Genomic DNA, 56030 nt, shown 5'->3' with positions numbered 1-56030 from the left:
GGCAGCTGGCCTGCCGTATCGCCGCCCACCGGGGCGCGGACCGGATCGTCCTGGTGGAACCGGCCCCGGAGCGCCGCCGCTTCGGCCCGGCCTCGGGCGCCGGTCTGACGCTGAGTCCGGCCGCATCCGGTGCCGAGCTCCCAGAGTCCTCGGTGGACGTGGTGTTCGAGTGCTCGGGCAACGCGGCGGCGCGGGCGGAGGCCCTGCGGCTGCTGGCCCCCGGTGGGGTGCTGGTCAACGTGGGCGGAGGGCCCGGCGGCGGCTTCGACCCCGATGTCGTGCTGCTCAAGGAGATCACCATCCGCGGGTCCTTCGTGTACGGATCCGAGTTCGACGACGCCATCGACCTGCTCGCCCGCGGCGCCGTCCGGGTCGACGACCTCACCACGGAGATCGCCCCGGTCGGGGAAGCACTGCGCGCCATCGACGCCCTCCGCTCCGCCGAGGTCATGAAGGTGTTCATCGCACCCAACGGCTGATCCCAGGGTCCGCCCGGCCGCCCGGTTCCGGCTTCGGTCATCCGACTGAGGCCGGAACTGCGGGAGTCGGCCGGCGGGCCGCGGGCGGCACGGAGCCGTCGTATCAGCAGGCTCTTCAGTCATCGGACGGAATGCGTGGCGGCCATGCGTGGGTCAGGATGAGCTGGATCATCCCCCCACCGGAACCGGCACGAAAGCTGGCAGGTTGCCATGACCCAACAAGCCACTGTCCGAACCGTGACCTACGATCTGCTGCGTTCTCTCGAACTGACCACCGTCTTCGGCAATCCGGGGTCGACCGAGCAGACGTTCCTGCAGGAGTTCCCCGAGGACTTCACCTACGTACTGGCCCTCCAGGAGGCCTCCGTCATCGCCATGGCCGACACCTTCGCCCAGGTGACCGGCCGGCCCGCGCTGGTCAACGTGCACTCCTCGGCCGGGCTGGGCAACGCCGTGGGCAACCTGGTGGCCGCCTACCACGGCAACACCCCGCTGATCGTCACCTCGGGGCAGCAGCACCGGGAACTGCTCATCGGCGAGCCCTACCTGGGCAACCGCGAGGCCACCACGCTGCCCAAGCCGTGGGTGAAGTGGGCGTACGAACCCGCCCGCGCCGAGGACGTCCCGGAGGCGTTCCTGCGGGCCTATGCCACGGCGTTGCAGCCGCCCGCCGGGCCGGTCTACCTGTCCATCCCGATGGACGACTGGAAGCAGCCGCTGTCCGGCTTCACCCGTACGCGGACCTTCAGTGACCGGATGCTGCCCGACCCGGACCGGCTCCGTGCCTTCGCCGACCGCATCTCCGCCAGCAGGCGTCCCGCGCTGGTCTTCGGACCGGAGGTGGACCGCGCCGGCGGCTGGGACGCCGCGGTCGCCCTGGCGGAGCGGCTGCGCGCGGCCGTCTACGGCTCCCCGCTGCTCGACCGTGCCTCCTTCCCCGAGGACCACCCCCTCTTCCGCGGGCCGCTCGGCATGTCGGTGAAGACCATCAGCGACCGGCTGGAGGGACACGACCTGGTCGTCGTGATCGGCGCCGAGGTGTTCCGGTACTACCCCTACGTCCCGGGCTCCTACCTGCCGGACGGCACCGAGCTCCTCCAGATCACCGGCAACCCCGACGTCGCCGCGGCCGCGCGCGTGGGCGACAGCCTGCTGGGCGACCCCCGGGCGGCGATCGAGCAGCTCCTGGCCGCGGTCGAGGAGGGCACCGCCCGGACCGCTCCGCAGCCGATGGAGCGTCCCCGGGTGCTCCCGGAGGCACCGAACAGCCCGCTGACCCCGCCGGAGGTCTATGCCGCGCTGAGCAGCGTCAAGCCCGCGGACGCGGTCATCGTCAACGAGTCGACGTCCACCATGGCCCAGCAGATCGAGTGGCTGCCCACCACCCGGACCGGTTCCTTCTTCGCCACGGCCAGCGGCGGCATCGGCTGGGGTGCACCGGCGGCCGTCGGCGTCGCCCTGGCCGACCGGCAGCGGGGCGTGTCCCGGCCGGTCGTCGGACTGATCGGCGACGGTTCCTTCCAGTACTCGGTGCAGTCCGTCTGGACGGCGGCGCAGCAGCGGCTGCCCATCGTCTACGTCGTGATGCGCAACCAGGAGTACTCCATCCTCAAGTCGTTCGCCGTGCTGGAGGAGACCCCGGGCGTCCCCGGGCTCGACCTGCCCGGGCTCGACATCGCCGCGGTGGCCGCCGGCTTCGGCTGCCGCTCGGTCGACGTCGACACGACCGAGGACCTGCAACGCGAGTTCAAGGCGGCGCTCGCCGCGGACACCACCACCGTCATCGTGGTGGCCACCCAGCCCCAGAAGGCAATGCTGTAACGGGAGCAGTGATGGATCTCGGACTCAAGGACCGCGTCTACATCGTCACGGGCGGCACCCGCGGACTCGGTCTGGCCGCCGCCCGCGAACTGACCGCCGGCGGCGCGAAGGTGGTGGTCAGCGGGCGCAGCACGCACTCGCTGGCCGCGGCGGAGGCGGAGCTCGGCGGCCCCGGGCAGGCCGTCGGTGTCGTCGCCGACAACGCCGACCCCGGGACCCCGGACCGGCTGATCGCCTCGGCGCGCGGGGCGTTCAAGGGGCTGGACGGCGTGCTCATCAGCGTCGGCGGCCCGCCGACGGGCACCACGGACGCCATCGACGACGATCAGTGGCGTACGGCCTTCGAGTCGGGCTTCCTGGGCGCGGTACGGCTGTCGCGGGCCGTCGCCGCGCAGCTCGGCGAGGGCGGGGTGATCGGTTTCGTGCTGTCCACCTCGGTGTACGAACCGATCCCCGGCCTCGCCACCTCCAACGCCCTGCGCCCCGCGCTGGCCGGTTACGCGAAGACCCTCGCGGGGGAACTCGGTCCCCGGGGCGTCCGTGTGCTCGGCCTGGTCCCGGCCCATATCGGGACCGACCGTGCCCTCGAACTCCAGTCGATCACCGGCGACGCCGACAGCACCGCCGCGGGGATCCCGCTGCGCCGTCTCGGCACTCCGGAGGAGTTCGGCCGCACCGCCGCCTTCCTGCTGTCGCCCGCCGCTTCCTATGTCACCGGGGCCATGGTGACGGTCGACGGCGGGACGAGGGCCAGTTTCTGACCGTCAGTCATGCCCAACTGTCCTTGACACGCTCCCGCTTGAACATAATGCTTGCCGACGAAAGCAATTTGTTTGGGCGGGAGAAGTCCATGACCACACACACCCCCGGCGGCCCGGTGCGAGCCGCCCTGGAGGGGCCCGCGTTCCAGGCGGACCCGCATGCGGTACTGCGGACGCTGACGGACTCGGCGTCCGCTCACCGCTGCGAACCGGACGGCGCTCCACCGCAGTTGCTCGTCACCGGGTACGACGCGGCGCGCAAGGTGCTCACCGATCCGCGGGTGTCCAAGCGGAGCGAGCGCGCGGGCCTGGAGCCCGGCTGGCTGATGAGCGGGGTGCGGGACGAGGTCGGGGTCGACTACATGCTGACCGTGGACCCGCCCGACCACACCCGGCTGCGCAAGGTGGTGGCGCGCGCCTTCACACCGCAGCGCGTCGAGGCCCTGCGGCCGCGCACCCGGGAGATAGCGTCCCGCGCGGCGGAGGCCGTACTGGCGCAGGAGACACCGGAGTTGGTCGACGGCTTCGCCGCCCGCGTCCCCATCTCCGTGATCTGCGAACTGCTCGGCGTGCCGCTGACGGACCGCGACCGGTTCGGCTGGGCCTCCGAGCAGGTCGTGGCCCCGGTCGCCGGTTCGGACCGGGAGGAGGCCTACGTATGGCTGAGCGGGTACCTGACGGAGCTGATCGCGGGCAAGCGGGCCGAGCCCGGACCTGATCTGCTGAGCGCGCTGGCCGTCGACACCGACGAGGACCGGCTCACCGACCCGGAGCTGATCGGCATGGCCTTCCTGCTCCTGATCGCCGGGTACGAGACGACCGCGAACCTGATCAGCACCGTACTGCTCGGCCTGGCCCGGCAGCCGGACCTCCTGCGGACCCTGCGCGCCGATCCCGGTCTGATCCCCGCGGCGACGGAGGAGTTCCTCCGCCTGGACGGGCCGGTGGTGACCGCCACCGAACGGTTCGCCACCGAGGACATGCAGGTCGGAGAGGTGCCGGTACGGCGAGGGGACATGCTGCTGGTCTCGCTGGCGGCGGCGAACCGGGACCCGGCCCGGTTCGAGGAGCCGGACTCCTTCCGCCTCGGACGTCCGGCCGGCGGCCATCTCGCCTTCGGGCACGGCGTCCATCACTGCCTGGGCGCTCCGCTGGCGCGGATGGAGGCCGAGGTCGCGATCACCGTGTTCGTGCAGCGCGTGGAGAGTCTCGCCCTGGCCGTGCCCGAGGCCGACCTGGAGTGGGCGCCGGGCCTGCTGATGCACGGGGTCCGGCGGCTTCCCGTGTCCGCCGTGGTCTCCTGGGACTCCGTCTAGACGGAGGAGGCGGGCACCAGCCGGCCCCGGGAGATGAGGGAGGCCGCCTTCTTCAGGTGGTGGACGCTGATGCTGACGCCATAGCCGTCGATGCCCGGGGTCGCGGCGATCCGGGTGGTCAGAAAACGGTAGAAGTCCTCGGGATCGCGGGCGATGACGGTGACCATCAGGTTGTGCTCCCCGCTGATGGCCCCGACGAAGGGGACCTCGTCGTGCCGGGCGGCCTCCGCACCGACCCGCTCCAGGTGGGCGGGGGCCACCCGTAGCCACAGGACGGCGTGCAGCCAGTGACCCAGCCGCTCCGGGAGCAGTTCGACCTCGTACTCAAGGGTGCCGGAGCTCTCCAGCGACTCCAGCCGCCGGGCCACCCGGGACAGGGACCAGCCGGTGAGTTCGGCGAGCCGGGTGTGGGTGGTGCGGCCGTCCTGGGCCAGGGCGTCCAGCAGCGGGGCGTCCTCGTCGGCGGGCGGGAGCGGGGGCCCGGGGGTGAGCGGCGGCCGCTCCGAGGTCAGCCGCCGGACCTGCTCGGGGTCGAGGTTGTCGCCGTAGCCGGTCCAGCCGGCGGTGCCGGGAGCGTCGTAGTTGTGGATGATCAGGTCGATGCTGACGTCCAGGACCGAGGCGGACCTCGGCAGTTGCCGGAGCAGCACGTCCTGGCGGGGCATGTCGAGCGGTGCGCGGATGACGCAGATGATCTCCGAGCCGCCCGAGGCCAGATGGGCCCAGGAGATGTCGGGGCGGCGGGCGAGGGCCTCGGCGAGCGGGGCGACCCGGTCGGGGCGGCAGCGGATGCGGGCGACCCACTCGGCGGCGCCGTACACCCGCCGGTTGACCAGCCCCACCACCCGGAGTGCGCCGCTGCGGCGCAGTGCCTGGTAGCGGCGGGCGGCGGTCTGCTCGGAGACGCCCGCCACCTCGCCGATCCGGCGGAAGGGCAGCCGGGGCGCGCACTGCAGAGCACGGAGGATCTTTCTGTCCACGTCGTCGAGCATGGTGGAAGTGTGCCACGGCGCCGGAGCGATCTGGAGGATTCTGCTGCCGGAGGGGCGGTTGGTTGGTGGTTGCGCGAGCGGGACCGGATGCTGTGGCGGCGGGTTTCCCACCGGAAGTCCGTACGACACAGGCCGCCGGGTCCGCCGGGGCCTCGACCGCGGTGCGGTGCACCGCGAAGGAGTATCTCCGTGAACGTCACGACACCGGCGAGCGCGCCGGTCGAGCGACGGGCGGCCACGATCGTCATGGCCTGCCTGGGCGTCTTCGTCGCCTATCTTCCTGTCACCACCGTCGCCGTGAGCCTGCCGGCCCTGCAGGGGGCGCTCAACGCCTCGACGGCCCAGCTGTCGTGGGTGCAGGACGCGTTCGTGCTGCCGATGGCCGCGTTCATCCTGACCGCCGGCGTCTTCGGGGACGTCCACGGACGCAAGAAGGTGTTCCAGGCCGGCCTGCTCTTCTCGGCGGCGGGCGCGGTCACCGCCCTGTGCGCGCACTCCGTCGAGGTCGTCTGGGCCGGGCAGGCCCTGGCCGGTGTCGGCGCGGCCGCGCTGCTGCCGACCACGCTGGCGCTGATCAGCCATGCGGTGCCGGACCATCGCGAGCGCGGGAAGTACATCGGCATATGGGCGACGTGCCTGATGGCGGCCCTGGCGATCGGTCCGGTGATCGCCGGTGTGGTGGTCGCGCACTTCTCCTGGCGCTGGATCTATCTGCCGGCCGTCCCGGTCGCGCTGCTCTCCGTCGCTGTCGCGGCCCGGCAGCTGACCGACTCCCGTGCTCCGCACGGCCGCCGGCTGGACTGGCCCGGCCAGCTCACCGCCACGCTCGCGATCACCGCGCTGGTCTACGGCGTGATCGAGGGCGGCGCCGGCTCGTTCACCGACGCCAAGGTGATGGTGGCGCTGTTCGCGGCCGTGGCCGCCGGTGTGGCCTTCGTCCTGGCGGAACGGCGCAGCGACAGCCCGATGCTGGACCTGAGCCTGTTCCGCAGCCCCGCCTTCACCGCCACCACGCTGGTCGCGATGATCAGCTTCCTGGCGCTGATCGGGTTCTTCTTCGTCCTCAGCCTCTACTTCGGCATGGTGCAGCGGCTGGACACCCTGGAGGCCTGCTGGCGGCTGCTGATGGTCACCGGGGCGGCCCTGCTGGTCGGCGGTCCGGCCGGGCGGCTGATGCACCGGGTCTCCGCCCGCTGGATGATCACCGGCGGTCTGCTGCTCGTCGCCGCCGCCCAGTTCGCGCTGACCGGGCTGGCCGCCGACACCTCCTTCGCCTCGGCCGCCTGGCGGCTCGCGCTGCTGGGCCTGGGCATGGGGTTCGTCATGACCCCCATGACGGCGACCGCGGTGGCCTCCGTGCCGCACCACCTGGCCGGCATGGCCGCCGCGGGCAACAACGCGTTCCGGCAGGTAGGCGGTGCCCTCGGCCCGGCCGTCCTGGGTGCGCTGCTCACCACCCGGGCGGTCGACGCGCTGCCCGGTCACCTCACCGACGCGGGGGTCACCGGCGCGGCGCAGGACCGTGTCGTCTCGGCCGCGCAGGCGGACGGTCTCGGCGCGGTCGCCAAGCTGGACCTGGGAGCACAGACCGGGCAGGCGATGGGGGCGCTCGGCGACTCCTTCCTGGACGGGATGCGCCTGTGCCTGATCACGGCGGGGAGCCTCACCCTGCTCGCCGCCCTGGTCGCGGTGGTCCTGCTGCGCACCCCCCGCCGGCAGCCGACGCTCCGGGCGGCGGGAGACACCGCGGGAGAGAAGTCGTCGGCCGTGCAGGGCGCCTGACGGCAGGCCGATCCCGAGGGCACCCGCTGGGAGTGTCCTCGGGGTCAGCCCGGCCGGGCACCGCTGGGGGCCTCGCGCCGGGGGCGGTGCAGGCCGCGGGGCCCGCGACGTCGACTGGAGCCCCGCTCCGGTCCCGCGGCGGGCCGTCGGACACGGCCTACTTCCAGAGGCCGAACTGCTCGACGTAGGCGTCACCCGTGACCGGTCGCCCCTGGTAGGTGCCGCGCACCGATGAGTCGGCCTCGTTGATTCCTGGCGTGAACGGCTGGTTGGCCTGGATCTCCTGGAGCACGGGCCTGGCGGTCACGACGAGCTTGGTGTTCAGGCCGGGGATCGTGACGGTCCACTTGCCGGCGTAGCGCTGGCCGGTCGTGGGGCTGGTCTCGAAGCGGGTGGCCTGCGGGGCGAGCGGATCGACCGAGACGACGCGGTGCGTGCCGTCGGGACTGAGCACGGTGGCCCAGTGCTTCTCCCCGTTGTCGTCGAACATGTCCCACAGGTTCAGGACCTGACCGTTGTCGAGCCGCACGGCCATCCAGGTCCACTTGTGCAGCGTGTCCCAGTTCCAGTTGCCCCACTGGCGGTCGAGCCAGGACGTGCCGGTGACCTGTTTGGTCGAGCCGTCCAGCGTGAGGGTGCCGGAGGTCTGGAGGTTGGGGAGCGAGTAGTAGTAGCTGGTGTCGTCCAGGAAGGGGAACAGGCCGATGCCGTTGTTGTAGAGCGTGGGGCCGACGGCCTTCAGCTTGAGGTCCAACGTCCCCTTGCCCTGGGGCAGTTCCGCCTTCAGGTGCATGGCGTCGAGCGGGCCGGACAGTGACGCGTTCGGCATCCGCACATCGAGCTTGTCGGCGGACGCGGAGCCTGCGGTGGCGACTCCTGCGAGGGCGACCGCCATCGCCCGACGTCCGTGGACCCACTTCATTGTGCGCATCGGTTTCTCCTCTCACCTCTCGACGTGATGGCCGGGTACAACTAGCGCGTGCGTGACAAGGAGCTGCGCGCCCGGCCGCGCACGATCTCGGCCAGACGGGCGGCCTGCTCATCCGCGGCCTGGGGTCCGTTGCCGGTCAGCAGGGAGTGGTCGGCGTCCCAGATCACCTTGACGGCCGAGGGGTTGAGGGCGAGGTTGACGTCGTAACCGGCTTCCTTGAGTGCCACGTCGACGTAATAGGTCAGGCGCGTGCGCTCGCCGGGCACCTTGGGGTACTGGAACCCGAGCATCGCCCTTTCGCCGTACTTGGGCACGGTGGTGATCCGGGCCCCCTTGAAGGCATGGTCGAGGTCGGTCGTGACCTTCCCGTCGCCGTCGACCCGGTAGCGCGCCGAGGTCAGGGCCACCGGGGCATGGCAGATGAGGGATATCGGGACGTCGACCTCGCGCAGCGTGTGGAGCAACTCCCCCATCCACGGGTTGTCGTGGAAGTCGACCATCGGGGCGTGTCCGCCGGGCATGTGCACGAAGGCCAGGTCCGCCAGCGAGAAGCCGGATGCGGGATCGCGGTGCCGTTCGATCAGCTGCTGGACGGACAGGTACTCGCGCTGCGGCAACGCCTCGAAGCCGGCGACGACATCGCCTCGGACGGAGATGGCCTCCGCGTCGGTCTTGGGAAGCGGCTCGGAGACCGGGATGCGGCCGAGAAGCCGGTGGGCGAGGGCGAGTTCGGTCTCACGGCGCTTGAGGAGGTCCGGGTTCTTCTCGCGCAGCTTCTCGGGGCCGAACCGCTCGACTCCGGTCTGCATGGTGGTGCGGGCGGTGGCGAGACCGAGGTTTCCGCCCCCGTGGAAGTTGAGAGCGAGTCCGTTGACGTCGAGCTGCGGCAGTCGGCCGTCCGGTGTGGCCAGGATGAAGTCGTATTCGCTCTCGAACTCCGCCATCACGGCAGCGAGTTCGACGAGGAAGAACCCGGTCGGTATCCCGGGGTGACCGACGGGCTCGCTCAGCGGGAGCGTGCGTGCCGACGACAGGACGATCAGGGCCTTGGGCCGAGGGGCGGTGGATTCGGTCATGGTCTTTCCCTGTCTTCGGAGGTGGTGTCGGATTCTTCGAAGTCGGTTTCAGAGCGGGGGCTTTACGCCGGCACACCGGACGAGCGTTTGACGAGCGCATCGAAGGCGCGGTCCGGCAGCAGCCTGCTGAGGAGAATGAGGGGGCGCGCTCCGAAACCGACGCGGTAGCGCGTGCGCGGACGCCGGGCGGTCGCCGCCTTGGCCACGGCCTTGCCGATGACGGTGGCGGGTGAGGCCATGCGGGTGCCGGGCTGCGAGCTTCGTTCCAGGGACTTGGCCATCGCGTCGGCCTGCTCGGCGTACGGTCCGTGCGAGGAGGTGGTTCGCAGCTTGTCGGCTGCGATCGCACCCCACTCGGTCCGGATGGAGCCGGGTTCGATGAGTACGACGTCGATACCGAACCGCTTGAGTTCCAGGCGCAGCGCGTCACTGAGGCCTTCGACGGCGTACTTGCTGGCGTGGTACCAGGCCCCCATGGGCGTGGCGAACCGGCCGCCCATGGAGCTGATGTTCACGATGGTGCCGCTTCGCTGGGCGCGCATCTGCGGCAGGACCAGCTGGGTCAGGCGCGCCAGGCCGAACACATTCACTTCGATCTGTGCGCGGGCCTCCTCCAGGGGAACGTCCTCCAGCGCACCGTACGAGCCGTAGCCGGCGTTGTTGACGAGGACGTCGATACGGCCTTCAGCCGCGATGATCTCGGTGACCGCGTTGCCGACCGAGGTCTCGCTGGTGACGTCGAGCGCGAGCGTTCGCACGCCCGACGCCGCCAGGCCGCTCATCCGGTCGGTGCGCCGGGCCGCGCCGTAGACGATGAAGCCGGCCTGCTGAAGCTGTCGAGCGGTGGCTTCGCCGATGCCCGAGGAGGCACCGGTGACCAGGGCTACCTTTTTCGTCATTGCGGCTTCTCGCTCTCAGAACTCGGAGGACTGGACGTCGAACCGACCGGACCTAACAGACCGGCGGGCTCTTCGAGCTTAAGAGACCTCCGGTCTCTACGCAAGGGACCGGAGGTCTGTAACATGTGGGCATGAACACGTTCCAGCGCGCCAGAAACGACGAGCAGCGCGAAGTACGCCGCCGGAGCATCCTGGAGACAGCGGCGACCATGCTCAGCGAGATGCCGGTCTCGGCCGTGAGCCTCAATGAGCTCAGCCGCCGCGTGGGGCTGGCGAAGTCCAACGTCATGCGGTACTTCGAGTCGCGAGAGGCGGTCCTGCTGGACCTCCTGGAGAGTCTGACCCGCGATTTCCTGACAGAGGTGGTCGATCAGCTGCCCGCCTGCGTCGACCGGACGGGTTCCGCGATCACGAGAGCCGAGTCGGTGGCATCAGGTCTGGCCGCGTCGTTCGCGTCCCGGCAGATGCTCTGCGAACTGCTCAGTGCCCAGGCCGGCATCCTGGAGCACAACGTCTCCGCCGAGGTGGCCGCGAGGTACAAGCGGGGGGCCCACGACGGTCTGGCCGGTCTGGCGGGCATGCTGCAGGAGATCCTGCCCGAGCTCGGCGACCAGGAGGCCGCCGAAGCGGCCAGCATGACGATCGTCCTCGTCGGAGCGTTGTGGACGCACAGCCATCCGGCGGAGGCCGTGCGTGCCGCCTACGCCAGCGACCCGAGTCTCGTATTCCTCCGTACACCCTTCGCCGCGACGCTCGAACGTTCGATCACGGTCTACCTGATCGGCCTGCTGACCCATTCCGACCGGTGATCCCGGCCGAACCGGCCGGAAAGCGGGATCAGGCGCTGTGCTGGCAGAGGTCTCGCGGCTGTCTCCGCCGACTGCAGGCATCGTCCCGAAACGATCAGTAGGGTCGTCGGTGTGCACGATGTGAGGGTGTTGATCGGCGGGACGCGGACGGTCCGCTGCCGATCTGGCTGACACGGTACTCGCGGTGGTCGACGCGCAGAACGCAGCGGGGCGGTCGTCCGCCGGCCGGTGACCACTCGTGGCAGCTCGCCTACGACAGACGACATGATCGTGTCACGAGCTCTCAAGGCGTGGCGTGCGGCTCGCGTCAGGCAAGGAACTCGGCGAGTGGGAAGGAGCGATGGCGACGTGGTGGAACCAGATAGTTCTGCCGGTGGGTCGTCTGCAGGACCGAGTTGATGCCGGCGTGGGGGCTGCGCGGTTCGACAGGGAGCGTCCTGTCGGCATAGTGGCCGTCCATCGAGAGCCGAACGATGTTGAAGATTTCCGTCGTCGGCTGGAACTGAATGAAGTGCAATCCGGCCGCCGGCGTCTTGCTGTAGTGGTCTCCCGTCGGATCGGATGTGTAGTGGAATGGATTGTCCAGCGTATCGAAATCGCCGCGCACGGGAATGGTAGTCCCCGTGGGATAGGCTTTTCCGTAGTTGCTGGTCTCCGGCGATGTGGTGCTGTCCACCTCCGACATGCTCCCCGTATGGCCGTACCCGTGGTACCGCTCAACCCCCTGCGCCACTTGGGCCTCACTTTGACCTGGCGGTTGGAGGGCGAGCGTACCCGGCGCGGGCGCGGGTGAGAGGCCGGGATGGAGCATTGCCTGGACGCGGTCCGTGTACTGCGGGAAGTTCTTTTCGTACCAGGTCACCAGATCTTGGAACAGATGCGAGAGATGCATCGTGGTCCCCTGTTTGAAGTAACCGTTGGGCCACTGATCGGTGAGGCCGGGCAGGGTTTCCAGATTGGCAATGACCCCAGGTCCCATATTCGAATTCAGGGTGGTGGCGAAGCCGAGGAATCCCTGTGCCGCTCGAGGGATCGACTTCGCACCGGGGATATCGGCTGCCAGCGCCAGCTTGCTCGGCAGGCCCTGTTGCCCGTAGAAACCGCCCCCGGAGAAGCCCTGTCGGATACTCGTCACCGTGAACAGGCTGCCCGCTCGGTTGCTCCCAGGCCCGAAGAGGGCGTTGCTGGCTGCTTTGATATGGGCGAGCGAGTCGCTGCGGAGCAGCACGGCCACGTCATTCTGTTCCAGGCGGACCGGCCCGAAGCCGGGCGGAGGCTGGTCGCTGGGGAACGTCCTGGCCTCCTGGAGCGCATATACCGTATGCCCCTCCTTCTTGGAGGTCTTCAAATCGACCGGCAGATACGCCGGGTAGGACGTTCCCGCCTTGAAGAAATCCGACGCCTTGCCCAGCGTCGGGATGTAGTGATGGAAGTAGGGAAGTCCCCAGGCCACCGTGGCGGCCACTCCTGTGGGAGTGGCCGGGAATTGGCGTTCCAGATCCAGGAGGACGGACTCCAGGTGGTGCTGCGCCTCCTGCAACGCCTTGGCATTCGCTGACACATTCAGCTTTGCGGTGATGACATGATCGTGCAGGGCCGGCACCCGAACCGCAATCTTGCCATCGCCACTCTTCACGCCCGAGCCGTTGACCATGACCACTTGCTCGTTCTGCAGGATATATTGTTCCTGGCTGGGCGGACTGTCGGTGTCGGCGGGCCGGGACGGCGGTTCTGCAATGGTGTCGATCATCTCATAGATGCCGACGGATGCCAGAGCGGCACCGAAAGTGCCGGCTGTCCCCTGCAGAAGGCGTCGCCTACTCAATTTCCCGAGCGGCCGCCCTGCACGCGCATCTTCGTCGCCATCTTTCATGAAACGTATTCCCCTTGCTTGTGGAGTAGATGTCCGCCGTCACCCGGAATCGAGGCCTGACCTGTTCGAACGGCCGGGGTTGAAATAGAAGGTGAGGACCAGGTGATTGCGCCGCCACTGAGGGCCGGCGCCCGACTGCCTGCCATCACTTCTCCCCCATAAGGGTCTGCTCACCATGCGGGGTCCACAGCGCCGATACGACCTTGCGCACGTGCCGCCAAATGGCCGATGACGGCGGGCCAGTTGCCGACGCCATCACCTTCGCTGTCGCGATATAACCACACGCGGTCCGGGTCATTGAAGTCAACACGCGGCCTGGGTTATCGAAGCCGACACCACCCGAGTGCGTCCGCGGCCGCGTCTTCACCACCCGGACCGAGGCGAACCTCGCACTCTTTGAGTACGCCGACAGCGTCGACAATCCCCGCCGCATCCAGAAGCGGCTCGGCCACCTCAGCCCCATCGAATTCAGGGAGAGGCATTACGCCGACCAGGCAACGACCGCTGGAGTAATGCCCCGCCCACAGCGATTGGCCGCCTGAGACCGAAACGAACGGCTGGGACCGAATGGACTGATCTGCAGATCCACCAGTCCCGTGCCCCCTAAGGGCGCAGCCCCCGGAACACGACGTCGAGAAAGGTGTTCGCGGAGCCGTGCTGCTCCGGGCGCCTGGGAAGTGCGGAGATCAGGGCGAGGACCTCATCCGCCGCGACGTCGTCCCGTACCGCGCCCGCCGTCTGCGCGCGGGCCCACAGTCGGGCGAAGCTCGCCTTCATCGGGGCACCCACCGCGGCCATCGGGGACCGGTCGTCGGTCAGACAGGCCCCGACGCGCATGCTCATCCCGCCGTGCTCGGCAGCGCTCCGGTCGTACAGGCGCAGCCACTGCGCCACCGCCTGCCACACGTCGGGCGCGTCGAGCAGCTCACGGGCCTGCGCGTCCAGGAGGTCGACGCGGTCCTTCATGAGCGCGACGAAGAGGTGCTCCCGGCTGGGGAAGTGCCGGTACAGCGTGCCGCGCCCCACCCCGGCCTCCTTGGCGACGTCGTCCATGGGGGCGTCCGCGCCGTTACGGCTGAAGACCTTCTGCCCCGCGGCGACGAGTGCCTCGTAGTTGCGGCGGGCGTCCGCTCGCAGCGGCTTGGCATCGAGGGGCGGAGTACTCATGGGAATCATCCTATTTGACAACCGGACACGGTGTCCATATCGTCGAAAACGTAAGCGGACACCGTGTCCGGTTATGTGTTCCACGCCTGTGGTCACGCGTCCAGCAAGGGGAGAAGCGCCATGGCATCACCGGACAGCAGGCCGATCGTGGCCGTCGTCACCGGAGCGAGCCGGGGCGCCGGCCGGGGTATCGCGGAGGCACTCGGCGGCCGTGGGGCGACCGTCTACGTCACCGGCCGCAGCCGGTCGGCCTCCGATTCGCCGTACGGAGGCACCGTCGCGGAGACCGCGGCCCTGGTCGACAAGGCAGGCGGAACCGGGGTCCCGGTGATCGTCGACCACGGGGACGACCAGGCGGTGGCGGACCTCTTCGACACCGTCCGGCGCGACCACGGACGGCTGGACATCCTCGTCAACAACGCCGCCAAGGTCGTCGGGACGCCGGCGTCGGTCGGGTTCTGGGAAAGGCCCCTGGAGGCAGCGGACCTGCTGACGGTCGGACTGCGCTCGCATTACGTGGCGAGCTACCACGCGGCACCGCTGCTGATCACGAACGGCCGCGGTCTCATCGTCAACACCGGCCACTACGGTGCCGTGTCGTACCACCACAGTCCGGTATACGGGGCGCAGAAGGCGGGCGCCGACAAGCTCGCGGCCGACATGGCCAAGGAGTTGCGGCCGCACCACGTCGCGGCGGTCTCCCTGTGGATGGGGCACGTCGACACCGAGCGCGCCCGCGCCTACCTGGACTCCCTGCCCCAGCAGGACCGGCCGGCCGAGAAGCGGGAGTCACCCCAGTTCACGGGCCGTGTGATCGCGGCCCTGTACTCCTCCGGCGAACTGATGGCCCTCTCCGGCAGGGCACTGATCGGAGCCGAGCTGGGCGCACTGCTCGGGGTCACCGACATCGACGGCTCCCGGCCCCGGTCCGAGCGCTACACACTGGGCGGCCCGCCCGAGCTCCACCCGAGTCTGCTGGGCTGATCCGCAACCCCCTAACGCACCAGGCAGGGCCGCTTGGCGTCGAAGGTCCAGCCGTCCACGAGGTAGCGCATCCCGGTCGCGTCGTCGCGGCCCGCGCCGAGGTTCTGCTCCTCATGGAGGGCGTGGGCAGCGAGCAGCCGGTCCATGTCGAGGCGGATGCCGAGCCCAGGGGCGTCGGTGACGGCGACCTCGCCGTCGACGATCCTCGGCGGTGCGACGGTGAGGCGCTCCCGGCCTTCCTGCCAGATCCAGTGCGTGTCCAGGGCGTTGTAGTCGCCGGGGGCCGCGGCACCGCAGTGGGCCATCATGGCCAGGGAGATGTCGAAGTGGTTGTTGGAGTGGCAGCCCCAGGTCAGCCCCATCTCGTGGCAGAGCTGTGCCACGCGCACGGATCCGCGCAGGGTCCAGAAGTGCGGGTCGGCGAGCGGGATGGAGACCGACTGCAGGGCCAGGGCGTGGGTGAGCTGCCGCCAGTCGGTGGCGATCATGTTGGTCGCGGTGGGCAGACCGGTGGCCCGGCGGAACTCGGCGAGGATCTCGCGCCCGGAGTAGCCGTCCTCGGCCCCGCAGGGGTCCTCGGCGTAGGCGAGGGTGCCGAGCAGCGGCCGGCACAGTTCGACGGCCTCCCGCAGGGACCAGGCGCCGTTGGGGTCGAGGGTGATCCGGGCCTCGGGGAAGCGCTGCTTCAGCGCCCGTACGGCCTTGACCTCCTCGGCGCCCGCCAGGACCCCGCCCTTGAGCTTGAAGTCCCGGAAGCCGTAGTGGTCGTAGGCCGCCTCCGCCTGCCGGACGATCGCCTCCGGGGTCAGGGCCTCCTCGCGGCGGATGCGGTGCCACGCCACGGCGGCGTCGGGTTCGCGGAGGTAGTCCAGGTCGGTGCGGTCGGGGTCGCCGACGTAGAAGAGGTAGCCGAGGACTCGTACCGAGTCGCGCTGCTTGCCGTCGCCGAGCAGGGCGGCGACGGGCACCTCCAGGTGCTGGCCGAGCAGGTCGAGCAGGGCGGACTCGACGGCGGTGACGGCGTGCACGGTGGTGCGCAGGTCGAAGGTCTGCTCGCCGCGGCCGCCGGCGTCCCGGCCGCCGAACGCCTCCCCCACGGCCCGCAGCACCCGCTTGTGGTCGCCCAGCCGCGAGCCGACGACCAGGGGCTCCGCGTCCCGCAGCGTCCGGGTGATCGCCTCCCCGCCGGGCACCTCGCCGAGCCCCGTCCGGCCCTCGGAGTCCTCGACGACCAGGACGTTGCGGGTGAAGTACGGGGCATGGGCGCCGGAGAGGTTGAGCAGCATGGAGTCCCGGCCTGCCACCGGGTACACGGAGAAGCGGGTGACGACGGGCTGGCTCATGGGCGAACGTCCTTACGGGAGAGGGGCTTACACACCACGCGGCCACACCGACGGCCACGCCGACGGCGACGAGCAGAGGCAGGCCGGTTCGCCTTTGAACCGAATGTCACGTCCATGTCCGTGAATGATACCTGCATACAGAGACATCATCTACATACGGAGATGAAGCCTGGAGATGGAGGCTATGGATGCGGACGTGCTCGGGTCAATGGGAGTGCGGGAGGAGTCGCCGGACCGCTCCCGCTCGCCGAGGTCAGATCCGGTGATCGATTCCCGCGCGTGCGGCGTGCAGCTCGGAGCGGACGAGTTCGAGGAGCCGACCGGTCCAGTTGCGGCCCCTGCCCGAGCGGTCGCCCCAGTAGGCGGAGTCCGCGTCGTCGTAGACGAGGGTCGCGTCGCCCGTGGACAGGAGGACCTCGGCCGGTGCCGGGTACTGGGCGAACTTGGCACGCAGCAGAGCGGTCAGCACGGCCGTACGGGCCTGTTCCCAGCCGTCGCGCCGAGGGGCCTCGGCGGCGAGCCCGCGGGCGGTCGCGGCTCTGTCCGCCGCCGCGATCGCGGCCCGGGCCCGGACGTCGGCGGTGGACAGGGCCCAGTAGGCGTGTGCCACGGACGGGTACGTGACGCCGTCGGCCTCGACGGGCGCCGGGTAGTCGTTGCGCAGGGCGTCCGTGCCCGGGTTGTCGGACGGCTTGTGCGGATAGCTCTGGTACAGGTGGATCGCGGGGGCCACCGCCTCCTCGGGGCCGTCGGCCGGGACCCGCGAGGCCCGGCGGGCCGCCCATGTCGCCCGCTCCTCGAAATACGCGACGGCGCTGTCGTACGCCTTCTGCGTGACCGGTTCGTCGGGCCGTCCTTCCAGGCTCCCGCCGGGCCCGGCCACCAGGGCGCGCAACGGCCAGTCCTTGTTGTCCATGTCACCCAGGGCGTAGCGACGCGAGGTCTCCGGGATGGCGAGGTAGGCGTCCCGGGCGGCCGCCCGCTTCGCTTCGGAGCGGTCGGCGAGAAACGCGTCCACCGCCGCCAGGCAGCGTCCCGTCGAGTCCGGGCGGCCGTTGAGCTGGTCGATGGTGTCGCGCACCTCGGCGAGCAGCAGCTCGGGGGTGTACCAGGTGCGCGGCTCGCTGAACCGCCAGCCGGCCAGGTCGTGCGCGGACGCCCGCGCACCGTCCGGGAGTTCGGTGGCCACCCAGCCGCTGCGCAGCTTCTCCTCGAACTCCTCCAGCGTGACCAGGCCCCAGCAGTTGACGAGCCCGTCCGCGTAGATGAACAGGTCGGTCAGGAAGTAGTCGCCGTTGCGGATGAAGGCATGCCGCCAGGTCCCGGGAACGCGTGTGCCGTCCGCCATGCGGTAGGTGATTCTCTCGCCGATCATCAGGCCAGTGTGACGGCCCGGCCGGACGGCCCGCGCGCGGTTTTACGCGGGGTCGTGCCGCGGACCAGCCTCTCTGTCCCAACCGCCGTGCGGGAAAGGGTTCTTACCGGCCGCCCGGGGTGACCAGTCCCGTCTCGTAGGCGACGACCACCGCCTGGGCGCGGTCTCGCAGGGAGAGTTTGCCGAGGAGGCGGGAGACATGGGTCTTGACGGTGGCCTCGGAGAGGTGGAGGCGGGCGGCGAGTTCGGCGTTGGACAGGCCCTGGGCGAGCAGGCGCAGGACGTCGAGTTCGCGTGGGGTGAGATGGCCGAGGTCGCGGTGGTGCGTGCCGCTGTCGCCGCCGGCGCGGGCGAAGCGTTCGACGAGGCGGCGGGTGATGGCGGGAGCCAGCAGTGCGTCGCCGGCCCGGACCGTGCGGACGGCGGCCGTCAGGTGCTCGGGGGTGACGTCCTTGAGCAGAAAGCCGCTGGCTCCGGCGGACAGCGCCGCGTACACGTACCGGTCGAGGTCGAAGGTGGTCAGCATCAGGACGCGGGGCGGGTCGGGGGCGGCGAGGATCCGGCGGGTCGCCTCCAGGCCGTCCAGCCCGGGCATCCGGATGTCCATCAGGACGACGTCCGGCCGGGTGCGCCGGACCGCGTCCACGGCCTCGTGACCGTCGGTGGCCTCGGCGACTACCTCGATGCCGTCGGCGGTGAGGATCAGCCGGAAGCCTGTGCGCACCAGGGCCTGGTCGTCCACGACGACGACCCGTGGCGGACTCACCGGTGAACTCAACTGCACTCCAGGGGAATCAGGGCCCGGACCCGGTAACCGCCCAGCGGGCGCGGTCCGTTGCTCAGGGTGCCGTCGTGCACGGCGAGCCGCTCGCGCAGCCCGACCAGTCCGCGCCCGTTGCCCGACGCGGCGCCCGGTCCGGGGCTGCCGCCGGAGTCGGTGACCTCGACCCGCAGCTCGTCGTCACCGTACTCGACGCACACGCTCGCCTTCGAACCGGCCGCGTGCTTCAGGGTGTTGGTGAGCGCCTCCTGCACCACCCGGTAGGCGGTGAGCTCCACGCCCGCGGGCAGCGGCCGGACCGTCCCGGACACCGTGAGTTCGACGGCCGTACCGGTGCTGCGGGTACGGTCGAGCAACGGGTCGAGCCGGTCAAGGCCGGGCTGCGGAGCGAGGTCCGCCTCCCCGGGATCGTCCATGGTGAGCAGTCCCATCACCTGCCGCAGCTCCCCCATCGCGGTGCGCCCGCCCGCCTCCACCGCGAGCAGCGCCTCGCGCGCCTGCTCCGGCGAACTGTCCATGATCTTGCGGGCGGCGCCGGCCTGGATGACCATCACGCTCACGTTGTGGGTCACGACATCGTGCAACTCCCGGGCGATCCGGGCCCGTTCGTGCGCCACGGCCCCGCGCAGCTCCTCGGCCCGCCGCCGCTCCACGTCCGCAAGCCGCACCCGGCTCTCGGCCGCCCGGACCTTCCAGGTGCGCAGTCCGAGGGTGACCAGGACAAGCGGGGCGGAGATCATCAGGGGCACGTACTGGGTGGGGACGGTGGGTTCGACGCCGAACGGTGTGTGCGGCACCGATCTCCCGATCGTGAAGCTGAGCAGCACGGCCAGCGCGAGCGTGGCCCTCGCCGCCGCCTGGTAGGGGCTGTAGGCGGCCGCGCTGTAGGCGGCGATGACGCAGGCGTAGAAGGTGAGCCGGGTGACGTCACCGGGAGTGAGCGCGTTCGCCGCCAGCACGATCCAGAGCACGGCCAGCGGGTAGCGGCGGCGCCAGACAAGGGGCACGGAAGCGAGGAACACCAGGCAGAGCAGGGCGACCATGCTGTGCCGCCCGGTCGGATCGTCCGGGTCACCCGCGTACTGGATCTCGGAGACGAGGACGAGCAGGGCGAGAGCGGCGTCGAAGAGCCGGCCGCGCCCGGTGGGCTCGGGCGCGGGACCGCTCGGCTCCGCCAGTGCGCGCAGTCGTACCAGCGGGCCGGGCGCCCATGTCGTCGTCATCCTCGTATTCTCGGCGCCCCCCGGGCCCCTGGCATCCCTCCCCGGACTACATCTCGGGGATGACCCCGCCATCCCTACCTCCGACGCGGTACGGCGATTACGTCCCGCGCCCGTCGTGCCCGGCCCGGCCCGTTCCCTAGCGTCGGCGGCCACCGAGGGACGGAGACCCACCGATGACGACACCACTGATCGACCTACGGGACGTGACCCGGCGCTACGACGCCGGACCACCCGCGCTGCTGGACGTGACCCTGACCGTGGCGCCTGGGGAGGCCGTCGCGGTCCTGGGTCCCTCCGGCAGCGGCAAGTCGACGCTGCTGAACCTGATCGCCGGCCTCGACCGGCCGGACGAGGGCACGGTGACCGTGGACGGCGTCGGGGTGGACCGGCTGGGCGAGGCGGGCGCGGCCCGCTACCGGCGGACGAAGGTCGGGATGGTGTTCCAGTTCTTCAACCTGCTGGACGACCTGACCGTCGCCGACAATGTCGTGCTGCCCGCCCAGCTCTCCGGAACCGGACGGCGCGAGGCCCGCCGCCGCGCCGACGACCTGCTGGAGTCGCTTGGTATCGCGGCGCACGCGAGCGCCTACCCGGGCCGGCTCTCCGGCGGTCAGCGGCAACGCGTGGCGGTGGCCCGGGCGTTGATGAACCGGCCCGCGCTGCTGCTGGCCGACGAACCGACCGGTGCGCTGGACTCCGCGTCCGGCGCGGACGTCGGCCGCCTCCTCCAGGAGCTCAACGCCGACGGCCAGACCCTGGTCCTGGTCACCCACGACCATGACCTCGCCAGGGCCTGCACCCGGCGTACGGTCCACCTCGCCGACGGCCGGATCAGCGCCGACGTCCCGGCGGAGGCGGTCCGATGAGCGCCCTCGTCCGGGTGGTCCGGTCGGGCATGGCCCGGCGCCGTACCCAGACGCTGGTCATCGCCCTGGCCGCGCTGCTGGCGGTGACGGCGTCCGTGCTGGCCGGTGCGCTGCTGGTGGCCTCCCGCGCCCCCTTCGACAAGGCGTTCGGGCAGCAGCACGGGGCCCAGCTCACCGCGCAGTTCGACGCGGGCCGGGCCGGCCCGGCGCAACTCGCCGCCTCCGCGCACGCGTCCGGGGTGACGGGGTCGTCCGGCCCGTTCCCGACGGCGACCGCCACACCGGACGGCGCGGGCGCGCTGTCGGTCGTCGGGCGGGCCGGTCCCGGCGGGGCGGTGGACCGGCTCACGGTGACCGAGGGCCGGTGGGCGCGGCGGACCGGCGAGATCGTGCTCGCGGCGGACCAGGACGGGCCGCCCGTACGGCTCGGGCAGCGGCTCGACTTCCCGGACCTGCCCGGGAGTCCGGCGCTCACCGTGGTCGGCACGGCGCGCTCGGTCAGCCGTACCGCCGACGCGTGGGTGGTGCCCGCGCAGATCGCCGGGCTCACCGCGTCCGGCCGTGCCGACGGCTACCAGATGCTGTACCGCTTCGCCCATGCGGCCACCGAGGCACAAGTGGCCCGGGACCGGGCGGCGGTGACGGCGGCCGTACCGGCAGGAGCACTCTCGGGCACTCGGTCCTGGCTCTCCGTACGGCAGTTCGCGACCCGTGAGACCGCCCTGTACGTGCCGTTCCTGGTCGCCTTCGGGGTGCTGGGGCTGGTGATGTCGACGCTGGTCGTCGGGAACGTGGTGGCCGGTGCGGTGGGCACCGGGCTGCGGCGGATCGGCGTCCTCAAGGCGGTCGGCTGCACTCCGGGGCAGGTCGTCCGGGCCTATGTGGCGCAGGCGCTGGTGCCCGCCGCGATCGGCACCGGGCTGGGTCTGGCCGCCGGACACCTGCTCGCCACGCCTCTGCTGGCGGACACCTCGGCCGTGTACGGGTCGGTCGGGCTCGGGGTCTCCGCCGGGGTCGATCTGGCCGTCGTGGGCGGGGTGCTGGGTGTGGTGGCCGGCACGGCGTGGCTGAGCGCCTGGCGGGCGGGGCGGCTGCGCACGGTCGACGCCCTGGCCGTGGGCCGCACCCCGGCGGCGGGCCGGGGCCGTACGACGGCCCGGCTGGCGGCCCGGCTGCCGGTGCCACGGGCGGTGGGCCTCGGGCTGGCCCGGCCCTTCCACCGGCCCGCCCGCGCCGCCTCGATGGTCGCGGCGGTCGTCTTCGGCACGGCGGCGGTCACCTTCGCCGTCGGGATGGCCGCGTCCCTGGGCGAGGTGATCACCGCCAAGAACCACAACGCGGCCGACGTGACCGTGAGCGCCCGGCAGCCGGAAGGTCCGGGGCGCGTGCCGCCGGGCACCACGCGGGTGACGGCGGCCGATGCCGCCGCCGTGCGGGCCGCGATCGCCGCCCAGCCGGGCACCCGCGACCAGTACGGCAGCGTCACGACCGAGGCCAAGGTCGCCGGGGTGACGGGAAGCGTGCCGGTGTTCGCCTACGACGGCGACGCCTCCTGGGGCGGCTTCGCCATGGTGTCGGGGCGCTGGATCCGGGCGGCCGGCGAGGCGGTGGTGGCGACCCCGTTGCTGACCGCGAGCGGGGGCGAGGTGGGCGACACGGTCACCCTCACCGTGCACGGCTCGCCGGTGCGGATACGGATCGTGGGCGAGGTCTTCGACACCGGCCAGCAGGGCATGCGGGTGTTCACGGACCTGGCGACGCTCCGGACCGCCGACCCGGACCTGCACCCCGCCGACCACGCCGTGCGGCTCGCCCCGGGCACCGACGCCGACGCGTACGTGACCCACCTGAACGCGGCGCTGAAGCCGCTCGGCGTCTCGGCCACCGGCACCAGGTCGGTCAACGGCAGCGACGGCGTGGTCGCCCTCGACGCACTGGCGGCGACGCTCACCCTGATCCTGGTGGCGGTGGCCGGACTCGGGGTGCTGGGCGGGGTCGTCCTCGACACCCATGAGCGCATCCGGGACCTGGGTATCCACAAGGCGCTCGGGATGACACCCCGGCAGACAGTGACGCTGGTGATCGCCTCGGTCGTCCTGCCCGGCCTTGCGGGCGGGGTGCTCGGCGTCCCGCTGGGCCTCGCCGTGCACCGCACGGTCATGCCCGCCATGGGGGACAGCGCCGGACTGCGACTGCCCGATGTGGTCCTCGACGTCTACCGGGCGCCCGAACTGCTCCTCCTCGCCCTGGGCGGCACGGCGATCGCGATCCTCGGCGCGCTGCTCCCGGCGGGCCGGGCGGCCCGCGTCCGGACGGCGACGGCATTGCGCACCGAGTAGTCAACGACCGCTTCTGGACCGGCCGGTGACGAGAGGTGAGACTGAGGGGATCCGACACCCCGGCCCCAGGAGGGTGACCATGGACGACCGGACGGCGCCGCCGCGCGTCGAGCTGACCCCGCAGGCAGCCGAGTTGGTGCGCCGGCTGCGCGCCGAGCACGGCCCGCTGATGTTCCACCAGTCCGGCGGCTGCTGCGACGGCAGCGCGCCGATGTGCTACCCCGACGGCGAGTTCCGCACCGGCGGCTCGGACGTGCTGCTGGCCGAGCTGGCGGTGGACGGCGTCGAGGAGCCGGTCACCTTCTGGATGTCCAGGAGCCAGTTCGAGGCGTGGAGCCACACCCGGCTGATCGTGGACGTGGTACCCGGACGAGGGAGCGGTTTCTCCCTGGAGGCACCCGAGGGGGTGCGTTTTCTCACCCGTTCGCGCGTAGTCGACGTCTAGCCGCCCTGCCGGTCACTCTCTTCTGCTGCACTTCCCTGAGTCCTGAGGTACTTGACGAGACATCAGGGGGTGCGGTGACGCATCGTCAGAGACGATTTGCAGCGACGACCCGAACTCTGTTCACGATTCTCACGACGTCCGGCGTGCTGGCCGGTGCGGCCCTCGCGGGGGCGGCACCGGCCGGCGCCGTGTCGGACACCGGACAGATCGCGTCCGGCGTCACCTACCGGCAGTTCGACGTCACGGCGGCCAAGGGCACGGTCCACGCCCATCTGCTGACCGCCGACCTGACCGATCCGCACGTCCATGTGGACCTCCTCCACCCGGGCGCGGTGGCCGCCCGGTCGCCGGTGTCCACGATGGCGGACGCGGCGGGCGCGGTCGCGGGCGTGAACGGCGACTTCTTCAACATCACCGAGACCCAGCACCCGGGCGCCGAGGCGACCGGCGCGAGCGTCGGCCCGGCGATCGCCCACGGCCGGCTGCTCAAGGCGGCGGTGCCGAAGGCCCAGCGGTTCGGCCCGTCGCTGCCGCCCGGCACCGACACCACCGACGTCCTCGGCGTCGGCGTGGACCGCCGGGCCCGGCTGGACCGGCTGACGCTCTTGGGCACCGTCCGCACCCCGGACGGGAACCTCGCGCTGCGGGGGCTCAACCAGTACGCGCTGGCACAGAACTCCGTCGGCGCCTATACCGCCGCCTGGGGCTCGGTCTCCCGCAAGCGCGCCACCTGCGGCTCGGACACCAGCCGGGCGGCCGGCTGCAGCACGGACACCTACGAGGTACGGATCCGCGGCGGCAAGGTCGTCGACACCGCCACCAGCCCAGGCAGCGGCGCCATCGCGGAGGGTACGACGGTCCTGCTGGGCCGGGAGGCCGGCGCGGACAAGCTGCGCCGGCTCACCAAGGGCGAACGGGTCACCGTACGCAGGCAGATGGTCGCGTCCGCCTCCAAGGTCCCGTACCGCTTCGCGGTCGGCGGCTACCCGGTGCTGCGCGGCGGCGAGCCGCTGGCCGGCCTCAACGACACCACCGCGGCGGTACGCACCGCCGCGGGCTACACGAGCGGCGGGCGCAAGCTCCTGCTGCTCGCGCTGGACGGCGCGGTGGCCTACCGCAGCGGCCTGACCATCGCCGAAGTCGCCGACGAGATGCGGGAGTTGGGAGCCGTGGACGCGTTCAGCCTGGACGGCGGCGGCTCCACGACACTGGTGGCCCGCACCCCGGGGGACAGGACGGTGAGCGTGCTCAATCACCCGACCGACAGCCCGGAACGCGCCGTGGCGAACGGGATCGGGGTCTTCTCGACACCCTGACCGGAAGCACGGACCGAAAGCCCTGGGCCGGCGGCCTCCGACCGCCGGCTCAGGGCTTCAGACTGCTCACCAGGTCGGCGGTCGCGGTGAGCCCGCTGCTGATGGTGGGCGCCATGCTGGTGCTGGCCAGATAGAAGCCGAGCAGCATGCAGACCAGGGCGTGCGAGATCTTCAGCGCACCCTGGCGCATGAAGAGCACGGCCAGGAACAGAAGCAGCAGCACCACAGAGATGGAAACGGCCATCGCGAACCTCCTCCGCCACGCCCGTTTCAGGGCGTTCGGCCGCAAGTGTGGCGTAGCGGAGGGTGGGCCCGTGCGGTCGACACGTGCCCCGTTCGGGTGGTGTTACGACGCCCGGTGGGTGTCCAGGAAGGCTTCCAGGCCGGCCAGGTCGTCGGTGTTGAAGAAGTCGACGTCGGCGGCGAGCAGTTCGCTCCACAGCGCGTCGCGGGCGGACCCGGCCACGTCGGGGGTGTTCCAGAAGCGCACCGTCTGGCCGCGGTCGTGCGCCTGGCCGATGATGGCGCGCAGCTTCTGCCGCTCGGCCTCGGGGAACGCGCCCTCCCCGAGCCAGGTGAAGTTGAGCTGCCAGTTGTCGCTGATCAGGGGGACGAAGGAGGCGGGCGCCGAGGTGCCGAGGTCGGTGAGCCGGCCGTCGTAGAAGGCCCGGCGCACGGTCTGCGCCTCCATCGGCGTACGCGCGGCACGGTCACCGGAGATGACGTTGGTGACGGCCCCGGGGATGACGCGGCCGTGGGCGTACGTCGTGAACAGGTGCCGGTAGCGCCGGAGATGCCGGTCGAGTTCGAGGTACGTCGACGATCCCTCGGTCTTGATGTCGATGAGCAGTTGGAGCGGCTCGCGCCGGCCCCGGTAGACGGAACCGTGGTTGGCCTTCACGATCCGGGCCAGCGGGTCCAGGTAGAGGGACTCCAGGGTACGGCTCGGGTCGAGGTCGTCCGCGGTGTGGCCGATGAGCAGCTGGTCGCCGACAAGGAAGATGTCCGCCTCGACACTGCCGAAGCGGTGGCCGAGGGCGTCGAAGAGGGGGTGGGTGTGCTCGTAGTCGTTGTGGGCGTGGGCACGCCACAGCGGACGCGGTCCGCGGTGACCGCCGCCCGCCCAGGCTTGTGCGCCGGGCAGCACGACAGCGCCCGCGAGGGCGGCGCCGAGGGTGCTGAGGGCTCTGCGACGGGTGGTGAGGGCCATGTGCTCTGCCTCCCTTGTAGGGCCTTGAGGGACCCAAGGGAGTATGCGTTCGAGCAAGGGCCAATTGGTGTATCTGCGCAGGGAATTGGCTGGACTGCCGCCCCCGGTTCACTTCATACGGACCTCACTGCAGGCGCCCCGAAAGGGGCGCGGGGCTGTATCGAATATGCGGCTCCGCCGCGTGTGCGCGACCAGCCCCCACACACCCGCACCAGACAGCCGCTAGATCACGGCCCCTGGAGATCGACCAGTTCGGCCAAGGCTCCCCGATGCACCCCCGCCGTACCGAAGGCAATCGAATCCGCCTTGGCCCGCTTGAGGTACAGATGGATCGGATGTTCCCAGGTCATCCCGATCCCCGCGTGCAACTGCAGCGCTTCCTCCGCCGCCCGCACCGCAACCGGCCCCGCGTAGGCCTGCGCAACGGCCACCAGCACATCGGCATCCCCGCCGGAGGCCAGCGCATCGGCCGCGCCCCGCGCAGCGGCCCGCAGGTTCACGACCTCCAGCCACAGCTGCGCCAGCCGGTGCTTGATCGCCTGGAACCCGCCCACCGGCCGGTTGAACTGCTTGCGCTCCTTGAGGTACCGCACGGTCTCGGTCAGCGCCCACTCGGCGAGACCGAACTGCTCGGAGGCCAGCAGCCCGGCCCCGGCCCGCAGGGCCCGCCGTACGGCGGGTTCGGCGTCGCCCACCCGGCGTCCGGCGGCTCCGTCGAGGGTGACCGTGGCGAGCGGCCGGGTCAGGTCGAAGGACACCTGCGGGGTGACGGTGACGGCCGCCGCCTCGACGGCGTACAGCCCCCCGTCGTCCCCCGGCACCAGCAGCACATCCGCGACGACCGCGTCCGCGATGCCGGTCAGCTCACCGTGCAGGCGGCCCTCTTCGACGCGTACGCCCTTGAAGTCGGTCCCCGGAGCAACATGCAGCCCCACGGCCAGCGCACCGATCGTCCGCCCCGACGCCAGCTTCCCGAGCAGCTCCTCGTCACCGCAGGCCAGCAGCGCCTCGGTCGCCACCACGGCACTGGTCAGATACGGTACGGGCGCCACGGCCCGCCCCAACTCCTCCAGAACGACGGCGACTTCGCGGTGCGAAGCACCCTGGCCGCCCTGCTTCTCCGGCACCAGCAGCCCGGCGAGGCCCATGCCCTCGGTGAGGGCCTTCCAGGCCGCCAGGTCGTGCGGGGCGTCCGACTCGGTGCGGGCGATGACGCCCGGCGCGTCGCAGTGGTCGGCCAGCAGATCCCGCACCGCGGCCCGCAGCGCCTCTTCCTCCTCCGAGTACAGCAGGTCGGGCTGTGTTGTCATCGGGCGAGGTCCTTCCAGGCGACGTCCTTGTCGGTGCGGGGCTCGGCCGGCAGGCCCAGCACGCGCTCGGCGACGATGTTCAGCAGGACCTCGCTGGTCCCGCCCTCGATGCTGTTGCCCTTGGCGCGGAGGTAGCGGTAGCCGGCGTCGCGGCCGACGAAGTCCACCAGTTCGGGCCGGCGCAGGGTCCAGTCGTCGTACAGCAGGCCTTCCTCGCCGCGCAGTTCCACCTCCAGGCCGCTGATCTCCTGGTTGAGGCGGGCGAAGGCGAGCTTCATGCCGGCGCCCTCGGGGCCGGGCTGTCCGGCGACGAGCTGCTGGCGCAGCCGCTCCGCGGTGAGCCGGGCGACCTCGGTCTCGACCCACAGTTTCAGCAGCCGCTGGTGCAGGTCGTGGGTGCGCAGCTCGGGGCGTTCGCGCCAGGTCTTCACGACCGGGCCGATCATGCCGCCCTCGCGGGGCAGCCGCATCCCGCCGATGGCGACGCGCTCGTTGTTCAGCGTGGTCTGCGCGACCCGCCAGCCGTCGCCGGTCTCGCCGAGGCGGCGGGAGTCGGGGATGCGGACGTCGGTGAGGAAGACCTCGTTGAACTCGGCCTCACCGGTGATCTGCCGCAGCGGCCGGACGTCCACGCCCGGGTCGGTCATGTCGCAGATGAAGTAGGTGATGCCGGCGTGCTTGGGCACGTTCGGGTCGGTGCGGGCGATCAGGATGGCCCAGCGGGCGTTGTGCGCGCCGGAGGTCCACACCTTCTGGCCGTTGACGATCCAGTCGTCGCCCTCACGGACGGCCCGGGTGCCCAGTGCGGCCAGGTCGGAGCCGGCCCCCGGCTCACTGAACAGCTGGCACCAGACCTCCTCGCCGATCCACAGCGGCCGCAGATAGCGCTGCTTCTGTTCGTCCGTGCCGTACTTGAGGATGGTCGGTGCGGCCATGCCGAGTCCGATGCCGTTGCGGCGCGAGTCGTTGTCAGGCGCGCCCGCGGCCTCCAGCTCGGCGTCCACGACGACCTGGAGGGAGCGCGGGGCGCCGAGGCCGCCGAGGCCCTCCGGGTAGTGCACCCAGGCGAGTCCCGCGTCGAAGCGGGCCTTGAGGAAGTCGAGCCGGTCCGTCGTGGCGGGCGGGTGCGCGGCCAGCAACTCGGCTGTGCGGCGCTGGAGTTCCGAGGCGTCGGTCATGCCGCGGCTCCCGTCGGTACGACGGTGACGCGGCCGGTGGTCACGCCGTCGCCGAGCCGCTGCACGGCCGCCGCGGCCCCGGACAGCGAGACCCGCTCGCTGACCAGTGGCTTGATGGCACCCTTGGCGGCCAACTCGGTGAGTTGCTGATGGCAGTCCAGGATCAGCTTGGGGTTCTTGGTGGCGTACAGGCCCCAGTGCAGGCCCAGGATCGAGTAGTTCTTCACCAGGGCGTGGTTGAGCGCCGGGCTCGGGATGGTGCCGCTGGCGAAGCCGACGACCACGATCCGTCCCTCGAAGGCGACGACCTTGGTCGACTGGGTGTACGCCTCGCCGCCGACCGGGTCGTAGACCACGTCGGCGCCCCGGCCGCCGGTGGCCGCCTTCACGGCGCCGACCACGTCCTCGGCGCGCCGGTCGACGACGACGTCACAACCCAGCTCGCGGGCCACGGCCGCCTTGTCGGCGCCGCCCACCACACCGATGACGGTGGCCCCGGCCGCCTTGCCGAGCTGTACGGCTGCGCTGCCGACCCCGCCCGCGGCGGCGTGCACGAGCAGCGTCTCGCCGGCCTGGAGTCCGGCCCTGCGGTGCAGGCCGAACCAGCCGGTCTGGTACCCGATGTGCAGGGCGGCGGTCTCGGCATCGTCCAGCGCGTCCGGCGCGGGCAGCAGGGCGGCGGCGTCCGCGACCGCGTACTCGGCGAAGCCGCCGTGCGGCAGCACGGGGTTGGCGATCACCCGGCGCCCGTCCTCGGTCTCACCGCAGATCTCCACGCCGGGCGTGAACGGCAGCGGCGGGCGCACCTGGTAGTGACCCCGGCACATCAGCACGTCGGGGAAGTTGATGTTGGCGGCACGCACCTTGAGCAGAACCTGGCCGTCGCCGGGCGTGGGCCGCTCCACCTCCTCGAGCCGCATCACCTCGCTCGGCTCGCCGTTCTCGTGCACTTGCCATGCCTGCATGCGGTGCCTCCACAGACTGCTTCGTCGGGGTCCATCGCATACTAAGCGGTCGCTTGCCAATGAGGGAACAGCCGGCGGTACGCCGGACGCGTCACGCCGTGCTTCTCGGCCGTGCCCGCACATGCATCCGCTCCCCCTGCGGCCCGAACAGGCTGAGGAACTCCACCGGCCCCTCCCCCGTCGACCCGAACCAGTGCGGCACCCGGGTGTCGAACTCGGCCGCCTCCCCCGCCGCCAGGACGACGTCATGCTCACCGAGCACCAGCCGCAGCTTCCCGGACAGCACGTACAGCCACTCGTAGCCCTCATGGGTACGCGGCTCGGGATCGAGCTTCCGCTTCGGTTCGACCACCTTGAAGGCCTGGAGGCCGCCGGGCTGCCGGGTCAGCGGCCAGAAGGTGCGGCCGTACCGCTCCATCGGCTTGGCCCGCACCCGGGGATCCCCGACCGGCGGGGCGCCGACCAGTTCGTCCAGGGGCACCTGGTGGGCCTGCGCGATCGGCAGCAGCAGCTCCAGGCTGGGCTTGCGCAGCCCCGCTTCCAGCCGGGAGAGGGTGCTGACCGAGATGCCGGTGGTCTCGGAGAGGGCGGCGAGGGTCACCTCCCGCTCCTTGCGGAGCTTGCGCAGCCGGGGGCCCACCCCCGCGAGAACGTCGTCCGTGGTCATGGAGGTATTGCAGTTTCGGCAAAGACGTTTGTCAATCCGGCCCCGGATGCACGACCGTCGCCGACGGAGGTGGTCACCATGACCGATACGTACGAAGTGGTCGTCGTCGGAGGCGGTGCGGCCGGGCTGTCCGCCGCGCTGGTCCTGGGCCGGGCCCGGCGCCGCACCCTGGTCGTCGACGCGGGCGAGCCGCGCAACGCCCCCGCCGCCCACATGCAGGGCTTTCTGTCCCGGGACGGCATGGCGCCCGCGGAGTTCCTGGCCGTCGGCCGCGAGGAGATCGCGCGGTACGGCGTGGAGCTGGTCCGGGACCGGGCGGTGGACGCGTCCCGGGACGGTGACTTCACGGTGTCGCTGGCGAGCGGACGGCAGGTCCGGGCCCGGCAGCTGGTGGTGGCCACCGGCCTCGAGGACGAGCTGCCGCCCGTGCCCGGCGTCGCCGAGCGGTTCGGCCGGGATGTGCTGCACTGCCCGTACTGCCACGGCTGGGAGGTCCGCGACCAGGCCTTCGGCGTCCTGGCCACGACCCCGATGAGCGTGCACCAGGCGCTGATGGTCACCCAGTGGTCCAAGGACGTCACCCTCTTTCTGCACCAGGTCGCCGAGCCGGAGCTGACCGACGACGACCGGCGGCGGCTGGCCGCGGCCGGGGTCCGGGTGGTGCCCGGCGAGGTGGCGGGGCTGCGCGTCGAGGACGACCGGCTCACCGGCGTACGGCTCTCGGACGGCGGCGTGCACGCGCGGGAGGCCCTGTTCGTCGCCCCGCGGCCGGTCCCGCGGAACGACCTGCTGGTCGGGCTGGGCGCGGAGATGACGCAGACCCCCTTCGGCGCCTACCCGGTGATCGACGAGCGGGGGCTGACGACCGTGCCCGGGCTGTGGGCGGCCGGCAACGCGAGCGGCTTCGCCGAGCAGGTGGTCAACGCGGCCAGCCGGGGCTACCGCGCCGGTGCGGCGATCAACGGCGAGCTGCTCTTCGCCGACCTGGACGCCGCCGTGCGGGTGTAGGCGGGTGTAGTTCAGGCACACCCGTTGCACCATGGCTGCATGCTGCTGACCCGGCTCGCCGAAGTGTCCCGGGAGGTCGCCGCCACCGCGGCCCGGTCCCGCAAGACCGCACTGCTCGCCGGCCTCTTCCGGGAGACGGCCCCGGACGACGTACCGGTCGTCATCCCCTATCTGGCGGGCCGTCTCCCGCAGGGCCGCCTCGGCGTCGGCTGGAAGGTGCTGAGCCGGCCGGTCCCGCCGGCCGCCGAGCCGTCCCTCACCGTCCGCGAGGTCGACGCCCGGCTCACCGAGCTGGGCAGGGTCGCCGGGCCCGGTTCACAGGCCGAACGCGCCCGGATCGTGGGCGAGTTGATGGGTGCGGCGACCGCCGACGAGCAGCGCTTCCTGCTGGGGCTGATCACCGGTGAGGTACGGCAGGGCGCCCTGGACGCGGTGGCCGTCGAGGGGCTCGCGCAGGCGACCGGCGCGGACGCGGCCGACGTGCGCCGGGCGGTGATGCTCGCCGGGTCCCTCCAGACGGTGGCCGAGGCGCTGCTCGCGGACGGCCCGCCGGCCCTCGCCCGCTTCCGGCTCACCGTCGGCCGCCCGGTGCTGCCCATGCTGGCGCACACCGCCTCCTCGGTCGCCGAGGCGGTCGGGAAACTGGGCGCCTGCGCGGTCGAGGAGAAACTCGACGGCATCCGGGTCCAGGTCCACCGGGACGGCAGCGCGGTGCGGATCCACACCCGCACCCTCGACGACATCACCGACCGGCTCCCCGAAGTGACCGCCGCCGCACTGGAGTTGAGAGGCGACCGGTTCATCCTGGACGGCGAGGTGATCTCCTTCGACGCCGACGGCCGCCCCCGCTCCTTCCAGGAGACGGCGGGCCGGGTCGGCTCCCGGACGGACGTGGCGAAGGCCGCTCGGGAGGTGCCGGTCTCCCCCGTCTTCTTCGACGCGCTCTCGGTCGGCGGCCACGACCTCCTCGACCTTCCCTTCGCCGAACGGCACGCGGAGCTGGCCCGGCTGGTCCCCGAGCCGATGCGGGTCCGCCGGGCGCTGGTGTCCGGGCCCGAGGACACGGCGGCCGCCGAGGAGTTCCTCGCCGCCACCCTGGAGCGCGGCCACGAGGGCGTGGTCGTCAAGGCCCTGGACGCCCCCTACAGCGCGGGCCGGCGCGGCGCCTCCTGGCTGAAGGTCAAGCCGGTGCACACCCTCGACCTGGTCGTCCTGGCCGCCGAGTGGGGGCACGGCCGGCGCACCGGCAGGCTCTCCAACCTCCACCTCGGCGCCCGTACCCCGGACGGCGGCTTCGCCATGCTCGGCAAGACCTTCAAGGGCATGACCGACGCGATGCTGGAGTGGGGGACCACCCGGCTGAAAGAGCTGGAGGTGTCGGACAACGGCCGGGTGGTGACCGTACGCCCCGAACTCGTCGTCGAGATCGCCTACGACGGCCTGCAGAAGTCCTCCCGCTACCCGGCCGGCGTCACCCTCCGCTTCGCCCGGGTCGTCCGCTACCGCGAGGACAAGCGGCCTCAGGAGGCCGATACGGTGGAGACCCTGCTGGCCGCCCACCCGGAGGTACGGCGTTGACGGAGCCGAAGCGAAGTGCCGGACTGCTGTTGTTCCGGCACACCGAGCACGGCGTCGAGGTATTGCTCGGCCATATGGGCGGCCCCTACTTCGCGAAGAAGGACGCGGGTGCGTGGAGCGTCCCCAAGGGCGAGTACGAGCCCGGCGAGACCGCCTGGGAGGCGGCCCGCCGTGAGTTCCGGGAGGAGCTGGGCCTCGCGCCGCCGGACGGCGAGGCGATCGCCCTCGGTGAGGTCCGGCAGAGCAACGGCAAGATCGTGACGGTGTGGGCGGTCGAGGCGGACCTGGACCCCGCCGCAGCGGACCCCGGCACCTTCACGATGGAGTGGCCGCCGCGGTCGGGCCGGATCCAGGAGTTCCCCGAGCTGGACCGGGTGGCCTGGCTCGGCCCCGACCGGGCTCGCGAGGTGATCGTCAAGGCGCAGGCCGCGTTTCTCGACCGGCTGGCCGAGCACACGGACTGAACAGCTGCGCACACGTTGCGGTCCACCGGGCCGCGCGCGAAGGTCGAAGCAAACCCGCTCCCAGGGAGGTCAGCCATGCCCATCGCGACGGTGAACCCGGCGACCGGCGAGACGCTCGAAACGTTCGAGGCCATGGACGAGGACGAACTCGAACGCCGGCTCGAACTGGCTGAGGCGACGTTCCGTACGTACCGCACGAGCGCCTTCGCCGAGCGCGCCCGGCTGCTGCACCGTGCCGCCGACCTGCTGGACGCGGACCGGGACGACATCGCCCGCACGATGACCACCGAGATGGGCAAGCCGCTGGCGCAGTCCCGCGCGGAGGCCGCGAAGTGCGCGAAGGCGATGCGCTGGTACGCCGACCACGCGGAGGCGCTGCTGGCCGACGAGGAGCCGGCGGAGACGGACGTGAAGGACTCGGGCGCGTCCCGGGTGCGGGTGCGCTACCGCCCCATCGGGCCGGTGCTGGCCGTCATGCCGTGGAACTTCCCGCTCTGGCAGGTGGTCCGGTTCGCCGCGCCGGCGTTGATGGCCGGCAACGTGGGCCTGCTCAAGCACGCGTCGAACGTGCCGGCGACCGCCCTGTACCTGGAGGACCTCTTCCACCGGGCGGGCTTCCCGGAGGGCTGTTTCCAGACCCTGCTGATCGGCTCCGGGGCGGTCGACGACATCCTGCGCGACGAGCGGGTGCGGGCCGCAACGCTCACCGGCAGCGAGCCCGCGGGCCGCGCCGTCGCCGCCACCGCCGGCGAGATGATCAAGAAGACGGTGCTGGAGCTGGGCGGCAGCGACCCCTACGTGGTGATGCCTTCGGCGGACATCGACCGCGCCGCGAGGATCGCGGTGACGGCGCGGGTGCAGAACAACGGGCAGTCGTGCATCGCCGCCAAGCGGTTCATCGTGCACACGGACGTGTACGACGCCTTCGCCGAGCGGTTCGTGGCGGGCATGGAGGCCCTGCGGACGGGCGACCCGATGGACGAGAAGACGGACGTCGGGCCGCTGTCGAGCGAGCAGGGGCGGGCCGACCTGGAGGAGCTCGTCGACGACGCGAAGCGGTCGGGTGCGCGGGTGCTGTGCGGCGGGCAGCGGCCGGAGGGGCCCGGCTGGTTCTACCCGCCGACCGTGCTCGCCGGGATCCACCGCGACATGCGCATCCACCGCGAGGAGGCGTTCGGGCCGGTGGCCACGCTCTACCGGGCCGGGGACCTGGACGAGGCGGTCCTCATCGCCAACGACTCGCCCTTCGGGCTCAGTTCGAACGTGTGGACACGGGACGAGGCCGAGGTGGACCGGTTCGTACGGGATCTGGAGGCCGGTGGCGTGTTCGTCAACGGCATGACCGCCTCCCACCCGGCGTTTCCGTTCGGGGGTGTGAAGCGATCCGGATACGGGCGTGAGCTGTCCGGGCACGGAATCCGGGAGTTCTGCAACATCACCACCGTTTGGCAGGGTGCGTGACGGTTGCGCGGCTACGATCCGGGTGTGAACCGGGAAGTGACTCTGCCTCTGATCGTCGACGACCGCGGTACCTTGCAGGTGGCCGCGGCCGACGTGAGTAAGTTGTTGCGGACCGTGGGCGGACGGTGGGTCCGGCTGGTGGAGGCCGGGGAGAGCGGGCTGGACGAGGACACGGTGGCCGCGCTGACCATTGAGCTCGCGAAGCTCGCCGATCGGATCGACGTGGCTTGTATCGCCCATAGCAGTGGGCAGGGTGGGTGAGACGGCGAGTACGGGTCGAGTTCGGCTGGTCGCGCCCACGCGGCGGTAGCCGCAATTCGATGCAGCCCCGCGCCCCTAAAGCAGGTGGGTTGAGCTCAGCGACCTCCAGAACATCTCCTCGTATTCCTGGAGTAGGCGGCCGTATGTGTACACCCGCTTCTCGTGCAGGCTGCCCGAGTTGAGCCCCGCCTCCACCGCCGCCTCCGCCTGTTGGTCCAGGGCCGGGGCCGGTTCCGCGAAGAAGTCGAAGAAGGCGCAGGACTCGTCCGTGAAGCCGTAGTGGGTGCGCAGGCCCTCGGCGATGCGGGCGCAATACGTGCCCCAGGTCGCGAAGTTGGCCGTGATGGCCAGGACGGCGTCCGTCGGGGTTGCGTTCAGGGCGAGCCAGGAGATGTACGCCGGGTACGTCTGGCAGCCCGGTAGGGGCTCGTACGCTTGCATGCGCCGTTCATCCACTTCGCACGCCTCGGTGAACGCGCCCAGCCGCTCTGCCGCCAGTTCCTCGCCCTCGGCCAGCATGGTGAAGAACCCGGCGGCCGCCGGCTCCTCGGTGGCGCGCTGCGCCAGATGCAGGAACGCGCGGTGGTCGGCGGGAATCACGTGGTGTTGTTCCAGGGCCAGTGCGGCGAGCGTCTCCAGACTCGCCCGGCCGCTGGCGACGGGGGGAACAAATGGATTCGCGTTCGGGTCCGGGGCCAGCTCTGACCTGGTCGTTTTCAGCAATTCCGCGGCCGTGCGGGGCATTGCTTCCTCCTCGTCGGGATTGATCGGTGCTGCTCCGACCCTGACACGGGGTCACCGGTTCGGAGTAGTCCGGCGAGAGATCATCGCCCTCACGGGTGATCGTGAGGGAACCACCTCCTGAGGTGAACCACCTTCTGACCGGCCGGGCCCAAACCCGCCGGAAGGCTGAAAGCAGGCACGGTTCATGGCGACTTTGTGCAAACCCTCAGTGTCGGTCCCGGAGTACGTGATCACGATGGAGGAGACGCTGGAACTGGCGCGCTCCCACCACGAGAACCACCCGCAGCTGCCGTTGGCGCTGAGACTGATCGAGAACACGGGCGTTCGCACCCGGCACATCGTGCAGCCGATCGAGGAAACCCTCAAGCACCCCGGCTTCGAGGAGCGCAACAAGCTCTACGAGGTCGAGGCCAAGGCCCGGGTCCCCGCAGTCATCCAACGAGCGCTCGACGACGCCGAGCTGCTCACCAGCGACATCGACGTGATCATCTACGTCTCGTGCACGGGCTTCATGATGCCCTCGCTCACCGCGTGGCTGATCAACGAGATGGACTTCGACTCCACCACCCGCCAGATCCCCATCGCGCAGCTCGGCTGCGCGGCCGGCGGAGCGGCGATCAACCGGGCGCACGACTTCTGCTCGGCGTACCCGGACGCCAACGCGCTCATCGTGGCCTGCGAGTTCTGCTCGCTGTGCTACCAGCCGACCGACCTCGGCATCGGCTCGCTGCTCTCCAACGGCCTCTTCGGTGACGGCATCGCCGCCGCCGTGGTCCGCGGCAAGGGCGGCACCGGCGTCGAGCTCGAACGCAACGGTTCGTACCTGATCCCCAAGACCGAAGAGTGGATCATGTACGACGTCCGGGCCACCGGGTTCCACTTCCTGCTGGACAAGCGGGTCCCGGCGACCATGGAGCCGCTCGCGCCGGCCCTCCAGGACCTGGCAGGACTGCACGGCTGGAACGCGTCCGACCTGGACTTCTACATAGTCCACGCGGGCGGGCCACGAATCCTGGACGACCTGAGCAAGTTCCTCCAGGTCGAGCCGCACGCGTTCCGGTTCAGCCGGGCCACGCTCACCGAGTACGGCAACATCGCCAGCGCGGTCGTCCTGGACGCACTGCGCCGGATGTTCGACGAGGGCGGTGCCGAGCACCAGGCGCGCGGCCTGCTGGCCGGCTTCGGTCCCGGCATCACCGCGGAAATGTCGCTGGGTCGCTGGCGGCGTTCGGACGAAGAGGCGGCATGACCGAGAAGACGCTCAGCGAACCCCTGGACTCCGCCACGGGGGCCGCCTGCCCGGTCCGGCACTGGGAGGTGCCGGACCTGGCGGGGGTGGACTTCGACCCGACCCTGGCCGAGCTGATGCGCGAGGGTCCGGTCACCCGGATCCAGCTGCCCAACGGCGAGGGCTGGGCCTGGCTGGTCACCCGGTACGACGACGTACGGATGGTGGCCAACGACCCCCGGTTCAGCCGTGAGGCGGTGATGGAGCAGCCGGTCACCCGGCTCGCCCCGCACTTCATCCCGGACCGCGGCGCGGTCGGTTTCCTGGACCCGCCCGACCACACCCGGCTGCGCCGGTCGGTGGCCTCCGCGCTCACCACCAAGGGCGTGGAGCGGGTTCGTGAGAAGGCGCGCGGGATGCTGGACGAGCTCGTCGACGAACTCGTCCAGGACGGCCCGCCCGCCGATCTCACGGCGACGGTCCTGAGCCCCTTCCCCATCGCGGTGATCTGCGAGGTGATGGGCGTTCCGGCCGCCGACCGGCACACCATGCACATCTGGACCCAGCTGATCCTGTCCTCCAGCCACGGCAAGGAGATCAGCGAGAAGGCCAAGCGCGAGATGAGCGCCTACTTCGGCGACCTCATCGCCCTGCGCGAGGGCAGTGCGGGCGAGGACGTGGCCTCCCTGCTGGGCGCGGCCGTGGGCCGCGGCGAGGTCACGCTGGAGGAGGCCGTCGGTCTCGCCGTCCTCCTCCAGATCGGCGGCGAGGCGGTCACCAACAACAGCGGGCAGATGTTCTACCTGCTGCTGACCCGCCCCGACCTCCTCGACCGGCTGCGCACCGAGCCGGAGATCCGCCCCCGGGCGATCGACGAGCTGCTGCGCTACATCCCGCACCGCAGCGCGGTGGGACTGTCCCGGATCGCCGTGGAGGACGTGGAGATCAAGGGCGTGCGGATTCGTGCGGGCGACGCGATCTACGTCTCGTACCTGGCCGCCAACCGCGACCCGGAGGTCTTCCCGGACCCCGAGACGATCGACCTCACCCGCAGTCCCAACCCGCACGTGTCCTTCGGGTTCGGCCCGCACTACTGCCCCGGCGGCCAGCTCGGCAGACTGGAGGAGGAACTCCTGGTCGACGCCCTGCTCGACCGGCTCCCCGGGCTGCGGCTCGCCGTGCCCCCGGACCAGGTCCCCTTCAGGAAGGGCGCGTTGATCCGGGGACCCGAGGCCCTTCCGGTGACCTGGTGAGGGCCCCGTGACGGCGACGGAGGGACTCCTCGTACCGCCGGGTCACGGGCGCGTGGTCCACACGCCGGCCCAGCGTGTCACCTTCAAGGTGACGGGCACGCACTCGCGGACGGCCTCCACCTTCGAGGTGGAGGTCCCGCCGGGCTTCGACGTGGGCGCCCATGTGCACACCCGCAGCGAGGAGTTGTTCTACGTCCTCGAAGGCGAGCTGGACGTGCTCGCCTTCGAGCCCCGCATCCGCACTCCCGACAACTGGCAGAAGTGGGAGTCCGGTTCGGGCACGAGGGTGGTGCGGGCGACCCCGGGCACGGTGATCGTCGTACCCCCGGGCTGCCCGCACGCCTTCGCCAACCCGACGGACACCCCGGCGAGAATGTTCTTCCAGGCGTCTCCCCCACCGGACCACGAGCGCTACTTCGAGGAGTTGCTGGAGATCCTTGGCAGCGACGGCCCCCCGGACCACGAGGCGATCGAGGAACTCCGAAGGCGCTACGACATCGAGCAACTGACGCCACTGAAACACCAGTGAGCCGGAGCGCCCCGTCAGGGGCGCGGGGAACTGCGCGACCAGCCACAACGTACCCGCGGACCGGATCGCGCAGAACCCGAACGGCGCTACCGGATCGGCATCCCCGACAACGTACGGGCGATCACCAGCCGCTGCACCTCACTCGTACCCTCGAAGATGGTGTAAATCGCCGCATCGCGGTGCATCCGCTCCACCGGATACTCCCGCGTGTACCCGTTGCCGCCCAGGATCTGGATCGCCTGGGCGGTGACCTTCTTCGCGGTCTCGCTGGCGAACAGCTTCGACATCGAGCCCTCGGCGGCGGTGAACGGCTTCCCGTTCACCGCCATCCACGACGCACGCCACACCAGCAGCCGGGCCGCGTCGATGGACGTACGCATGTCCGCGATCTGGAAGGCCACGCCCTGGTTGTCGATGATCGGCCGCCCGAACTGCTCGCGGGTCTTGGCGTAGTCGAGGGCGACCTCGTAGGCGGCCCGCGCGGTACCCACCGCCATCGCTCCCACCGCGGGGCGGCTCGCCTCGAACGTCGCCATCGCCGCGTTCTTGACCCGCTCGCCGCCGGTCCTCGCCCGCTCACGGGCCCGGGCGAGGCGCTCGTCCAGCTTCTCCTTGCCGCCGAGCAGGCAGGAACCCGGCACCCGGACGCCGTCCAGGATGACCTCGGCGGTGTGCGAGGCACGGATCCCGTGCTTCTTGAACTTCTGGCCCTGGGCCAGCCCGGGGGTCCCCGCCGGCACGATGAAGGACGCGTGGCCCTTGGAACCCAGCTCCGGGTCGACGACCGCGACGACGACATGGACGTTGGCGATGCCGCCGTTGGTCGCCCAGGTCTTCGTGCCGTTGATCACCCACTCGTCCTTGGCCTCGTCGTACACGGCCCGGGTGCGCATGGCGGCCACGTCGGAGCCGGCGTCGGGCTCGGAGGAGCAGAACGCGGCGACCTTGACGTCGTTGGGATCGCCGTACATCTGGGGGATCCAGGTGCCGATCTGCTCCTCGGTGCCGTTGGCGAGGACGCCGACGGCGGCGAGACCCGTGCCCACAATGGAGAGCGCGATGCCCGCGTCGCCCCAGAACAGCTCCTCCATGGCCATCGGAATGCCGAGGCCGGTGGCGTCGAAGTACTGCTGGGCGTAGAAGTCGAGGGAGTAGATGCCGACCTTGGCGGCCTCCTGGATGACCGGCCAGGGAGTCTCCTCACGCTCGTCCCATTCGGCGGCCGCGGGGCGAATCACGTCGGCGGCGAAACCGTGCAGCCAGTCCCGGACCTCCTTCTGTTCGTCGTTGAGCTCCATGGTGAACTCGGCCATGACCCCTCCAGCGGCGGCGCATAATGTGTTACTAGCGGTAACAAGAGTCTGTTACTGGTCGGTAGGAAAAGTCAACTCCCAAGGTCACCTCGGCAGCCAGTTCGAGATCGGATGGCTGTCAGGTGTTAGTTTGCGCAGGCGTCACCGAAACAGCACGGGGTGGGGAGAGCACATGGACACCACACAGCGGACCGAACAGCAGCGGTCCGCCGACCGCCGACGGCGAGAGCTGTTGGAGGCCGCCGACCGGGTGGTGCTGCGCGACGGCCCACAGGCCTCGATGAACGCGATCGCGGCGGAGGCCGGCATCACCAAGCCGATCCTCTATCGCCACTTCGGCGACAAGGGCGGCCTGTACGCGGCGCTGGCCAAGCGGCACACGGATGCCCTGCTGAACTCGCTCCGGGATGCGCTGGACGCTCCCGCGGAGCGCCGTGAGCGGGTCGAGGCGACGCTGGACACGTACCTCGCGGCGATCGAGGCGCGGCCTCAGGTGTACCGGTTCCTGATGCATCCCGCGGAGGGCAGCACGGGGACCGACCAGGGTTTCGACGTGGGAAAGCACTCGGCTCCGCTGCTGCGGCGGATGGGCGAGGAACTGGCGCAGGTCATCGAGGACCGGCTGGATCTCGGCCCCGGGAGTCAGCAGCTGGCGCGGGTGTGGGGGCACGGGATCGTCGGGATGATGCATGCGGCCGGGGACTGGTGGCTGGGGGAGCGGCCCTGTTCCCGTGCAGAGTTGGTGAAGAGTTTGGCTGATCTGTTGTGGGGGCGGTTGGCGGCGGCGGGGGACAAGATCGGCGGTCCTGGGTTCTGAGGGCTGGGTTTCGGGTGCGGGTGCGTGGGGGCCGGTCGCGCCCACGCGGCCGTAGCCGCACATCGATACGGCCCCGCGCCCCTGAAAACCGGTAGGTACGCTCACCGGCGCCAAGAGGACTTGGCCACCTGTCTCATCAGCTTGCGCTTGCGCCAACCCGAGAGGTGGTCGGAATAGACACGGCCCTCCAGATGGTCCGTCTCGTGCTGCAGGCACCTCGCGAAGAAGCCCGTGCCGTGGATCGTGACCGGCTCCCCCGTCGCCGTGAACCCCTCCACCACCGCGTGGTCGTAGCGTTCCGTCCCCGCCTCCAGGCCCGGCAGGGACAGGCATCCCTCCGGGCCGCGGAGCGTCACGCCGTCCGTCTCCACCAGGCGGGGGTTCACCACATGGCCCAGGTGACGGACGTCCTCGTCGTCGGGGCAGTCGAAGACGAACACCCGCAGCGGCTCCCCCACCTGGTTCGCCGCCAGGCCCACGCCCTCGGAGGCGTACATCGTCGCGAACAAGTCCTCCACCAGACCGGAGAGTTCGGGGCCGAAGTCGGTGACCTCCGCGCAACGGGCGTGCAGGACGGGGTCGCCGAGCAGGGTGAGGGGCCGGACCCGCCCACGGGCGCCCGGAATGGAACCTTGTCGCATGGTCGCAAGGGTACGGTTCGAATCGGCCCCCGCCCGCCGCGCAGGCGAGGGCCGGAATTCGGGTGTGCGAATGGATCTCGATAGGCTGAGGTGCACACCACGTTGCCGAATGGCTGAGGCGCGGCGCGTAGTCAAGGAGGATCGAGAACTGATGGCAGGCAACTCGGACCCGCTCACGCCGCGGGCCAAGATCGCCGTGACCGCGGGCAAGGCGGTCGCGGCGGCGTCCCGGGCCGCGGGACGCGGCAGCGGATCCGTGATCGGCGGCCGGGTCGCACTGAAACTCGACCCCGACCTTCTCGCCCGGCTCGCCCAGAACCTGGACGTCACGCTCGTCTCGGCGACGAACGGCAAGACGACGACCACCCGGCTGATCGCCGAGGCGCTCAAGGCCGCGGGGCCGGTCGTCTCCAACGCGCTCGGCGCCAACATGCCCGCCGGTATCACCTCGGCGCTGGCCGGCGGCTCCGACGCCAAGTTCGGCGTGATCGAGGTCGACGAGAAGTACCTCGCCGGGGTGGCCCGGGACACCGACCCGAAGTGCATCGCGCTGCTCAACCTCTCCCGCGACCAGCTCGACCGGGCCGCCGAGACCCGGATGCTCGCCGAGAACTGGCGGGAGGGCCTGGCCGGCTCCAAGGCAGTCATCGTGGCGAACTGCGACGACCCGCTGGTGGTGTGGGCCGCGTCCTCCTCCCCCAATGTGATCTGGGTCGCCGCCGGGCAGATGTGGAAGGACGACGCCTGGTCCTGTCCGTCCTGCGGTGGCGTGATGCAGCGGCCCGGGGACGACTGGTTCTGCGGTGAGTGCGGCTTCCGGCGCCCCACGCCCAGCTGGGTGCTGTCCGGGGACCACGTCCTCGACCCGCACGGGTCCGCCTGGCCTATCCATCTCCAGCTGCCGGGACGCGCCAACAAGGCCAACGCGGCCTCCTCGGCCGCCGTCGCCGCCGTCTTCGGGGTGCCGCCGCAGGTCGCCCTGGAACGCATGTACCAGGTGCAGGCCGTCGCGGGACGGTACGACGTCGTGCAGTTCCAGGGGCGCGACCTGCGGCTGCTGCTCGCGAAGAACCCGGCCGGCTGGCTGGAGACGTTCTCGCTGATCGACCCGCCGCCGACCCCGGTGATCCTCTCCGTGAACGCGCGCGGCGCCGACGGCACCGACACCTCCTGGCTGTGGGACGTGGACTACACCCGCCTCACCGGCCACCCGATCTTCGTGCTCGGCGACCGCAAGCTCGACCTCGCGGTGCGGCTGGAGGTCGCGAACCAGCACTTCCAGGTCTGCGACTCCCTCGACCAGGCCGTGCAGATGGCCCCGCCCGGCCGGATCGAGGTCATCGCGAACTACACCGCGTTCCAGGACCTGCGCCGCCGCGTCGGCAACTGACTGACCCCAAAGGACGATCATTGATGAGCGACAACCAACTGCGGCTGGTGTGGATCTACCCGGACCTGCTCAGCACCTACGGCGACCAGGGCAACGCGCTCGTCGTGGAGCGCCGGGCGCGGCAGCGCGGTCTCGACGTGGCCCGGCTCGACGTGCGCAGCGACCAGCCGATCCCGACCTCCGGCGACATCTACCTGATCGGAGGCGGTGAGGACCGTCCGCAGCGGCTCGCCGCCGAGCGGCTGCGCCGCGACGGGCACCTGTACCGGGCCGTGGAGAACGGCGCGATCGTGTTCTCGGTGTGCGCCGGCTACCAGATCCTCGGGCACGAGTTCATCAACGACCTGGGCCAGCGCGAGCCGGGCCTCGGCCTGCTCGACGTGACGACCGTGCGCGGCACCGGGGAGCGGTGCGTCGGGGACGTCCTCGGCGACATCGACCCGCGGCTCGGCCTGCCCCCGCTGACCGGCTTCGAGAACCACCAGGGCGTGACCCAGCTCGGTCCCACCGCCCGCCCCCTCGCCCGGGTCAGGCTGGGCAAGGGCAACGGCACCGGGGACGGCACCGAGGGCGCGTACAACGACACCGTCTTCGGCACGTACATGCACGGGCCGGTGCTCGCCCGCAACCCGCTCATCGCCGACCTGCTGCTGAAGCTGGCACTCGACGTGAACGCGCTGCCGCCGATCGACGACCGGTGGTACGAGGCGCTGCGCACCGAGCGCATCGCGGCCGCCGAGCAGCCCGCCTGAGCTGTACCGGAGAGGTGGATTCCGGGCCCGCCTGACAGGGTGTCCGCTCACATGTGCGGGCGCGTCCAGCAGGCGGACGCCCGGTACGGCGAGACCCCCTCCCGCCGGTAGGGTGACGGCGATGACAGCCGGACAGCGTGGTCCGGTCTTCGGCCCACGTGGAGAAGGTTGTTTCGGGCTATGCGCATTGGTGTCCTCACGTCCGGCGGCGACTGCCCCGGCCTGAACGCCGTCATCCGGTCCGTCGTGCACCGTGCCGTCGCCGACCACGGCGACGAGGTCATCGGCTTCCGGGACGGCTGGAAGGGCCTCCTGGAATGCGACTATCTCAAGCTCGACCTCGACGCCGTGGCCGGCATCCTGGCCCGCGGCGGCACGATCCTCGGCTCCTCCCGGGTCCAGCCCTCGCACCTGCGGGACGGCGTGGAGCGGGCCAGGGGCCATGTCGCCGAACTCGGCCTCGACGCGATCATCCCGATCGGCGGTGAGGGCACGCTGAAGGCGGCCCGGCTGATGTCCGACGCCGGCCTGCCGATCGTCGGCGTGCCGAAGACCATCGACAACGACATCGCTGTCACCGACGTCACCTTCGGCTTCGACACGGCCGTGGGCGTGGCCACCGAGGCCCTCGACCGGCTCAAGACCACCGCCGAGTCCCACCAGCGGGTCCTCGTCGTCGAGGTCATGGGCCGGCACACCGGCTGGATCGCCCTGCACTCCGGGATGGCGGCCGGCGCCCACGCCATCGTCGTCCCGGAACGCCCCTTCGACATCGAGGAGTTGGCCCGCAGGGTCGGCGAGCGGTTCGAGGCCGGGAAGCGGTTCGCGATCGTCGTCGCGGCGGAGGGGGCCAAGCCGAAGGCGGGCACGATGGCCTTCGACGAGGGCGGCAAGGACATCTACGGCCACGAGCGGTTCGCCGGGATCGCCCGGCAGCTCTCCATCGAGCTGGAGCAGCGGCTCGGCAAGGAGGCGCGGCCGGTCATCCTCGGACATGTGCAGCGGGGCGGGACGCCGACGGCGTACGACCGGGTGCTGGCCACCCGGTTCGGGTGGCATGCGGTGGAGGCCGTGCATCGCGGGGAGTTCGGTCACATGACCGCGCTGCGGGGCACGGACATCGCGATGGTGCCGCTCGCCGAGGCGGTGGAGACGTTGAAGACGGTTCCCGCGGAGCGGTACGACGAGGCGGAGACCGTGCTGTAGGGGCAGCGCCGTAGGGGGTGCCGATCCGTTGCCGGGTGCGGGTCGGGTGTGGTTGCTCGCGCAGTTCCCCGCGCCCCTTCGGGCAGGGACACGCGCCCCCGGTCGCAAGTGCGCTCGGAGGCGGTTCTAGTCTGGGGTCGGCTGTAAACGTACAACCCCCCACGAATCAGGAGCCGCCGGATGGATCACAGCGGGCACGGCATGACCATGGACTTGCCGCCGTTCACGCTGGGGCGGGGGCTGGAGTGGTCGGCGGATCCCTTCTTTCTCGTGGCCTGTGTCGCGGGGCTCGCGCTGTACGGGTGGGGTGTGGTGCGGCTGCGGCGGCGCGGGGACGCCTGGTCCGTCGGACGTACGGTGTCGTTCGTCGTCGGTGTGCTGACCATCATGCTCGTGATGTGCACCGGGCTGAACGACTACGGGATGGTCATGTTCAGCGTGCACATGGTGCAGCACATGGTCATCAGCATGCTGTCGCCCATCTTCATCCTGCTGGGCGCCCCGGTCACGCTCGCGCTGCGCGCGCTGCCCGTCGCCGGGAAGGGGCGCAAGGGGCCGCGTGAGCTGTTGCTGGCCCTGCTGCACAGCCGGTACATGCGGATCGTCACCCATCCCGCGTTCACGATCCCGCTGTTCATCGCGAGCCTCTACGCGCTCTACTTCACCCCGCTGTTCGACTTCCTGATGGGGTCGAAGACCGGGCACATCGCGATGATGGTGCACTTCCTGGCCGTCGGTGTGGTCTTCTTCTGGCCGATCATCGGCGTCGACCCCGGGCCGAACCGGCCGGGATATCTCATGCGGATGCTGGAGCTGTTCGCGGGCATGCCGTTCCACGCGTTCTTCGGCATCGCGTTGATGATGGCCTCGGAGCCGATGGTCGAGACGTTCAAGAATCCGCCCGCCTCGCTCGGCATCGACGCGCTCTCCGACCAGAACGCGGCCGGCGGTATCGCCTGGGCGTTCAGTGAAGTCCCGTCCGTGCTGGTGCTGATCGCCCTGCTGTTCCAGTGGTACAGCTCCGAGCAGCGGCAGGCCCGGCGCTCGGACCGGGCCGCGGACCGGGACGGCGACAAGGAACTTGAGGCCTACAACGCCTATTTGGCCTCACTGAACGCACGCGAGGGCTGAAAGGCTCTCCATTCAGTAGCATAAAGCGCGATGGGAAAACCGCCGGGGGGAGCGGTGATGACACTTCGCGCTTTTTTGCACAGGGCCTGCGTGCTCGGTGTTCTTGTTCCGGTATTGCTGCTCGGCGGATGCGGGCGGAGTTCGCCGCTGTCCGTCGTCAAGGCGGTCGCCGCCGGGGTGCCGGCGCTGCACCCTTTCTTCGACGAGAACAAGGGGCTCGGCCATGACGCCCGGGTCCGTTCGCTGCCGGTGCACGGCAGCCTGCAGCAAGGGGACTCGCCCGGTCTGTACGGCGGCACCCGGCAGCCGACGATCTGTGACGTCGAGAAACTGAAGGAATTCCTCACCGATCCCGCGAACCACCGCAAGGCACAGGCGTGGGCCGGTGTCTTCGGAATCGGCACCGAACAGATTCCGGATTATCTCGACCGGCTCACTCCCGTACTCCTGCGTCACGACACCCTCGTGGAGAACCACGATTACAAGAGCGGCACCGCCACGCCTTTCGCCTCTCTCCTCCAATCCGGAATCGCCGTGCTCGTCGACCGGCGGGGACAGCCCGCCGTGAAGTGCTCGTGCGGAAATCCACTGCGGCCCTTCGCAGGGGACACCGGCCGGATAAAGGTCGAGTTCGACCACGGCAACAGCAAGTGGCGCGGCTACGACCGCGCCCAGGTGACCGCCGTACGACCCGCCTCGCGCCCGCTGGAGCGACTCGCCCTCGTCGATGTCGCCGACCCGGGACGCGGTATCGAGCGGCCGGTCGGGACGACGGGCGCGCAGGACGCCGTCTTCCGCACCGGCGAGCGGCATGCGGTGCCCGAGGTCGCCGGGACGTCCTTCGGGGAGGCGAGCCGGCGGCTGTCGGACGCCGGGCTGGCGGTCGCCTACGACGGTGCGGGACTGCCGCCCGACGACGCCCGGGTGCTGGCGTCGGATCCGGTGGCGGGGACGGAGCTGCGGTTCGGCGAATATGTGACGCTGCGCGTCGCCGACGGCAGCGACAGCAGCGGCAGCGGGGCGGCTTCCTCCGCCGGGTCGGGATCTCCGCCGGTCCCGCCACCGTCCGCGCCGTCGTCGTCCGGGGCGTCCTCCTCGGTCGTACCGCCGGCGTCCCACGAGCCGTCGTCCCAGGAGCCGTCGTCCAGGGCGCCGTCGTCCGCCCCGCCCTCGTCACCCTTCTCGGACCCCGGTACGCCTTCCGGCGCCGCTCCGCCCGACGTCACGCACTCGACCGACGGCGCCCCGCCGGACCCGCCCGGCTCGTCCCCGGCCGTCAGCGGCTCGGCCCCGTCCCCCGCACCCGTGACGAGCGAACCGGCGAGCGGCGGCCCGGCGTCGACGGCAGGCGAGACCGGCGCGAGCACGATGATGTAACGCCGAACCCGGGAGTGACCGGATGCCTCATGGATCACCGACGTCGGGAGTGGGCCGGGTCGTCGCCGGCCGGTACGTGCTGCTGAACCGGCTGGGCAGCGGCGGTATGGGCCATGTCTGGCTCGCTCACGACCGGAGACTGGAGTGCGAGGTCGCTCTCAAGGAGCTGGTCCTGCGCGAGACGGAGGACGAGCCGGAGCGTACGGCGCGGGTGGCGCGGGCCCGGGCGGAGGCGCGGCACGCGGCCGGGCTGCGCGGGCATCCGCATGTGGTGACCGTGCACGACGTGCTGGAGCACGACGGTCTGCCGTGGATCGTCATGGAGTACGTGCCGGGCGCGGTCGACCTGCGGGACCTGGTGGAGCGGGACGGGCCGCTGCCGCCCGCCGAGTGTGCCCGGGTCGGTCTCGCCGTCCTCGACGCGCTGACCGCCGGCCATGAGCGGGGGGTGCTGCACCGGGACGTGAAACCGGCGAACATCCTGCTCGCACCCGACCGCACCGGGGCGCCGAACGCCCGGGTGCTGCTGACGGACTACGGCATCTCGGTACAGCCGGACACCGGGGAGACCCGGTACACGCTGGCGTCGGGGCTGGTCGGGACGGCCGGGTATCTGGCGCCCGAGCGGGCCACGGGCGGGCCGCCGACGCCGGCCGCCGATCTGTTCTCGCTGGGGTGCACGCTGTACCACGCGGTGGAGGGGCGCGGGCCGTTCGAGCGGGGTTCGCAGCTCTCGGAGATCACCGCCGTGGTGATGGAGGAACCGGATCCGCCGGTGCGGGCGGGCGCGCTGGCCCCCGTGATGCTCGCGCTGCTCGCCAAGGATCCGGCCCGGCGGATCCCCGCGGTGGCGGCGGAGGCCGCGCTGTCGCTGGTCGTGACCTCGCAGGCGGAGGCGTACGCACGGGCCCGTACCGAGCCGGGTTCCGTGCCGCCCTGGGGCGAAGGTGCCGGTGCGGGCGTGGGCCCGGAACGGCCGCCCGGTCACCGTCGGCGGCCGCTCCCCCGCGCTCTGCGGGGCGCCCTCGCCGTCGCCCTGGGCCTGGTGCTCGCCCTGGGCGGGGTCTGGTGGGCGACCGCGCACCAGCCCGGTGGCACGGCCGGCCTGCCGTACGGCAGCGCGGTGGGGCTTTCGCGCCCCCTCAAGGACGGCGACTGTGTCCTCGCCGACTGGCCCGGCGGGGTGCGTTTCACGGGGACCCCCGGGCTCAGTCTCGATCCGACCTGCGCGGACCGGGCGCCGGACGGTCAGGTGGTGGCCTTCGTGCCCGTGGCGTCCGCCGCCGAGGCGCGCGAGCAGGGGCCGGCCGGGTGCGAGGAGCGGACCGCGGGGCTGCGCGGGAAACTCGCGGATGTGCGGTCCCTGGCCGTCGTACCGACCGGGAAGGGCCTGGAGACGGCCGGGGGGCGGGTCGCGTGTCTGGTGCTGGGGGCGCACGGGCCGGTGTACGGGCCGCTGGACGGACATCGCACGGCGGGCACCGCGTTCGCGGACACCGCCACCATGCAGAAGCGGGACTGTCTGCGGGTGCCCTCGGCGCGGGACGCGCTGCTGGTGCCGTGCTCGGGGGCGCACGACCAGGAGGTGCTGGGGTTCACCCGGCTCGGCGCCGGCGTGACCCTGGCGCGGGCGCGGACGGAGTCGGACGCGGCCTGCGCCCGGGACGTGCCGCCACGGCAGTACGGATTCGATCCTTCCGTGTATCAGGCGGCCTCCTGGACCAGTGAGGGGATGTGGAAGACAGGGGCGCATTTCGTCATCTGTACCGTACGGAGGCAGAACGGGGGCACCATGGAGGGAGTCGGACCATGAGGAGGGTGTCGCGATGCCCGGTTCTACGAACGGTTCCACCAAGGCGATGGGGGTCCTCACCGTCGGCGGACTCGTGGTGGTGACGGCCTACACGGTGGCGCTCGGCAGCAACGGCTGGCTCTGGTTCGGGTGGGTGGTACTGGGGCTGCTGACCCTCGCGATGGTGGTCACCCAGAGCAACTGACGCAGCTCCCCGAAGGGGCGTGGTGCCGCATTGAATGTGCGGCGCCTAGTGCACCCCGGGCTGGTACTTGGGCAGCCGGGCGGTGATCTTCATGCCCGCGCCGGGGGCGGTCTCGATGACGAGGCCGTGGTCGTCGCCGTAGACCTGGCGCAGCCGGTCGTCGACGTTGGACAGGCCGATGCCGCCGGAGGGGCTGGTCTCGCCGGCGAGGATCCGGCGCAGCAGACCGGGGTCCATGCCGGTGCCGTCGTCCTCGATGACGACCAGGGCCTCGGCGCCCTCGTCCTGCGCGGTGATCTGGATGTGACAGGTGCCGGTCTTGCCCTCCAGGCCGTGCTTGACGGCGTTCTCGACCAGGGGCTGGAGGCAGAGGAAGGGCAGGGTGACGGGGAGTACCTCGGGGGCGATCTGGAGGGTGACCGTGAGGCGGTCGCCGAAGCGGGCCCGGACGAGCGCCAGGTAGTGGTCGATGGCGTGGAGTTCGTCGGCGAGGGTGGTGAAGTCGCCGTGCCTGCGGAACGAGTAGCGGGTGAAGTCGGCGAACTCCAGGAGCAGTTCGCGGGCGCGCTCGGGGTCGGTGCGCACGAACGAGGCGATCACCGCGAGCGAGTTGAAGATGAAGTGCGGGGAGATCTGGGCGCGCAGGGCGCGGATCTCGGCCTCGATGAGCCGGGTGCGGGAGCGGTCCAGGTCGGCCAGCTCCAGCTGGACGCTCACCCAGCGGGCGACCTCGCCGGCCGCGCGGACCAGGACGGCGGACTCGCGCGGGGCGCAGGCGACCAGGGTGCCGTGGACGCGGTCGTCGACGGTGAGCGGGGCGACGACGGCCCAGCGGACCGGGCAGTCGGGTGCCTCGCAGTGCAGGCGGAAGGCCTCGCCGCGGCCGGACTCCAGTGGTCCGGCGAGGCGTTCCATGATCTCGGTGCGGTGGTGGTCGCCGACGCCGTCCCAGACCAGCAGGTTGTCGTGGTCGGTGAGGCAGAGGGCGTCGGTGCCGAGCAGGGTGCGCAGCCGGCGGGCCGAGCGGCGGGCGGTCTCCTCGGTCAGGCCCGCGCGCAGCGGGGGTGCGGCGAGGGAGGCGGTGTGCAGGGTCTCGAAGGTGGCGTGCTCGACGGGGGTGCCGAGACCGCCGAGGCTCTCGGGGCGTGCGGTGCGGCGGCCCAGCCAGAAGCCGGCGGCCAGCAGCGGGAGCACGGCCACCAGGAGGCCGGCCAGGAACCCGGTCACGCCTTCACCTGCGCGCGCAGTTCCTCGGGGAGGTGGAAGCGGGCCAGGATCGCGGCCGTTCCCGGCGGGACCCGGCCCGGCGTCGCCAGGGACACCAGGATCATGGTGAGGAAGCCCAGCGGCACCGACCACAGGGCGGGCCAGGCGAGCAGGGCGTGCAGGTTCCCGGTGCCCGGGAAGTCGGCCATCGTCGCGGCCACCGCGCAGAACGCCGAGCCGCCCCCGACCAGCATCCCGGCGGCCGCGCCGGGCGGGGTCAGCCGCCGCCACCAGATGCCTAGGACCAGCAGCGGGCAGAAGGAGGAGGCGGACACCGCGAAGGCGAGCCCCACCGCGTCCGCGGCCGGCAGCCCGCCGACGAGCACGCTGGCGACGAGCGGTACGGCCATGGCCAGCAGGGTTCCGAGTCTGAAGTGCCGTACCCCGCGCGACGGGAGGACGTCCTGGGTGAGGACTCCGGCGACCGCCATGGTCAGTCCGGAGGCGGTGGAGAGGAACGCGGCGAAGGCACCGCCCGCCACCAGGGCGCCGAGGAGATCGCCGCCGGGGCCGCCGATGACCCGGTCCGGCAGCAGCAGGACGGCCGCGTCCGCGTTGCCCGTGAGGGTGAGTTCGGGGGTGTAGAGCCGGCCGAGGGCGCCGTAGACGGGCGGCAGCAGGTAGAAGAGGCCGATCAGGGCGAGCACGGCGACCGTGGTGCGGCGGGCGGCGACGCCGTGCGGGCTGGTGTAGAAGCGGACGACGACGTGCGGCAGGCCCATGGTGCCGAGGAAGGTGGCGAGGATCAGCCCGTACGTGGCGTACAGCGGGCGTTCCTCGCGGCTCTCGGCGAGCGAGGTGGACATCCCGCCGTTGGTGCCCCGGTCGGTGGCGGGCACCCGGGTGCCCTTGGCGAAGGTCAGACGGGTGCCGGCGGTGATCCGGTGGGTGCCCTCGGGGAGGGTGACCCTGGTGTCCTGGTGCGGGCGGCCGTCGACGGTCCCGGTGATGGTGACGGTGAGGGGGCGGTCGAGCTTGAGGTCGAGGGTGTCCTGGACACCGACGGTGCGCTGTTCGCGGAAGGCGGCCGGTTCGTCGAAGGCGTGGGTGGGGGCGCCGGCGCCCTGCCAGGCGAGGACGAGGAAGAGGGCCGGGACGAGCAGGGCGGTGAGTTTCAGCCAGTACTGGAAGGCCTGCACGAAGGTGATGCTGCGCATGCCGCCGGCGGCGACGGTGGCCACCACGACCACGGCCACGATCAGCCCGCCCAGTGCGTCCGGGGCCCCGGTGAGCACCGCCAACGTCAGCCCTGCTCCCTGGAGTTGGGGCAGCAGATAGAGCCAGCCGACGCCGACGACGAACGCCCCGGCCAGCCGCCGTACCGCCTGCGAGGCGAGCCGTGCCTCGGCGAAGTCGGGGAGCGTGTAGGCGCCGGAGCGGCGCAGCGGGGCGGCGACGAACAGGAGGAGGACCAGATAGCCGGCGGTGTAGCCGACCGGGTACCAGAGCATGTCCGGGCCCTGCACCAGGACCAGTCCGGCGATGCCCAGGAAGGAGGCGGCGGAGAGGTACTCGCCGCTGATCGCGGCCGCGTTGAGCCGTGGGCCGACGGTGCGCGAGGCGACGTAGAAGTCGGACGTGGTACGGGATATGCGCAGGCCGAAGGCGCCGACGAGGACGGTCGTCACGACCACGAGGGCGACGGCCGGGACGGCGTAACCGGAGTTCATCGGGCCTCGTCACGAAGGGAGTTCATGGTCCTCGACGAGGCGGACGAAGTCCTCCTCGTTGCGTTCGGCGCGGCGCACGTACCAGCGGGCCAGCAGGATCAGCGGGGCGTACAGGCAGAAGCCGAGCACCAGCCACTCCAGGCGGCGGGCCTGCGGGGCGGCCGCGAACACCAGCGGAAGCGGGCCGACGAGCAGCACGAGGACCGCGAACACGACCACGGCGACGCGGAGTTGGGAGCGCATGAGGGAGCGGACGTAGGTGTGGCCGAGGGTGGTCTGTTCGTCGATCTCGGTGCGCGGCCGGTAGTAGCCGGAGGTACGGCGGCTGCGGCGGGGCGGGCCGGTGACGGTGACCCGGCGTTCGGCGGGGTCGGTGGGCACCGTCAGACCCTCCGCATCAGCAGGTCCCGCAGTTCGCGGGCGTGGCGCCGGCTGACCTGGAGTTCCTCGCCGCCGACCAGGACGCTCACCGTGCCCGCGTCCAGGCGGAGTTCGCCGATGTGACGGAGGGCGACCAGGTGGCGGCGGTGGATGCGGACGAAGCCGCGGGAGCGCCAGCGGTCCTCCAGGGTGGAGAGCGGGATGCGCACGAGGTGGCTGCCGCGCACGGTGTGCAGGCGGGCGTAGTCGCCCTGGGCCTCCACATGGGTGATGTCGTCCACGGCCACGAACCGTGTGACACCGCCGAGTTCGACCGGCAGGTGGTCCGGGTCGGGTTCGTGCACGGGTATGTGCGGTGCGGCGCCGCGCCGTTCGGCGACCCGTCGTACCGCCTCCGCCAGGCGTTCCTTCCGTACCGGCTTGAGGATGTAGTCGACCGCCTTGAGATCGAAGGCCCTTACGGCGAAGTCCTCGTGGGCGGTGACGAACACGACCAGCGGGGGCCGGGCGAAGCCGGTGAGCAGCCGGGCCATCTCCAGGCCGTCCAGGCCGGGCATCTGGACGTCCAGGAAGACGACGTCGATGGCCTCGGGACCGTGGGGTCCGGACTCCAGGGCGCGGGTGATGCGGCGCAGTGCCTCGGTGGCGTCCCCGGCGCCCTCGACGCTGCCGATGCGCGGATCGGCGTTCAGCAGATAGAGGAGCTCCTCCAGCGAGGGGCGTTCGTCGTCGACGGCGAGGGCGCGCAGCATGAACGGAGTGTAGGCGGCGGACCGGGGCGCTGGACATGTGCCGGACGTGGACGTTCGTGCCGGACGGCCCGCATGAAGTGGCGTGCCTGAAGTGTCTTTCCCCGTGGATACAGTGCGGACATGAACAGCGGCACCGCCCCCTTCGACGATCTCGACCGGAAGATCACCACCGCTTTGATGGCGAACGCGCGGACCAGTTTCGCCGAGATCGGCGCGGCCGTCGGGCTCTCCGCGACGGCCGTGAAACGGCGGGTCGACCGGCTGCGCGAGACCGGAGTGATCACCGGGTTCACGGCGACCGTGAAGCCGTCGGCCCTCGGCTGGCGTACCGAGGCGTATGTCGAGGTGTACTGCGAGGGCGCGGCGCCGCCCAGGCGGCTCGCCGAGGTGGTCCGCAACCATCCGGAGATCACCGCCGCCATGACGGTGACCGGCGGCGCGGACGCCCTGCTGCATGTCCGCGCCCGGGACGTGGACCACTTCGAGGAGGTGCTGGAGCGGATCCGGGTGGAGCCCTTCATCCGGAAGACGATCAGTGTGATGGTGCTGTCGCATCTGCTCCCGGAGAGCCCCGAGGCGGGTGCGACACACGCGGCCCCTGAGTAAACGCACCGATGCTGCGTTTGCCTGATCAGAGACGCAGCAATCCTGCGCGGACACGCAACATTAATTGCTTGTCGCCCGTATCCGACGCTTTCTACCTTGGTGTCAACCCTCGTCGACACCGCAGGAAAGCGGAGGAACACCTCTGTGTCCGAAAGCCGTGTGCCGCGCGTCCGGCGCTTCCTCGTCTGCGAACCCAGACACTTCGCCGTGCAGTACGCGATCAATCCCTGGATGAACCCCGACACCAGGATCGACGTCGACCTGGCCCATGAGCAGTGGACCGCGCTCATCAGCGCCTACCGTGCCCATGGCCACAGCGTCGACCGTCTGGAGCCGGTCCCCGGCCTGCCCGACATGGTCTTCGCCGCGAACTCGGCGGTCGTCGTCGGCGGCCGTGTCTTCGGCTCCCTGTTCCACGCGCCCGAGCGGCGCCCCGAGTCCTCCCACTACGACCTCTGGTTCAAGACCGCCGGCTACGACGTGCACCGCCCGGGCTCGGTGGTCGAGGGCGAGGGCGACCTGGTCTGGACGGGCCGGTACCTGCTCGCCGGCACCGGGTTCCGCACCACCCGGGAGGCGCACCGGGAGGCACAGGAGTTCTTCGGCCACCCGGTGATCAGCCTGACCCTGGTGGACCCGTACTTCTACCACCTGGACACCGCGCTGTTCGTCCTGGACGACCAGAACATCGTCTACTACCCCGAGGCCTTCTCCAGCGGCAGCCGCGAGGTGCTGCGCCGCCTGTACCCGGACGCGGTGCTCGCCACCCGCGACGACGCCATGGCCTGGGGGCTGAACTCCGTCTCCGACGGCCGCCGGGTCTTCATCGCACCGCAGGCCGAGGCGCTCGCCGCCCGGCTCGCCGACCAGGGCTACGAACCGGTCCCCGTCGACCTGTCGGAGTTCCACAAGGCCGGCGGCGGCATCAAGTGCTGCACCCAGGAAATCCGCTGAGGTACGAGGAGAGTCACCGATGACCGCACCCGCGCACACCCGTACCTCCGCCGAACTGATCGAGGCCGAGGAGCCGGTCCTCGCCCACAACTACCACCCGCTGCCCGTGGTCGTCGCCCGCGCCGAGGGCGCCTGGGTGGAGGACGTCGAGGGCCGCCGCTATCTCGACATGCTGGCCGGCTACTCGGCCCTCAACTTCGGCCACCGCCACCCGGCCCTGATCGAGGCCGCCCACCGCCAGCTGGACCGGCTGACCCTCACCTCCCGCGCCTTCCACAACGACCGGCTCGCGGAGTTCGCCGAGCGCCTGGCCGGGCTGACCGGCCTGGACATGGTGCTGCCGATGAACACCGGCGCCGAGGCGGTGGAGAGCGGGATCAAGGTGGCCCGCAAATGGGCCTACGACGTGAAGGGCGTCCCGGCCGACCGGGCCACGATCGTCGTCGCGGCGGACAACTTCCACGGCCGTACGACCACGATCGTCAGCTTCTCCACGGACGAGACCGCCCGGGCCGGCTTCGGCCCGTTCACGCCGGGCTTCCGGATCGTGCCGTACAACGACCTGGCGGCCCTGGAGGCGGCGGTCGATGAGACGACGGCGGCCGTGCTGATCGAGCCGATCCAGGGCGAGGCCGGGGTCGTGATCCCCGACGACGGCTATCTGACCGGGGTCCGCGAACTGACCCGGCGGGCGGGCTGCCTCTTCGTGGCCGACGAGATCCAGTCCGGCCTCGGCCGCACCGGCCGTACTCTCGCCGTCGACCACGAGGACGTCGTCCCGGACGTCGTGCTGCTCGGCAAGGCGCTGGGCGGCGGGATCGTGCCGGTGTCGGCGGTGGTGGCCCGGCGCGAGGTGCTGGGTGTGCTGCGGCCGGGCGAGCACGGCTCGACGTTCGGCGGCAACCCGCTCGCCGCCGCGGTCGGCACGGCCGTGGTCGAACTGCTGGAGGGCGGCGAGTTCCAGCGCAGGGCGGCCGAACTGGGCGTGGTCCTGCGGGACGGTCTGGCGGAGCTGGTCGGCAAGGGCGTGGTCGGCTTCCGCTCGCGCGGGCTCTGGGCCGGCGTCGACGTGGACCCGGCGATCGGCACCGGGCGCGAGATCAGCGAACGCCTGATGCGCGAGGGCATCCTGGTCAAGGACACGCACGGCTCGACGATCCGGCTGGCCCCGCCGCTGACCGTCACGGCGGAGGAACTGCGCTCGGCGCTCGGGGTGCTGGAGAAGGTGCTGGCGGTCTGAGCGAGGGGTGGGGCCCCCCCCCCCGGCGGCGGCCCCCCCCCCCCCAGCCCGCGGGGCGCGCCCCGCCCCCCCGCCCCCCCCGCGGAGGCGGGGGGGTATTAAA

The 56030-nt window shown here is 71.3% G+C and carries 54 protein-coding genes (1 of these 54 running past the window's edge); 31 read left to right on the top strand and 23 right to left on the bottom strand.

Annotation, left to right across the window (positions count from 1 at the left end; translation table 11 throughout):
- The 4 genes from ACFWXC_RS33455 to ACFWXC_RS33440 form a co-directional block, all read left to right on the top strand.
- Positions 1–479, top strand: the 3' portion of a protein-coding gene (locus tag ACFWXC_RS33455; RefSeq protein ID WP_384484474.1) for a zinc-binding dehydrogenase. 538 nt of this gene lie to the left of the window's left edge; the window shows 479 of its 1017 coding nt (coding positions 539–1017); its start codon lies off the left edge, out of view; its stop codon occupies positions 477–479.
- Positions 480–716: 237 nt separating this feature from the next.
- Entirely contained in the window at positions 717–2300 is a 1584-nt protein-coding gene (gene mdlC, locus ACFWXC_RS33450) for a benzoylformate decarboxylase (RefSeq protein WP_384484472.1), read from the top strand.
- 11 nt (positions 2301–2311) lie between these two features.
- Entirely contained in the window at positions 2312–3061 is a 750-nt protein-coding gene (locus tag ACFWXC_RS33445) for an SDR family NAD(P)-dependent oxidoreductase (RefSeq protein ID WP_384484470.1), read from the top strand.
- An 89-nt stretch (positions 3062–3150) separates the two neighbouring features.
- Complete coding sequence (locus ACFWXC_RS33440; protein WP_384484468.1) at positions 3151–4377, top strand: cytochrome P450; 1227 nt, start codon at positions 3151–3153, stop codon at positions 4375–4377.
- Here ACFWXC_RS33440 and ACFWXC_RS33435 read toward each other — a convergent pair.
- On the bottom strand, positions 4374–5369 hold the full coding sequence (locus ACFWXC_RS33435; RefSeq protein WP_384484466.1) for an Lrp/AsnC family transcriptional regulator: 996 nt from the start codon (positions 5367–5369) through the stop codon (positions 4374–4376). The genes ACFWXC_RS33440 and ACFWXC_RS33435 overlap by 4 nt on opposite strands.
- Positions 5370–5558: 189 nt before the next feature.
- Here ACFWXC_RS33435 and ACFWXC_RS33430 point away from each other — a divergent pair, with 189 nt between their 5' ends.
- Positions 5559–7151, top strand: a complete 1593-nt coding sequence (locus ACFWXC_RS33430) for an MFS transporter (protein WP_384484464.1) — start codon at positions 5559–5561, stop codon at positions 7149–7151.
- A 157-nt stretch (positions 7152–7308) separates the two neighbouring features.
- On the opposite strand, the gene ACFWXC_RS33425 is transcribed toward ACFWXC_RS33430, so the two are convergent.
- The 3 genes from ACFWXC_RS33425 to ACFWXC_RS33415 all read right to left on the bottom strand — a co-directional run bounded on the left by ACFWXC_RS33425 (position 7309) and on the right by ACFWXC_RS33415 (position 10057).
- Complete coding sequence (locus ACFWXC_RS33425; RefSeq protein ID WP_384484462.1) at positions 7309–8082, bottom strand: lipocalin-like domain-containing protein; 774 nt, start codon at positions 8080–8082, stop codon at positions 7309–7311.
- Between the two features lie 41 nt (positions 8083–8123).
- Positions 8124–9158 carry a hypothetical protein gene (locus ACFWXC_RS33420; RefSeq protein ID WP_384484460.1) on the bottom strand — a complete coding sequence of 345 codons (1035 nt, stop codon included), beginning with the start codon at positions 9156–9158 and terminating at the stop codon, positions 8124–8126.
- A gap of 62 nt (positions 9159–9220) precedes the next feature.
- Complete coding sequence (locus tag ACFWXC_RS33415; protein ID WP_384484458.1) at positions 9221–10057, bottom strand: oxidoreductase; 837 nt, start codon at positions 10055–10057, stop codon at positions 9221–9223.
- 131 nt (positions 10058–10188) lie between these two features.
- Between ACFWXC_RS33415 and ACFWXC_RS33410 the strand changes: the two genes are divergently transcribed.
- Positions 10189–10866 (top strand): TetR family transcriptional regulator, encoded by a 678-nt coding sequence (locus ACFWXC_RS33410; protein WP_384484456.1) that lies wholly within the window; start codon positions 10189–10191, stop codon positions 10864–10866.
- A gap of 307 nt (positions 10867–11173) precedes the next feature.
- Here ACFWXC_RS33410 and ACFWXC_RS33405 read toward each other — a convergent pair whose 3' ends face one another.
- A complete protein-coding gene (locus tag ACFWXC_RS33405) occupies positions 11174–12739 on the bottom strand; it encodes a hypothetical protein (protein ID WP_384484454.1) in 1566 nt (521 codons plus the stop codon).
- Between the two features lie 296 nt (positions 12740–13035).
- Between ACFWXC_RS33405 and ACFWXC_RS33400 the strand changes: the two genes are divergently transcribed.
- Positions 13036–13281: an IS3 family transposase gene (locus tag ACFWXC_RS33400; RefSeq protein ID WP_384484590.1), complete on the top strand. Its 246-nt coding sequence runs from the start codon at positions 13036–13038 to the stop codon at positions 13279–13281.
- A gap of 61 nt (positions 13282–13342) precedes the next feature.
- On the opposite strand, the gene ACFWXC_RS33395 is transcribed toward ACFWXC_RS33400, so the two are convergent.
- Complete coding sequence (locus ACFWXC_RS33395; protein ID WP_384484452.1) at positions 13343–13906, bottom strand: TetR/AcrR family transcriptional regulator; 564 nt, start codon at positions 13904–13906, stop codon at positions 13343–13345.
- Between the two features lie 120 nt (positions 13907–14026).
- On the opposite strand from ACFWXC_RS33395, the gene ACFWXC_RS33390 reads away from it, so the two are divergent.
- Complete coding sequence (locus ACFWXC_RS33390) at positions 14027–14890, top strand: SDR family NAD(P)-dependent oxidoreductase (protein ID WP_384484450.1); 864 nt, start codon at positions 14027–14029, stop codon at positions 14888–14890.
- 11 nt (positions 14891–14901) lie between these two features.
- Here ACFWXC_RS33390 and ACFWXC_RS33385 read toward each other — a convergent pair whose 3' ends face one another.
- The 4 genes from ACFWXC_RS33385 to ACFWXC_RS33370 all read right to left on the bottom strand — a co-directional run bounded on the left by ACFWXC_RS33385 (position 14902) and on the right by ACFWXC_RS33370 (position 19612).
- Positions 14902–16233 (bottom strand): enolase C-terminal domain-like protein, encoded by a 1332-nt coding sequence (locus tag ACFWXC_RS33385; RefSeq protein ID WP_384484448.1) that lies wholly within the window; start codon positions 16231–16233, stop codon positions 14902–14904.
- Between the two features lie 253 nt (positions 16234–16486).
- A complete protein-coding gene (locus ACFWXC_RS33380) occupies positions 16487–17608 on the bottom strand; it encodes an NADAR family protein (RefSeq protein ID WP_384484446.1) in 1122 nt (373 codons plus the stop codon).
- A 103-nt stretch (positions 17609–17711) separates the two neighbouring features.
- The gene (locus ACFWXC_RS33375; RefSeq protein ID WP_384484444.1) at positions 17712–18374 is read right to left on the bottom strand and encodes a response regulator; all 663 of its coding nucleotides are present in this window, start codon (positions 18372–18374) and stop codon (positions 17712–17714) included.
- Positions 18375–18382: 8 nt separating this feature from the next.
- The gene (locus ACFWXC_RS33370; protein WP_384484442.1) at positions 18383–19612 is read right to left on the bottom strand and encodes a sensor histidine kinase; all 1230 of its coding nucleotides are present in this window, start codon (positions 19610–19612) and stop codon (positions 18383–18385) included.
- Between the two features lie 173 nt (positions 19613–19785).
- Between ACFWXC_RS33370 and ACFWXC_RS33365 the strand changes: the two genes are divergently transcribed.
- The 4 genes from ACFWXC_RS33365 to ACFWXC_RS33350 all read left to right on the top strand — a co-directional run bounded on the left by ACFWXC_RS33365 (position 19786) and on the right by ACFWXC_RS33350 (position 24578).
- Positions 19786–20478, top strand: a complete 693-nt coding sequence (locus ACFWXC_RS33365) for an ABC transporter ATP-binding protein (protein WP_384484440.1) — start codon at positions 19786–19788, stop codon at positions 20476–20478.
- Positions 20475–22817: an FtsX-like permease family protein gene (locus ACFWXC_RS33360; RefSeq protein ID WP_384484438.1), complete on the top strand. Its 2343-nt coding sequence runs from the start codon at positions 20475–20477 to the stop codon at positions 22815–22817. Before ACFWXC_RS33365 ends, ACFWXC_RS33360 begins: the two co-directional genes overlap by 4 nt.
- Before the next feature lie 79 nt (positions 22818–22896).
- Positions 22897–23262: a DUF779 domain-containing protein gene (locus tag ACFWXC_RS33355; protein WP_384484436.1), complete on the top strand. Its 366-nt coding sequence runs from the start codon at positions 22897–22899 to the stop codon at positions 23260–23262.
- A 143-nt stretch (positions 23263–23405) separates the two neighbouring features.
- Positions 23406–24578, top strand: coding sequence for a phosphodiester glycosidase family protein (locus ACFWXC_RS33350; RefSeq protein ID WP_384484434.1), 1173 nt, complete (start codon positions 23406–23408; stop codon positions 24576–24578).
- 49 nt (positions 24579–24627) lie between these two features.
- Here ACFWXC_RS33350 and ACFWXC_RS33345 read toward each other — a convergent pair whose 3' ends face one another.
- The 6 genes from ACFWXC_RS33345 to ACFWXC_RS33320 form a co-directional block, all read right to left on the bottom strand.
- Positions 24628–24822, bottom strand: a complete 195-nt coding sequence (locus tag ACFWXC_RS33345) for a hypothetical protein (RefSeq protein ID WP_351733652.1) — start codon at positions 24820–24822, stop codon at positions 24628–24630.
- A 102-nt stretch (positions 24823–24924) separates the two neighbouring features.
- On the bottom strand, positions 24925–25788 hold the full coding sequence (locus ACFWXC_RS33340) for a phosphatidylinositol-specific phospholipase C/glycerophosphodiester phosphodiesterase family protein (RefSeq protein WP_384484431.1): 864 nt from the start codon (positions 25786–25788) through the stop codon (positions 24925–24927).
- A 227-nt stretch (positions 25789–26015) separates the two neighbouring features.
- On the bottom strand, positions 26016–27098 hold the full coding sequence (locus ACFWXC_RS33335; RefSeq protein WP_384484430.1) for an acyl-CoA dehydrogenase family protein: 1083 nt from the start codon (positions 27096–27098) through the stop codon (positions 26016–26018).
- On the bottom strand, positions 27095–28276 hold the full coding sequence (locus ACFWXC_RS33330) for an acyl-CoA dehydrogenase family protein (protein ID WP_384484429.1): 1182 nt from the start codon (positions 28274–28276) through the stop codon (positions 27095–27097). The genes ACFWXC_RS33335 and ACFWXC_RS33330 overlap by 4 nt, the downstream gene beginning before the upstream one ends.
- Complete coding sequence (locus tag ACFWXC_RS33325) at positions 28273–29241, bottom strand: NADPH:quinone oxidoreductase family protein (protein WP_384484428.1); 969 nt, start codon at positions 29239–29241, stop codon at positions 28273–28275. The genes ACFWXC_RS33330 and ACFWXC_RS33325 overlap by 4 nt, the downstream gene beginning before the upstream one ends.
- 91 nt (positions 29242–29332) lie before the next feature.
- Positions 29333–29908, bottom strand: coding sequence for an XRE family transcriptional regulator (locus ACFWXC_RS33320; protein ID WP_351698402.1), 576 nt, complete (start codon positions 29906–29908; stop codon positions 29333–29335).
- A 78-nt stretch (positions 29909–29986) separates the two neighbouring features.
- On the opposite strand from ACFWXC_RS33320, the gene ACFWXC_RS33315 reads away from it, so the two are divergent.
- The 5 genes from ACFWXC_RS33315 (at position 29987) to ACFWXC_RS33295 (ending at position 34680) form a co-directional block, all read left to right on the top strand.
- Complete coding sequence (locus tag ACFWXC_RS33315) at positions 29987–30916, top strand: NAD(P)/FAD-dependent oxidoreductase (RefSeq protein WP_384484426.1); 930 nt, start codon at positions 29987–29989, stop codon at positions 30914–30916.
- A gap of 39 nt (positions 30917–30955) precedes the next feature.
- Complete coding sequence (locus ACFWXC_RS33310; RefSeq protein ID WP_384484424.1) at positions 30956–32494, top strand: ATP-dependent DNA ligase; 1539 nt, start codon at positions 30956–30958, stop codon at positions 32492–32494.
- Complete coding sequence (locus tag ACFWXC_RS33305; RefSeq protein WP_384484422.1) at positions 32491–32958, top strand: NUDIX domain-containing protein; 468 nt, start codon at positions 32491–32493, stop codon at positions 32956–32958. The genes ACFWXC_RS33310 and ACFWXC_RS33305 overlap by 4 nt, the downstream gene beginning before the upstream one ends.
- Positions 32959–33033: 75 nt before the next feature.
- The gene (locus ACFWXC_RS33300) at positions 33034–34419 is read left to right on the top strand and encodes an NADP-dependent succinic semialdehyde dehydrogenase (RefSeq protein WP_384484420.1); all 1386 of its coding nucleotides are present in this window, start codon (positions 33034–33036) and stop codon (positions 34417–34419) included.
- Between the two features lie 24 nt (positions 34420–34443).
- Positions 34444–34680, top strand: coding sequence for a DUF6213 family protein (locus tag ACFWXC_RS33295; RefSeq protein WP_384484418.1), 237 nt, complete (start codon positions 34444–34446; stop codon positions 34678–34680).
- A gap of 75 nt (positions 34681–34755) precedes the next feature.
- Here ACFWXC_RS33295 and ACFWXC_RS33290 read toward each other — a convergent pair whose 3' ends face one another.
- Positions 34756–35424 carry a transcriptional regulator gene (locus ACFWXC_RS33290; RefSeq protein WP_384484416.1) on the bottom strand — a complete coding sequence of 223 codons (669 nt, stop codon included), beginning with the start codon at positions 35422–35424 and terminating at the stop codon, positions 34756–34758.
- Positions 35425–35608: 184 nt separating this feature from the next.
- Here ACFWXC_RS33290 and ACFWXC_RS33285 point away from each other — a divergent pair, with 184 nt between their 5' ends.
- From ACFWXC_RS33285 to ACFWXC_RS33275, 3 genes are read left to right on the top strand one after another with little or no spacing between them, the layout of a single operon-like run.
- A complete protein-coding gene (locus tag ACFWXC_RS33285) occupies positions 35609–36673 on the top strand; it encodes a type III polyketide synthase (protein WP_384484414.1) in 1065 nt (354 codons plus the stop codon).
- Positions 36670–37905, top strand: coding sequence for a cytochrome P450 (locus ACFWXC_RS33280; RefSeq protein ID WP_384484412.1), 1236 nt, complete (start codon positions 36670–36672; stop codon positions 37903–37905). Before ACFWXC_RS33285 ends, ACFWXC_RS33280 begins: the two co-directional genes overlap by 4 nt.
- Before the next feature lie 7 nt (positions 37906–37912).
- Positions 37913–38434 (top strand): cupin domain-containing protein, encoded by a 522-nt coding sequence (locus ACFWXC_RS33275; RefSeq protein ID WP_384484410.1) that lies wholly within the window; start codon positions 37913–37915, stop codon positions 38432–38434.
- An 86-nt stretch (positions 38435–38520) separates the two neighbouring features.
- Here the strand turns inward: ACFWXC_RS33275 and ACFWXC_RS33270 are convergent, their stop codons facing one another.
- Positions 38521–39747: an acyl-CoA dehydrogenase family protein gene (locus ACFWXC_RS33270; RefSeq protein WP_384484408.1), complete on the bottom strand. Its 1227-nt coding sequence runs from the start codon at positions 39745–39747 to the stop codon at positions 38521–38523.
- A gap of 172 nt (positions 39748–39919) precedes the next feature.
- On the opposite strand from ACFWXC_RS33270, the gene ACFWXC_RS33265 reads away from it, so the two are divergent.
- On the top strand, positions 39920–40564 hold the full coding sequence (locus ACFWXC_RS33265; protein ID WP_384484406.1) for a TetR family transcriptional regulator: 645 nt from the start codon (positions 39920–39922) through the stop codon (positions 40562–40564).
- Positions 40565–40665: 101 nt separating this feature from the next.
- Here the strand turns inward: ACFWXC_RS33265 and def are convergent, their stop codons facing one another.
- Positions 40666–41205 (bottom strand): peptide deformylase, encoded by a 540-nt coding sequence (def, locus tag ACFWXC_RS33260; RefSeq protein ID WP_384484404.1) that lies wholly within the window; start codon positions 41203–41205, stop codon positions 40666–40668.
- A gap of 151 nt (positions 41206–41356) precedes the next feature.
- Here def and ACFWXC_RS33255 point away from each other — a divergent pair, with 151 nt between their 5' ends.
- The 7 genes from ACFWXC_RS33255 (at position 41357) to ACFWXC_RS33225 (ending at position 49058) form a co-directional block, all read left to right on the top strand.
- Positions 41357–42595, top strand: coding sequence for a MurT ligase domain-containing protein (locus tag ACFWXC_RS33255; protein WP_384484402.1), 1239 nt, complete (start codon positions 41357–41359; stop codon positions 42593–42595).
- Between the two features lie 23 nt (positions 42596–42618).
- Positions 42619–43347 (top strand): glutamine amidotransferase, encoded by a 729-nt coding sequence (locus ACFWXC_RS33250; RefSeq protein WP_351326522.1) that lies wholly within the window; start codon positions 42619–42621, stop codon positions 43345–43347.
- Positions 43348–43527: 180 nt separating this feature from the next.
- Positions 43528–44553, top strand: a complete 1026-nt coding sequence (locus ACFWXC_RS33245) for a 6-phosphofructokinase (RefSeq protein WP_384484400.1) — start codon at positions 43528–43530, stop codon at positions 44551–44553.
- Positions 44554–44733: 180 nt separating this feature from the next.
- Complete coding sequence (locus ACFWXC_RS33240; protein WP_384484398.1) at positions 44734–45684, top strand: cytochrome c oxidase assembly protein; 951 nt, start codon at positions 44734–44736, stop codon at positions 45682–45684.
- A gap of 90 nt (positions 45685–45774) precedes the next feature.
- On the top strand, positions 45775–47061 hold the full coding sequence (locus tag ACFWXC_RS33235; RefSeq protein ID WP_384484396.1) for a DUF6777 domain-containing protein: 1287 nt from the start codon (positions 45775–45777) through the stop codon (positions 47059–47061).
- 22 nt (positions 47062–47083) lie between these two features.
- On the top strand, positions 47084–48874 hold the full coding sequence (locus tag ACFWXC_RS33230; protein WP_384484394.1) for a protein kinase: 1791 nt from the start codon (positions 47084–47086) through the stop codon (positions 48872–48874).
- Positions 48875–48887: 13 nt separating this feature from the next.
- On the top strand, positions 48888–49058 hold the full coding sequence (locus tag ACFWXC_RS33225) for a hypothetical protein (RefSeq protein WP_351698366.1): 171 nt from the start codon (positions 48888–48890) through the stop codon (positions 49056–49058).
- 45 nt (positions 49059–49103) lie between these two features.
- Here ACFWXC_RS33225 and ACFWXC_RS33220 read toward each other — a convergent pair whose 3' ends face one another.
- From ACFWXC_RS33220 to ACFWXC_RS33205, 4 genes are read right to left on the bottom strand one after another with little or no spacing between them, the layout of a single operon-like run.
- Positions 49104–50285 (bottom strand): sensor histidine kinase, encoded by a 1182-nt coding sequence (locus tag ACFWXC_RS33220; RefSeq protein WP_384484392.1) that lies wholly within the window; start codon positions 50283–50285, stop codon positions 49104–49106.
- Positions 50282–51994 (bottom strand): cation acetate symporter, encoded by a 1713-nt coding sequence (locus ACFWXC_RS33215; RefSeq protein ID WP_384484390.1) that lies wholly within the window; start codon positions 51992–51994, stop codon positions 50282–50284. The genes ACFWXC_RS33220 and ACFWXC_RS33215 overlap by 4 nt, the downstream gene beginning before the upstream one ends.
- Positions 51995–52003: 9 nt before the next feature.
- Positions 52004–52375, bottom strand: coding sequence for a hypothetical protein (locus ACFWXC_RS33210; protein WP_351698360.1), 372 nt, complete (start codon positions 52373–52375; stop codon positions 52004–52006).
- A gap of 2 nt (positions 52376–52377) precedes the next feature.
- Positions 52378–53127 (bottom strand): LytR/AlgR family response regulator transcription factor, encoded by a 750-nt coding sequence (locus tag ACFWXC_RS33205; protein ID WP_384484388.1) that lies wholly within the window; start codon positions 53125–53127, stop codon positions 52378–52380.
- 120 nt (positions 53128–53247) lie between these two features.
- Between ACFWXC_RS33205 and ACFWXC_RS33200 the strand changes: the two genes are divergently transcribed.
- The 3 genes from ACFWXC_RS33200 (at position 53248) to rocD (ending at position 55927) form a co-directional block, all read left to right on the top strand.
- The gene (locus ACFWXC_RS33200; RefSeq protein WP_351698356.1) at positions 53248–53733 is read left to right on the top strand and encodes an Lrp/AsnC family transcriptional regulator; all 486 of its coding nucleotides are present in this window, start codon (positions 53248–53250) and stop codon (positions 53731–53733) included.
- A gap of 144 nt (positions 53734–53877) precedes the next feature.
- Complete coding sequence (gene ddaH, locus ACFWXC_RS33195) at positions 53878–54687, top strand: dimethylargininase (protein ID WP_384484385.1); 810 nt, start codon at positions 53878–53880, stop codon at positions 54685–54687.
- A 19-nt stretch (positions 54688–54706) separates the two neighbouring features.
- Entirely contained in the window at positions 54707–55927 is a 1221-nt protein-coding gene (rocD, locus tag ACFWXC_RS33190; RefSeq protein ID WP_384484383.1) for an ornithine--oxo-acid transaminase, read from the top strand.
- Positions 55928–56030 lie beyond the last annotated feature (103 nt).

It is taken from the genome of Streptomyces sp. NPDC058683, assembly GCF_042716195.1.
Lineage (GTDB): Bacteria > Actinomycetota > Actinomycetes > Streptomycetales > Streptomycetaceae > Streptomyces.
Note: the sequence above shows the minus strand (reverse complement) of the source record. Positions and strands in the feature narration are given on the sequence as shown.

Bases quoted from the DNA above. Each gene is read 5' to 3' on its own strand.
- ACFWXC_RS33250 (WP_351326522.1), top strand. From the start codon at position 42,619: ATGAGCGACAACCAACTGCGGCTGGTGTGGATCTACCCGGACCTGCTC.
- ACFWXC_RS33440 (WP_384484468.1), top strand. From the start codon at position 3,151: ATGACCACACACACCCCCGGCGGCCCGGTGCGAGCCGCCCTGGAGGGG.
- ACFWXC_RS33390 (WP_384484450.1), top strand. From the start codon at position 14,027: ATGGCATCACCGGACAGCAGGCCGATCGTGGCCGTCGTCACCGGAGCG.
- ACFWXC_RS33410 (WP_384484456.1), top strand. From the start codon at position 10,189: ATGAACACGTTCCAGCGCGCCAGAAACGACGAGCAGCGCGAAGTACGC.
- ACFWXC_RS33255 (WP_384484402.1), top strand. From the start codon at position 41,357: ATGGCAGGCAACTCGGACCCGCTCACGCCGCGGGCCAAGATCGCCGTG.
- ACFWXC_RS33290 (WP_384484416.1), bottom strand. From the start codon at position 35,424: ATGCCCCGCACGGCCGCGGAATTGCTGAAAACGACCAGGTCAGAGCTG.
- ACFWXC_RS33330 (WP_384484429.1), bottom strand. From the start codon at position 28,276: ATGACCGACGCCTCGGAACTCCAGCGCCGCACAGCCGAGTTGCTGGCC.
- ACFWXC_RS33280 (WP_384484412.1), top strand. From the start codon at position 36,670: ATGACCGAGAAGACGCTCAGCGAACCCCTGGACTCCGCCACGGGGGCC.
- ACFWXC_RS33405 (WP_384484454.1), bottom strand. From the start codon at position 12,739: ATGAAAGATGGCGACGAAGATGCGCGTGCAGGGCGGCCGCTCGGGAAA.
- ACFWXC_RS33395 (WP_384484452.1), bottom strand. From the start codon at position 13,906: ATGAGTACTCCGCCCCTCGATGCCAAGCCGCTGCGAGCGGACGCCCGC.
- rocD (WP_384484383.1), top strand. From the start codon at position 54,707: ATGACCGCACCCGCGCACACCCGTACCTCCGCCGAACTGATCGAGGCC.
- ACFWXC_RS33420 (WP_384484460.1), bottom strand. From the start codon at position 9,158: ATGACCGAATCCACCGCCCCTCGGCCCAAGGCCCTGATCGTCCTGTCG.
- ACFWXC_RS33365 (WP_384484440.1), top strand. From the start codon at position 19,786: ATGACGACACCACTGATCGACCTACGGGACGTGACCCGGCGCTACGAC.
- ACFWXC_RS33385 (WP_384484448.1), bottom strand. From the start codon at position 16,233: ATGAGCCAGCCCGTCGTCACCCGCTTCTCCGTGTACCCGGTGGCAGGC.
- ACFWXC_RS33315 (WP_384484426.1), top strand. From the start codon at position 29,987: ATGACCGATACGTACGAAGTGGTCGTCGTCGGAGGCGGTGCGGCCGGG.
- ACFWXC_RS33205 (WP_384484388.1), bottom strand. From the start codon at position 53,127: ATGCTGCGCGCCCTCGCCGTCGACGACGAACGCCCCTCGCTGGAGGAG.
- ACFWXC_RS33325 (WP_384484428.1), bottom strand. From the start codon at position 29,241: ATGCAGGCATGGCAAGTGCACGAGAACGGCGAGCCGAGCGAGGTGATG.
- ACFWXC_RS33265 (WP_384484406.1), top strand. From the start codon at position 39,920: ATGGACACCACACAGCGGACCGAACAGCAGCGGTCCGCCGACCGCCGA.
- ACFWXC_RS33240 (WP_384484398.1), top strand. From the start codon at position 44,734: ATGGATCACAGCGGGCACGGCATGACCATGGACTTGCCGCCGTTCACG.
- ACFWXC_RS33200 (WP_351698356.1), top strand. From the start codon at position 53,248: ATGAACAGCGGCACCGCCCCCTTCGACGATCTCGACCGGAAGATCACC.
- def (WP_384484404.1), bottom strand. From the start codon at position 41,205: ATGCGACAAGGTTCCATTCCGGGCGCCCGTGGGCGGGTCCGGCCCCTC.
- ACFWXC_RS33340 (WP_384484431.1), bottom strand. From the start codon at position 25,788: ATGGCCCTCACCACCCGTCGCAGAGCCCTCAGCACCCTCGGCGCCGCC.
- ACFWXC_RS33270 (WP_384484408.1), bottom strand. From the start codon at position 39,747: ATGGCCGAGTTCACCATGGAGCTCAACGACGAACAGAAGGAGGTCCGG.
- ACFWXC_RS33445 (WP_384484470.1), top strand. From the start codon at position 2,312: ATGGATCTCGGACTCAAGGACCGCGTCTACATCGTCACGGGCGGCACC.
- ACFWXC_RS33415 (WP_384484458.1), bottom strand. From the start codon at position 10,057: ATGACGAAAAAGGTAGCCCTGGTCACCGGTGCCTCCTCGGGCATCGGC.
- ACFWXC_RS33320 (WP_351698402.1), bottom strand. From the start codon at position 29,908: ATGACCACGGACGACGTTCTCGCGGGGGTGGGCCCCCGGCTGCGCAAG.
- ACFWXC_RS33335 (WP_384484430.1), bottom strand. From the start codon at position 27,098: ATGACAACACAGCCCGACCTGCTGTACTCGGAGGAGGAAGAGGCGCTG.
- ACFWXC_RS33380 (WP_384484446.1), bottom strand. From the start codon at position 17,608: ATGATCGGCGAGAGAATCACCTACCGCATGGCGGACGGCACACGCGTT.
- ACFWXC_RS33245 (WP_384484400.1), top strand. From the start codon at position 43,528: ATGCGCATTGGTGTCCTCACGTCCGGCGGCGACTGCCCCGGCCTGAAC.
- ACFWXC_RS33425 (WP_384484462.1), bottom strand. From the start codon at position 8,082: ATGCGCACAATGAAGTGGGTCCACGGACGTCGGGCGATGGCGGTCGCC.
- ACFWXC_RS33310 (WP_384484424.1), top strand. From the start codon at position 30,956: ATGCTGCTGACCCGGCTCGCCGAAGTGTCCCGGGAGGTCGCCGCCACC.
- ACFWXC_RS33435 (WP_384484466.1), bottom strand. From the start codon at position 5,369: ATGCTCGACGACGTGGACAGAAAGATCCTCCGTGCTCTGCAGTGCGCG.
- ACFWXC_RS33370 (WP_384484442.1), bottom strand. From the start codon at position 19,612: ATGACGACGACATGGGCGCCCGGCCCGCTGGTACGACTGCGCGCACTG.
- ACFWXC_RS33345 (WP_351733652.1), bottom strand. From the start codon at position 24,822: ATGGCCGTTTCCATCTCTGTGGTGCTGCTGCTTCTGTTCCTGGCCGTG.
- ACFWXC_RS33285 (WP_384484414.1), top strand. From the start codon at position 35,609: ATGGCGACTTTGTGCAAACCCTCAGTGTCGGTCCCGGAGTACGTGATC.
- ACFWXC_RS33300 (WP_384484420.1), top strand. From the start codon at position 33,034: ATGCCCATCGCGACGGTGAACCCGGCGACCGGCGAGACGCTCGAAACG.
- ACFWXC_RS33230 (WP_384484394.1), top strand. From the start codon at position 47,084: ATGCCTCATGGATCACCGACGTCGGGAGTGGGCCGGGTCGTCGCCGGC.
- ACFWXC_RS33215 (WP_384484390.1), bottom strand. From the start codon at position 51,994: ATGAACTCCGGTTACGCCGTCCCGGCCGTCGCCCTCGTGGTCGTGACG.
- ACFWXC_RS33355 (WP_384484436.1), top strand. From the start codon at position 22,897: ATGGACGACCGGACGGCGCCGCCGCGCGTCGAGCTGACCCCGCAGGCA.
- ACFWXC_RS33360 (WP_384484438.1), top strand. From the start codon at position 20,475: ATGAGCGCCCTCGTCCGGGTGGTCCGGTCGGGCATGGCCCGGCGCCGT.
- ACFWXC_RS33225 (WP_351698366.1), top strand. From the start codon at position 48,888: ATGCCCGGTTCTACGAACGGTTCCACCAAGGCGATGGGGGTCCTCACC.